Source organism: Mesorhizobium sp. RSR380A, assembly GCF_054719385.1.
Map to the genome: position 1 here is coordinate 3,386,252 of NZ_JBTTIB010000001.1, position 56,456 is coordinate 3,442,707.

A 56,456-nucleotide genomic window follows, 5' to 3' on the forward strand; every position below is an offset into this window, starting at 1 on the left:
GGAGCTTGAGGCGGCTATCCATGTCGCGCTGGTCAACCAGGGCGTGCTGATCGCGCCCTTTCACAACATGATGCTGATCTCACCGGCCACCACCGGCGCCCAGGTCAACCGGCTGGTCACCGCCTTCGCCACGGTTGCGGCAAGGCTGACGGCATGAGACAAGCTGCCAAGCCAAACTCGAGTACACTAATCATGACTTCACCTTCGGGCTCGACGCCCGCCGAGGCGCAAGCCTTTCTCGACGCCCATCCCGAAATCGAAGCCTTCGACATCGTCTTGACCGACGCCAACGGGGTCGGCCGCGGCAAGATCGTGCGCCGGCATGAGCTGAAAAGCATCTTCGAGGGCGGCCGCCACATGCCGATCTCGATCCTCGGCCTCGACATCACCGGGGAGGATGTGCACGAAACCGGGCTGATCTGGACGACTGGAGACGGCGATCTCAGGGCATGGCCGATCCCCGGCACGCTGGTGCCGCTTTACGGCACGAACCCGCCGCGCGGCCAGTTGCTGATGGCGATGTACCATCTCGAGGGACAGCCTATGTCGTCGGACCCACGGCTGGCGCTGGCCAGGCAGGTCGACATCTTGGCGGCCAAGGGCCTCTATCCCGCCGGCGCCTTCGAACTCGAATTTTTCCTGCTTGCCAATGAGCGTGACGCCGACGGCAAGGTAAAGCCGGCGGACGCCGTGCTCGACGGCCGCCGCTCGGCCAAGACGGAAGTCTATTCCGTCGACCATCTGCACGGCATGGAGCCGCTGTTTTCCGACATCTATGCCGCGGCTAAGGCGCAAGGCATTCCGGCCGAAACGGTGATTTCCGAATACGCGCCCGGCCAGTACGAGCTGACGCTGAATTACCGCAAGGATGTCATGCGGGCGGCCGACGACCTCGTCATGTTGAAGCGGCTGGTGCGGGCGCAGGCGCGCCGCCATGGTGTTACCGCCTGCTTCATGGCCAAGCCGATCGAAAAATATGCCGGCTCCGGCATGCATTTCCATGTTTCGCTGCAGGACAAGAACGGCCGCAACGTTTTTGCCGAAGCAGGCGGCGAAAGCTGGTCGCTGCCGCTGCTGCAGGGGCTCGGCGGGCTGATCCAGACCATGGCCGAATCGATGCTGGTGTTTGCGCCGCACGCCAATTCCTGGCGGCGCTTCGTCTCGCAGTCCTATGCGCCGGTGGCGCCGACCTGGGGCGTCAACAACCGTTCGGTGGCGCTGCGCGTGCCGGCCGGCGACGCCAAGAATCGGCGCATCGAGCACCGGCCGTCGGGCGTCGACGCCAATCCCTACCTGATCGCGGCAACGGTGCTGGCCGGCATCATCAAGGGTCTGGACGAAGGCCTCGACCCCGGCCCTGAAACCACTGGGAATGGCTATGAAGCCGCTGTCACGCGCACGACCATGCCGGTCGACTGGCGCGCCGCGATCGAGGCGGCGCGGGCCTCGAGCTTCCTGAAAGAGGCGCTTGGCGAGGATCTGCATCGCACCTTCGTGGCGATCAAGCAGTCGGAGTATCTGCGCGTCGCGCGTACGGTGAGCGAGCTGGACTACCACCTCTACCTGCACGAGGTCTGAGAGACCGTTTCGAAATTCTACTCCGGCGGCCATCGATGGTGGTTTCTGCGCTTCCGATGCTCACGGACCAAATGTCCGCTGCGCTTCGGTTCTCGAAACCACCACCATATGACTCGCCAGAGCGAATTTCGAAACGGTCTCTGATTGCCCTGACGGCGGGCGGCGATCACTTTTTCGCCGCCTGCATCAAATGAGGTGGCGCTGCAGCCTTCAAGAACATATCATGAACGGATGAGCGCGCCCACCGTCCGTGAAAAGCTGGCAATCCTGTCTGACGCCGCCAAATACGACGCCTCCTGTGCTTCGTCCGGCTCGGCGAAGAAGGATTCGCTCCAATCCGGCGGTATCGGCTCCACAGAAGGCATGGGCATCTGCCATTCCTACGCGCCGGATGGCCGCTGCATTTCGCTCCTGAAAATCCTGCTCACCAATTTCTGCATTTACGATTGCAGCTACTGCATCAACCGCTCGTCATCGAATGTGCGCCGCGCCCGCTTTAGCATCGACGAGGTGGTGAAGCTGACCATGGACTTTTATCGGCGCAACTACATCGAAGGCCTGTTCCTGTCCTCCGGCGTCATCCGTTCGCCCGACGAGACCATGGCCGAAATGGTGGAAGTGGCGCGGCGGCTGCGGCTGGACGAAAAATTCTCCGGCTATATTCATCTGAAGACCATTCCGGAAAGCTCGGCCGAACTGGTCGAGCAGGCCGGGCTCTACGCCGATCGGCTGTCTATCAACGTCGAACTGCCGACCGATGAGGGCGTCAAGAAACTGGCGCCGGAGAAGAAGCCGGAAACGATCCGGCTTTCCATGGCGAACCTGCGCCGGAAGATGGAGGAAAAGGCCGAGCCGACGCTGAGGACCAAGAAGCGCGAACGCTTTGCGCCCGGAGGTCAGTCGACGCAGATGATTGTCGGCGCCGACAAAACATCCGACGACGGCATTTTGCACACCAGCGCGCGGCTCTATGGCAGCTATCACCTGCGGCGCGTCTATTATTCCGCCTTCAGCCCAATCCCGGATTCGTCATCGTCGCTGCCGCTGCAAAAACCGCCGCTGATGCGCGAGCACCGGCTCTATCAGGCCGACTGGCTGATGCGTTTCTACGGCTTTTCGCAGCCGGAAATCCTCGCCGGCAGCAGCGACGGCATGCTCGATCTCGCCATTGACCCCAAGCTCGCCTGGGCTTTGCGCAATCGGGCGAGGTTTCCCGTCGACATCAACCGCGCCGATCGGGAAGCGCTGCTGCGGGTTCCGGGTCTGGGCACCAAGGTGGTGGCGAAGATCCTTGAAACCCGCCGCCACCGACGTATGCGGCTGGAAGATGTCGGACGGATCTGCCATTCGATCGCCAAGCTGAGGCCCTTCATCATCGCCGAAGGCTGGTCGCCGGGCGGACTCACCGACAAGACAGGCCTGCGCGATACGATCGTAAAGTCCTGCGAACAACTGTCGCTGTTTTGACCATGCAGCCGGCCCAGCTCGACCTTGCCCGATACACCGTCCGGCTAGCGAGCCAGACCGATTTCGCCGGTTGGCGCGATGCGGCACGGCGTCTGGCGCTGAATGAGGTCCGGCCTGAGGATATTAGTTGGGGTGTCGGGTCCGACGCCAATGATCCTCAAGATGCCTTGCCGGCGGTGCCAGAGGGCGCGCAGCTTACCGTCCCGCGCGAGTTCATCGCCCATGCAGAAACTGCCTTCTGCCACTCCGACCCCGGCCGGTTTGCCTTTCTCTACCGGATGCTTTGGCGCCTTCGCACCGAGCCGAAACTGCTGGCGATCGCATCCGATCCCGACACCAGGCGGCTCGAAGCCATGGAAAAGGCGGTGCGGCGCGACAGCCATAAGATGCATGCCTTCGTACGCTTCCGGAAGATCGGCGACGGCGAGAACGAGCGCTACGTCGCCTGGTTCGAGCCGGAGCATTTCATTGTCGAGCGCAACGCGGATTTCTTCGTCCGGCGGTTCACCGGCATGCGCTGGACCATCCTGACGCCCTATGCCTCCGCCGACTGGAACGGCGAAAGGCTGGCGATCGGGCCGGGTGCGGCCAAGGGCGATGCACCCGATCAGGACGACACCGAGGCGTTGTGGCTGACCTATTTCGAAAACATCTTCAACCCGGCGCGGCTCAAGGTGAAGGCGATGCAGAAGGAGATGCCGAAGAAATATTGGCGGAACCTTCCCGAGGCCTCGCTCATTCCAGATCTGATCGCAGGAGCGGACGAGGCCGCCAGGGATATGATTGCCAGACTGCCGACAATGCCGGCGCCGCACCACGCCAAGCTGCAGGCGAAACATTGGCCGAAGCGCGAGCCGGCCGAGGCGCCGGACGATGACGCCAACACCATTTCCGAGCTACGCGAAGCCGCGAAAGGCTGCCGCCGCTGCCCGTTGTGGCGCGACGCGACACAGACCGTGTTCGGCGAGGGGCCGGATGACGCCAAAGTGGTCTTCGTCGGCGAACAACCTGGCGATCAGGAAGATCTCGCCGGCAAACCTTTTATCGGGCCAGCGGGCAAAGTGTTCGATGCAATTCTCGATGACGCAGGCGTCGACCGGCAAAAAGTCTACGTCACCAACGCCGTCAAGCACTTCAAGTTCGAGCCGCGCGGCAAGCGCCGCATCCACTCGAAGCCAAATACCGGCGAAGTCCAGGCCTGCCGCTGGTGGATCGGCCGGGAGCTTGAGCTGATCAAGCCGGACCTCGCCGTGGCGCTTGGGGCAACGGCGGCGTTGTCGCTGCTGGGCAAGGCCATTGCCGTGACGAAAATGCGCGGCCAGTTGATCGAACGCGAGGATGGCTTGCGCGTGTTCATCACCATCCACCCGTCCTTTATCCTGCGCATTCACGAGCCGACGGACAAGGAGGCTGAGCGCGAGCGGTTCCTAAAGGATATGAAAGAGGTGAAGCGGCTGATGGGGTCGTGAGATGAGCGAAAGCCTCAGCGACATCGTCATCCGCGGGCGAACAAGGAGCTTCGCTCCTGCTTCGCCCAGGGATGACGAAGCTGAGTGGCTTCACGGTCGTGAATCCAACGTTGGAAACTTCGGCCGCCACGGCCGAATTAACTGATCAGGATTGCCCTCAGATCATTCACATTCGTACCCGTCGGCCCCGGCACGAACAGATCGCCGATCGCGTTGAACGCCGTCCAGGCATTGTTGCCGGCCAGCATCGCCTTGGCGCCGACGCCGGCGGCACGCATGCGCGAGACGGTCGAGCCATCGGCAAAGGCGCCGGCATTGTCTTCCGAGCCATCGATGCCGTCGGTATCGGCGGCCAGTGCATGAATACCTTCCGCGCCGCTGATGCCGATGGCAAAGGCGAGCAGGAATTCGGAGTTGCGGCCGCCCTTGCCCCTTTTTCCGTCAACAGGGGCCCGCAAGGTCACGGTCGTCTCGCCGCCGGACAGGATCAGCACCGGCTTTTTGAACGGCCGGTTGCGCGTCGCCACTTCGCGCGCAATGGCTGCATGCACGCCACCGACCTCGCGCGCCTCGCCCTCGATGGAATCGGAGAGGATGACGGCTTCGATGCCCTGCCGTTTTGCCTCAGCGGCTGCCGCTTCCAGCGACACGCCAGCCGAGGCGATCAGGTGCACTTCATTGCGTGAAAAGCGCTGGTCATCCGGATCTGGCGCATCGGCCTCTGGCGAGTTGATGTGCGCCATGACGGCGTCGGGCAGTTTCATGCCGTAGGCCGCTATCGAGGCCAGCGCATCGGCGCGGTTGCCGGAGTCGGGCACGGTCGGGCCGGAGGCCACCAGGGCCGGGTTGTCGCCGGGAATGTCAGAGACAACCAGTGATACCAGTTTGGCCGGCCAGGCGGCAGCTGCCAGCCGGCCGCCCTTGATGGTCGAGAGATGCTTGCGGATTGTGTTCATCGCCGCGATCGGCGCGCCGGAGGCAAGCAGCGCCTCGTTGACGGCGATTTCGTCGGCGAGCGTCAGGCCGGCGGCAGGCGACGGCAGCAGCGCCGATCCTCCGCCCGATATCAGCGCCACTACCAGGTCGTCCGCAGTCAGCCCTTGCACCTTTTCGAGCAGGCGCCGCGACGCCTTAAGACCGGCAGCGTCCGGTACCGGATGTGCCGCCTCGATGATTTCGATGCGCTCGCATCTGGCGCCATAGCCGTAGCGGGTGACGACCAGCCCTTCGATTGGGCCATCCCACACCTTCTCGAACGCGGCCGCCATCTGCGCCGAGCCCTTGCCGGCGCCAATGACAATGGTACGGCCCTTGGGCCTGGCCGGCAGATGATCCCTGATGGTCCGTTCAGGATCGGCAGCGGCAACAGCGGCATTGAAGATCGAGATGAGAAAGGATTTGGGATCGAGCACGGTTATCCTTGGCCGTAACTGGCGGTTTTCAAAATGAGCAAACGTTGGCGCTGCCCCTCACCCTCACCCCGTGAAAGACGGGGAGAGGGGATCGCCAGCGCTCGAGCTTGTCCTTTCTCCCGTCACTATACGGGGAGAAGGTGCCGGCAGGCGGATGAGGGGCAGCGCCAACGTCACGATTTACCTTCCGGCGGCAGCGCCAATTGTGTCCGATCGACGCCGAGATGATCGCACAGTGCATCGACGACGACGCCATGATCCTGGCGTTCCGGCAGGCCGGAGACGGCGATGACGCCGATGACGCCGGCACCCTTTACAGTCACCGGAAACCCGCCGCCGGCCAGTACGTAATCAGCAATATCCAGCCCCTCGCCGACCTTGAAGGTGCGGTCCGGTCGCTGCTGTTCCAGCACCAGACGATAGGTGCTCCTGAGGTAGCGCTTGACCACATTGATCTTGCGTCGTGCCCAGTCGGGGTTGGAGGCGTTTGAACCGGGCATCGCGGCATAAAACAGCGGCCGATCCCACAGCCTGATATCGACAATGATGGGCAGCTTTTCGGCCAGCGCCCGCTCGCGGATCGCCGCGCCGACCTTGAAGGCGACGGCCTCGTCGAAGGCCGGGAAGACCAGCGTCTCTTCCTGTTTCTGGATCAGAGCGATGTCGTCCGCGGCGGCCATTTTGTTCTCCGAAATCGTCACAAATCGTGTGTACGACAAGCTCCGCCCGGTCAAGGTCTCGTCGCGGTGGTGGTCTTGCCCCGCCAGGGTCGACCCCCACTCCGTCGAGCTTCTCTCGACACCTCTCCCCCGATCAACAGGGTAGAGGAAGGGCGCCAAGCTGTCCGAACCGGCGCCCGTCCTCCGAAGCAAAGGCTCCCTTCCTCTCCCTCCGGAGGGGGAGAGGTGGCGCCGCGAAGCGGCGACGGAGTGGGGGAACCACTTGGCAACCAGGCGCAATCATCATCTTGTCCCGCGCGGATGATGGGTCCTACCCCACGATCATATCGATCTTGGCCGGCCGCCCCGCAACATAGACCTCGCGCACCGCGCGGTCGTCGCCCAATGTCTGCAGCAGGAACAGCTCCTCCGCCAGCGTCCCCACAGTCTCCATCCTCAGCCGCATCGCCGGCGTGGCGCGGGCGTCGAGCACGGTGATGTCCGCGTCGGTGCCTTCATCCAGCGTGCCGACCTTGTCCGCCACAGACAGCGCCTCGGCATTGCCACGCGTTATCTGCCAGAAGGACTGGAACGGGTTCAGCTTTTCGCCATTCAGCGCAATCACCTTGTAGCCCTCGTCCATGGTGCGCAGCATCGAATAGTTGGTGCCGCCGCCGACATCGGTGGCGGCAGCGATCCTGAGCGGCTTGTCGCGGCGACGAAAGCGCTGGTAGTCGAACAGGCCGGAGCCGAGGAACAGGTTCGAGGTCGGGCAGAACACCGCCACCGAGCCTGAGTCCGACAGCGCATCGGCCTCTCGTTCCGAGAGATGGATGCAGTGGCCGAACAGGCTCTTTGGCCCCAGCAGGCCATACTGCTCGTAAACATCGGTGTAGTCGCGCGCCTGCGGATAGAGTTTTTGCGTGAAGGCGATTTCGGCGTGGTTTTCCGACAGATGCGTCTGCATGTGCAGGTCGGGGTTTTCGCGGCAGAGCGTGCCGGCCATCTCCAGCTGCTCGGGCGAGGAGGTGATGGCGAAGCGCGGCGTGATCGCATAAAGCTGGCGGCCCTTGCCGTGCCATTCCGCAATCAGCGCCTTCGTATCGTCATAGCCGGATTGCGGCGTGTCGAGCACGCCTGCCGGCGCATTGCGGTCCATCATCACCTTGCCGGCAATGTTGAGCATGCCGCGCGCATGCGATTCGGCAAAGAACGCTTCGGCAGACGCCTTGTGCACCGAGCAGTAGGCGGCGACCGTCGTCGTGCCGTGGCGCACCATCTCGTCCAGGAGCAGCCGGGCGATGCGGCGGCCATGCTGAGCGTTGGCGAATTTGGTCTCTTCGGGAAAGGTGTAGGTGTTCAGCCAGTCGAGCAGTTCGGCGCCGTAGGAGGCAATGACCTGCATCTGCGGAAAATGCGCATGCGCATCGATGAAGCCGGGCAGCAGCAGATGCGGCCGATGATCGATCTTTTTCGCACCGTCGCCCGCTTGCTTTTCGACTTCCGTGTAGCTGCCTACGGCAACGATCCGGCCGTCGCGGATCAGCAGGCCGCCATCCTCCTCATAGCGCCAGGCGGCATGGTCGTCGATGGCTTCGGGCCAGCGCAAAAAACTTAGGGTGCGGCCGCGCAGAAGTGTGGAGGTCATCCCTATTTCCCTGCGCCTTCGAACCAGGCGACCAGCAGCGCCCGTTCCTTGTCGCTGATCTGGGTGACGTTGGCGGGCGGCATGGCGTGGCTGCGCCCGGCCTGCAAATAGATTTCACGCGCATGCTCGGCAATGCCGGCGTCGGTGTCGAGCATCACGCCCTTCGGCGCATGGTAGATGCCTTCATAGACCGGCTCGGCCGTATGGCACATCGAGCAGCGGCCAAGCACGGTGTCGCGCACCGCCGGGAAATGCGACGAGGCGATATAGACTTCGGCCGCGGCGGATGCCTTGAGCTCGCCGGTCAGTATTTTCGGCGCTGTCGACAGCCACATGATGATGACGAACAGCACCGCAGCCGCCATCCAGGTCCAGTGCGGGTTGCCGGCACGCTTATGCACGGTGTTGAAATAGTGCCGGATCAAGACGCCGATGATGAACACCAGCGAGGCGATGACCCAGTTGAACTCCGTCGCAAACGCCAGCGGATAGTGGTTCGACAGCATCAGGAACAGCACGGGCAGCGTCAGGTAATTGTTGTGCAGCGAGCGCTGCTTGGCGATCTTGCCGTATTTCGGGTCGGGCTTGCGGCCGGCAATCAGGTCGGCGACGACGATCTTCTGGTTTGGAATAATCACCATGAAGACATTGGCCGACATGATCGTGGCGGTGATGGCACCGAGATGCAGGAAAGCGGCGCGGCCGGTGAACAGATGCGTCAGCCCCCAGGCGATGAACACCAGCACGCCATAGAGCACCAGCATCAGTCCGGTGTCACTTTTGCCGAGCGGCGACCGGCAGAGCAGATCGTAGACAACCCAGCCGACGCCGATCGTCGCCATCGACAGCAGGATGCCCACGGGAACCGACATGGACAGAACATTGGGGTCGATCAGGAACAGGTCGGCGCCGGCATAGTAGACCACGCACAGCATGGCGAAGCCGGACAGCCAGGTGGCGTAGGATTCCCATTTGAACCAGGTCAGGTGTTCCGGCATTTCGGCCGGCGCCACCAGATATTTCTGGACGTGGTAGAAGCCGCCACCATGCACCTGCCATTCCTCGCCGGATGCGCCGACCGGCATGCCGGGGCGCTGGCGCAGGCCAAGGTCGAGCGCGACGAAATAGAAGGACGAGCCGATCCAGGCGATGCCGGTGACGACGTGCAGCCAGCGCACGGCGAAACTCAGCCAGTCCCAGAAAATCGCGAAATCCATCATGTGAAATCGTCCCTGCCGATCGGCTGACTTTACGGTGTGGGGCGCAAACGAAAAGAGGCGAGGTGTACGATGACTTTCAAAAAAAAATGGAAAATACTAGGCTGACCACGTACGCCGCCACATAAAGAGCCACGAATGGCCTATCTCGACAACATCGCCGTCTTCGTCCGCGTCGTCGAGCTTGGCAATCTCTCGGCGGCGGGCCGAGACATGCGCATTTCGCCGGCGGTCGCCTCCAACCGCATCAAGGAGCTGGAAAAACACCTCGGCGTGCGGCTGTTCAACCGCACCACACGGCAATTGATGCCGACGGAGCATGGCACGGTGTTCTACTCCGGCGCCAAGCAGGTGCTGGAGGCGATCACCGAGGCGGAAGCCGCGGTCTCGGCTCTTTCCGGCCAGCCGCGCGGCACCATCAAGGTGACCGCCCCGCTCGGCCTTGGACGGCGGCTGGTGGCGTCGGGCATTCCGGATTTCCACGACAAATACCCCGATATCGAGGTGCGGCTGAGGCTCTCCGACCACAATATCGACATCATGAAGGAAGGCATCGACGTCGCCTTCAAGCTCGGCATCATCGAGGATTCCAGCCTGCGGATGCGCGGCATCATGGAATGTGAACGCGTGCTGGTGGCGGCACCGAAATATCTCGAAGCGCGCGGCGAGCCGGTGGAGCCACAGGAGCTGATCGGCAAGAAGCACGACTGCCTGATGCTGCGCTATTCCGGGGCGCGCGAATATGTCTGGACGCTGCAGACGCCGTCCGGCCCGCAGAAATTCGAGGTGCACGGCCCCTACGACACCGACGATGGCGATGTGCTGACCGGCTGGGCGCTGTCGGGCCGCGGCATCATCAACAAGCCGCGGTTCGAAGTGGAACCTTTCATCCGCGACCGGCGGCTGCAGGTCATCCTGGCCAGCACACCGCCAACGCCGGTGCAGTTCGCCGCCGTCTATCCGCACAAGAAGCTCCAGGATCCAAAGGTGCGGCTGCTGCTCGACTTCATGGCCGAGCGTTGCCAGCGGCTGATCAAGGATTTGCTGGCCGGCAAGTGAGGGGCTGTTGGCCCAGTCGCCAGGATTGTCTTACAAGCAGGTGACCTTAGGTTCGCATACGCTGCCCTATGATCGATGGTCCCATGCCGACTGACCAGCAAGCCACAATGCATCTTGCCGTTTCGCTCAACATTGCTTGCGGGCAGCCGCTCGGGTTTAGCGACCTGGCCGGCTTAGCCAAGCAAGCGGAAGCGGCGGGGCTGGACATGATTGTCCTCGATGATTCCGCGCCGAACAGCGCCGGGTCGAGTTCTTTCGAAGCGACGACCTTGCTGGCGGCGCTGGCGACGATGACAAGTCGGATCGGCCTTGTCGCTGCAGCCTCGACGGTCGCTCACCAGCCGTACAATCTGGCGCGCCGTTTTGCTTCGCTCGACATCATCAGCCATGGCCGCGCCGGCTGGCACGCCACCATGGCGCAGGCGCCAGGGGAAGCCGCCAATTTCAGCCGGCCGGATGGATTTTCCGACGATGTGTTCCGCCGCCGCACGCAGGAATACATCGGCATCGTTCAGCGCCTGTGGCAGGGCTGGGATGCCGACGCGCTGCTGTTCGACAAGATCGGCGGCCGCTTCCACGATCCCGAAAAAATGCACCTGCTCGACCACAAAGGCGAATTTTTCTCCGTGCGCGGGCCGCTGAACGTCGCGCGCTCGCCGCAGGATACGCCGGTGCTGGTGCTGTCCGGCCTGTCCGAGGCCGACCTGGATATCGCCGCCCGCACCGCCGATGTCGTCCTGCTGGACAGACCCACAAAGGACCCCAAGGCGCGCCATGACGATCTCAAGCGCCGCGTTGTGGCCTGCGGACGCGATCCGGGTGCGGTCAAGCTGCTGCTGAACGTTGGCGCAGATGTCGCTGCCAACGCGCTCGAAACATGGTTCAGCTCGCAAAGCTGCGACGGGTTCAACATCGCAATACCGCCTGCGGCGATTGACGGTTTCATCGGCCGCGTGCTGCCGGAATTGCAGCGCCGCGGCCTCGTCCGCCCGGATTATCCCGGCACCACCTTGCGCTCTCATCTCAGACTTGCCGGAGGAGCGCAATGACCCGCCAGATGAAGCTTGGCGCCTTCCTGTGGGCGACGGGCCACCACATCGCCGCCTGGCGTCACCCCAAGGCGCATGTTACTGCAGGCATCGACATCGATCATTACATCCAGCTGGCGCGCACGGCGGAAGCGGCGAAGTTCGACATGGTGTTCTGCGAGGACGCCGCCGGTCTGCGCGAAGCCAATGTCGGCATCGCCAGCCAGACCTCACGCTCGATCGGCTTCGAGCCGATCAGCCTGCTGTCCGCGCTCGCCGTGCAGACCAGCGGCATCGGCCTCGTTTCGACGGCGTCGACCAGCTACAACGAGCCCTACGGTCTGGCGCGCACCTTTCTGTCGCTCGATCATCTGAGTGGTGGCCGGGCTGGCTGGAACCTGGTGACGTCGGCCAGCCCCATCGAAGCCGCCAATTTCGGCGCGATGGGCCTGAAACCCCATGCCGACCGCTACGAGCGGGCGCGCGAATTCGCCGAGGTGGTATCAGGACTTTGGCAAGGCAGTGGCTTTCACGGTCACAACGGCCAGAGCTTTTCGATGCGCGACCCGCTCGACCTGCCGCGCTCGCCGCAGGGCGCGCCGGTGATGGTGCAGGCCGGCGCCTCGGATGTCGGCCGCGACCTTGCCGCCCGCACCGCCGACGTCGTGTTCACGGCGGCGCAGACCCTCGAGGAAGCCAAGGGCTTTTACGACGACCTCAAGGGCCGTATGGCTGCCTATGGGCGTCAGCCCGACGACATCAAGATCATGCCGGGCGTCTCCCCCGTGGTGGCGGAAACCGAGGCCGAAGCGCGGGAGAAACAGGAGGAATTGCAGGCGCTGATCCCCGACGATGTCGGCGTGGCGCTGCTGTCCAGCTATCTCAGCATCTCCGATCTCGGGAGCTATCCGATCGACGGACCGATGCCCGAGCTGCCGGAGACCGAGGGAATGAAAAGCCGCCAGGCGCTGGTCATCGAACAATCGCGCCGCAACGGCCTGTCGATCCGCCAGCTTGCCCGCCATTTCGCCGGCGCACGTGGCCATTGGCGTATCGTCGGCACGCCGGCGCAGATCGCTGACGAATTGCAGGCGCGGTTCGAGGGCGGCGGCGCGGACGGCTTCAACGTCATGCCGTCATACTTCCCCGGCGAGCTCGATGCCTTTGCCACGCTGGTGGTGCCGGAACTGCAGCGGCGCGGACTGTTCCGTCGGGAATACGAAGGCAGCACCTTGCGAGATCATCTCGGCCTGAAGCGGCCTGCTTAGCCGCGCCGAAGCTTAGCCGGCCATCATCTTATGCTGGACTTGATGGTCGGCATTCGGCGCGGTGTTGTGAACGACCAGCGCCGTCATGATCTCGGCCGCGGCCAGCGCAGCTATGACCGGTGGGCGCTTGTCCTTGACCGCATCGCCGCCGATCGGCGAGACGAGGCGGGCGAACTCAGCCTCCGTGCCCTCAGCCGATTTCAGGAACCAGTTCCTGAACGTCGCTCTCTTGGTTTTCGAGCCGATCATGCCGACATAGGCCGCGTCGTCGCGCTTCAGCGCTTCGGCGACGATGAGGAAATCCAGCGCATGGTCGTGGGTGAGGATGGCGAAGGCGGTGCCGGCGGGGGCGTTTCGCACCTCGGCCTCGGGCATCGGCGTCAGCCGCGTCTCGACGGTTTCCGGCATGCCTTCCAGCGCTTCGGCCCGCGTCTCGATGACGACACCACGCACGGGAAGAAGTGCAACAGTCGAGGCCAGCGCCCGGCCGACATGGCCGCCGCCGAAGATATAGACATGCGGCAGGTGGGCTTCCTCGGCTTCTGCGGCCGCGATCAGCTCGGCAGTAAGCGCGGCATCGACGACACGGATCAAGACTTCGACGCGCCCGCCGCAGCACTGGCCGATCTCGGGGCCTAGCGGCACGTCAAGCGTGGCGCAGACTTCGTCGAAGCCGATGCGGGCTTCTTTACCCTCCCCCTTGGGGGGAGGGTCGGTGAGCGGACGCCGTGTGGCGGCGTCAGCGAAACGGGGTGGCTTGGCACGATCGTCCGCACCCCCACCCCGGCCGGCTTCGCCGGCCGACCCTCCCCACAAGGGGGAGGGTGAAGACCCCACCATCTGCCTCGCCTTGTCGATCGCGATGTACTCGAGCTGACCGCCGCCGATCGTGCCAAAAGTCGCCGCCTGCGAGACGAGCATGAAGGCGCCCTTCTCGCGGGGGGTCGAGCCCTTGGTACTGGCCACTTCGACCAAGGCAAACCGGTCGGCGCTGGCGAGAAAAGCTCTGAGGCTTTGCACTTTCGACTTCATATTTCGCATTCCCGTACGGGAAATATAGGGTTTTTCAGTCTGAATTGCACGTTTTGCCAGAATCCAGGTCAGAGTCAGGCGCTATTCTTGGCTTCACCCTTCAGCCGTTGGATCGCCATCAGCACCCTTTCTGGTGTTGCAGGAGCGTCGAGACGCGGACAGGCCTTATGATCGGCCACACTTGCCACCGCGTCCGACAGCGCATGCAGCACAGACATGCCGAGCGGGAAGGGCGGTTCGCCGACCGCCTTGGAACGGTGCACCGTCGGCTCGTTGGCCTCCGGCCAGTCGGCCAGCGTGACGTTGAATATCTTCGGCCGGTCGGACGCGAGCGGGATCTTATAGGTCGACGGCGCATGCGTGCGCAGCCGGCCCTTGTCGTCCCACCACAGTTCCTCCGTCGTCAGCCATCCCATGCCCTGGATGAAGCCGCCCTCGATCTGGCCGAGATCGATGGCGCGGTTCAGCGAGCGGCCGGTTTCATGCAATATGTCGGTGCGCTCGACGACATATTCGCCGGTCAGCGTGTCGACCGAGACTTCCGAGCACGAGGCGCCATAGGCGAAATAATAGAACGGACGGCCCTCGCCCTTGTCACGGTTCCAGTGGATTTTCGGCGTCTTGTAAAAACCCGCCGCCGACAGTTGGATGCGGGCCATATAGGCCTGCTTGACAAGGTCGGTGAAGGCGATCTCCTGGTTGCCGATGCGCACCCGGTTGGGCAGGAAAAGCACCTGCTCGCGCGGCACCTGGTATTTTTCGGCGGCGAAGTCGGTCAGCCGTTCCTTGATCTGGCGGGCGCCGTTCTGCGCCGCCATGCCGTTGAGGTCGGTGCCGGACGACGCCGCGGTGGCCGAAGTGTTAGGCACCTTGCCGGTGGTCGTCGCGGTGATCTTGACCTGGTCGAGGTCGATCTGGAACTCTTCCGCCACCACCTGCGCCACCTTGACGTAGAGGCCTTGCCCCATCTCGGTGCCGCCATGGTTCAGATGCACCGAACCGTCGGTATAGACATGCACCAGCGCGCCGGCCTGGTTGTAGTGCGTGGCTGTGAAAGAGATGCCGAATTTGACCGGCGTCAGCGCCAGGCCGCGCTTGATGAAGCGGCTGTTGGCGTTGAAGGCCTGGATGATGCGGCGGCGCCCCGCATAGTCGGCGCTCGCCTCCAGCTCGGCGACGATGCGGTGGATGATGTTGTCCTCGACCGTCTGGTGATAAGGGGTGACGTTGCGGCCCCCGTCTTTATCACCACTGGTGCCATAAAAATTCTGCTTGCGGATTTCGAGCGGGTCCTTGCCGACGGCAAAGGCAACCTCGTCGATGACCCGTTCGGCGCCGACCATGCCCTGCGGGCCGCCGAAGCCGCGAAACGCCGTGTTCGACACGGTGTTGGTGTAAAGCGGCGCCGATTGCGCATGCACCGCCGGCCAGAAATAGGTGTTGTCGCAATGGAACAGCGCGCGGTCGGTGACCGGTCCGGACAGGTCCGAGGAAAAGCCGCAACGCGCCGCAAACATGAAATCGACGCCTAAAATGTTGCCGTCGTCGTCGAAGCCAACGTCGTAGTCGACAAGGAAATCATGGCGCTTGCCGGTGGCGATCATGTCGTCGTCGCGGTCGGGCCGGATTTTTACCGCGCGATGGTGTTTCTTGGCGGCGATCGCAGCCAATGCCGCAAACTGGTTGCCTTGCGTCTCCTTCCCGCCGAAGCCGCCACCCATGCGGCGGATTTCCACTGTGATGGCGTTGCTCGGCACGCCCAGCGCATGGCTGACCATATGCTGCACTTCGCTCGGATGCTGGGTCGAGGAATAGATGGTGACGTCCTGGTCCTCGCCGGGAATGGCCACGGCGATATGGCCTTCCAGATAGAAATGCTCCTGGCCGCCAATGCGCATCTTGCCCTTCAGCCGGCGCGGCGCCGCCTTGATCGCGGCGGCGGCATCGCCGCGCTTCAAGGTCAGCGGCGGCGTAACCAGCTTGTCCTTGCGGGGGTCGAGATCGCCAATGTCGGTGACGAAAGGCAATGGACTGTATTCGACCTTGGCCAGCCGGGTGGCGCGGCGCGCCTGTTCGCGCGTCTTGGCAATAACGCAGAAGATCGGCTGACCATAAAACTGCACCTTGTCGTCGGCCAGCACCGGCTCGTCGTGTCGACCGGTCGGCGAAATGTCATTTTCGCCCGGAACGTCCTTGGCCGTCAGCACATCGACGACGCCCGGCGCCGCGCGCACCGCCGACAGATCCATTTTGCTGATCGTCGCATGCGTCGCCGTGGACAGGCCGAGGCAGCCATGCAGCATGCCCGCCGGTTCCGGCATATCGTCGATATAGACCGCGCTGCCGCTGACATGCTTGTGCGCGGAATCGTGGCGCTGGTCGGCGGCGACGCCACCGGAAATCTTCTGCGCCTTGAGATCTGGAGAGGCGTGCTTGTTCATCAGGCCGCCTCGTTGCGTGACACCTGGAACGGCGCCTTGCTGCCGCTGGTTTCGGCAAAAAAGCGCAGCAGCAGGTTCCTGGCCGCCAGCGCCCGGTATTCGGCCGATGCCCGCATATCGGTCAGCGGGGTGAAATCGCCCGCATATTCAGCCATGGCCGCTTCCACCGTCGTCTCCGTCCACGGCTTGCCGAGCAGCGCCTTTTCGACACCGAAAGCCCGCTTTGGGGTCGCCGCCATGCCGCCATAGGCGATGCAGACATCGGCCACCGTGCCATCCTTGGCCAGGTCGAGGAAAAAGGCGCCAAGGGCTGCGGTGATGTCCTCGTCGCGGCGCTTGGTGATCTTGTAGACGGCAAACTTCGTGCCCTTGGCCGGCACAGGGACATGCACGGCCTCGACGAATTCGCCTGGCTGCCGGTCCTGCTTGCCATAGGCGATGAAGAAATCCTCGAGCGCGATGGTACGCCGCTTCTTGCCGCGGCGCAGCGTAAGCTGCGCACCAAGCGCAATCAGGGGCGGCGGCGTGTCGCCGATCGGCGAGCCGTTGGCGATGTTGCCGCCGATGGTGCCCATGTTTCGTACCTGTTCGCCGCCGATGCGGTCGAACAATGGCCCGAGCGCGGGGATGCGCTTGGCCAGTGTTGCGAAGGCGTCGGTGTAGGTAACGCCGGCTCCGATGGTGATGACGTCATTGTCTTCGGAGATCGCGCACAGCCCCTCGAGATTGCCGATGAAGACTACCGGTGAGATGTCGCGCATGTGCTTGGTGACCCACAGGCCGACGTCGGTCGAGCCGGCGACAACAGTGGCGTCGGGTTCCTTATCCAGTACAGCGGCGAAATCATCGGCGTTGGCCGGGACGACCAACCTCAGCTTGCCGGCGCCGATTTCGACGCGGGCACCGTCATGCATAGCCTCGAGCCTGGCGGTGATCGCCTTGCGCTCGGCCGCCAGCGGATCCTTCGCCGCCTTGCCGTAGCTGGAGATGGCACGCGCGGCGCGCATGATTGCCTCATAGCCGGTGCAGCGGCAAAGATTGCCTTGTAAGGCCTTCTCGATCGCCGCATTCGACGGGTCCGGCGACTTCATCCACAAGCCGTAGAGCGACATAACGAAGCCCGGCGTGCAGAAGCCGCATTGCGAAGCGTGGAAATCGACCATCGCCTGCTGCACCGGATGCAATTGGCCAGGCGCGCCGCGCAGATCCTCGACGGTGACGACATGGGTGCCGTCGAGCGAACCGAGGAAACGGATGCAGGCGTTGACGCTTTCATAAACCAGCTTGCCGGCGGACAATTTTCCGACCAGCACCGTGCAGGCGCCGCAATCGCCCTCGGCGCAGCCTTCCTTGGTGCCGCGCAGCGAGCGGTCGAGCCGCAGCCAGTCGAGCAAGGTCGCGTCGGGCGCCACCGACGACAGCGCTACATCCCTGCCATTGAGGATGAAGCGGATCTCGTTGCGTATGGTGATCTTGGCCATGCGTCAGCTCCCCCTGTAGGTCGAGTAGCCATAAGGAGAGATAAGCAACGGCACGTGATAATGCACGGATTCCGCCATGCCGAAGCGGATCGGCACACTGTCGAGGAAGGCCGGTTCCGGCAGTTTGGTGCCCTGGCCGCGTAGATAGTCACCGGCGGCGAACACCAGTTCGTATTCGCCAAGGCGGAATTCCGCTCCTGCCAGCAGCGGCGCATCGCAGCGGCCGTCGGCATTTGTGACAACGGTCTTCAGATGCGTCCGCGCCGCGCCCCCCAGATGATAAAGCGCGATCGACAGGCCAGCCGCCGGCTTGCCGGTCGCGGTGTCGAGCACATGCGTCGTCAGACGTCCGCCATCGGCTTTCGACGTTTCTGCCACTGGCGCCTCCCATTTCCGATACAGCCGAACAAAGCAGTGAATTGTGCGCCAATTAAAGGCGATGCATAAGTCCCGGTCGAGCGGAGTGGCACAAAAACACTTTCAAAAATTTCGGGGGAATGCGCGAGCAACCCTTTCGACTATCCTGATCACAACTTCCGGCAGCGTCCGGCGGGGAGGGGCAATGCGTTACTCTAGAGACATGCGCGGCTACGGAGCCAATCCGCCGGATCCGAAATGGCCGGGCGGGGCGCATGTGGCCGTCCAATTCGTCGTCAACTACGAGGAAGGCGGCGAGAACTGCGTGCTGCACGGCGACAAGGCCTCGGAAGCCTTCCTGTCGGAAATCGTCGGCGCCGCGCCCTGGGTCGGCCAGCGCCACTGGAACATGGAATCGATCTACGAATATGGCGCGCGGGCAGGCTTCTGGCGGCTGCTGCTCCTGTTCAGCGAGGCGCAAGTGCCGGTGACCTGCTACGGGGTCGCCTCAGCACTGGCCCGGTCGCCCGACCAGGTGGCGGCGATGCAGGAGGCCGGCTGGGAAATGGCCTCGCACGGCCTGAAATGGATCGACTACCGCGACCATGCCCCAGAAGACGAGCGTCGCGATCTCGAAGCGGCGATCAAGCTGCACTACGAGGTGACGGGCCAACGGCCGACCGGCTGGTACACCGGCCGCACCTCGGTCAATACGGTGCGGCTGGTGGCCGAAGAGGGCGGCTTCGACTATGTGTCGGACACCTATGACGACGAACTGCCCTACTGGTTCGAGCACAGCGGCGGCGCGCAACTCGTCATCCCCTACACGCTCGATGCCAACGACATGCGTTTCGCCACGCCGCAGGGATTCAATTCCGGCGACCAGTTCTTCGCCTATTTGAAGGACAGTTTCGACACGCTCTATGCCGAGGGCAAAGCGGGCCGGCCGCGGATGATGAATATAGGCCTGCATTGCCGCCTCGTCGGACGTCCCGGGCGGGTGGCGGCGCTGAAGCGCTTCGTCGACTATGTCAGATCGCACGACAAGGTCTGGCTGGCACGGCGCATCGATATCGCCAGGCACTGGCAGGAGAACCACCCCTACCAGCCGGCGGCGCTCAAGCCGTCGAAGATGGCGTTCGAGACCTTCGTCGACACTTTCGGCGGCGTGTTCGAACATTCGCCCTGGATCGCCGAACGTGCCTATGAGCTGGAGCTTGGGCCGGCGCATGACGGCGCCGGCGGCCTGCACAATGCGCTCTGCCGCGTCTTCCGCGCCGCCAGCGAAACCGAGCGGATCGGCGTCCTCAACGCCCATCCCGATCTCGCTGGCAAACTGGCCGAAGCGAGACGCCTCACTGCGGAATCCACACGCGAGCAGGCCTCCGCCGGCCTCGACGCGCTGACCGACAAGGAGCGCGAGCTGTTTTCCAAGCTCAACGCCGCCTACGTCACCACCTTCGGCTTTCCCTTCATCATCGCGGTGCGGGGCAAGACCAAGGAGGAGATCCTCGCCGAGTTCGAGGCGCGCATCGGCAACAGCCGTGGCGTAGAACTCGATACCGCCTGCAAACAGGTCGAGCGCATCGCGCTGCTCCGCCTGAAAGACATGCTCCCGCTCTAATGAAATGACTGAGGGGTCAGGACCCAATGGATATGATCAAGACTGACCAGAAAACCTATTATGCACCGCATGGCGGCCATCCCGGCCAAAATGAGCTTTTGACCGGCCGCGCCGTCTTCACCGAGGCCTATGCCGTCATACCGAAGGGAGTGATGCAGGACATCGTCACCAGCCCACTGCCGTTCTGGGACGAGACCAGGGCCTGGATCATCGCCAGGCCGCTTTCGGGTTTCGCCGAGACATTTTCGCAGTACATCGTCGAGGTCCTGCCCGGCGGCGGCAGCGACCGGCCCGAGCCGGACGCCGGCGCCGAGGGCGTGCTGTTCGTGGTTGAAGGCGAGTTGACCGTTTCGCTGGCCGGCAAGAAGCACGTGCTGCAAGCCGGCGGTTTTGCCTTCCTGCCGCCGGACAGCGGCTGGACGGTGCGCAACGAAGGTCGCGACGCCGTACGCTTCCACTGGATCAGGAAGGCCTATGAGGCCGTCGACGGCATCGACGCGCCGGAAGTCTTGTTCAGCAGTGACCAGCAAATGGCGCCGACGCCGATGCCCGGCACCGAGGGTCGCTGGGCGACGACCCGTTTCGTCGATCCAGCCGACATGCGCCACGACATGCATGTCACCATCGTTACGCTCGAGCCTGGCGCCGTCATCCCATTTGCCGAGACGCATGTCATGGAGCACGGGCTCTATGTCTTGGAAGGCAAGGCGGTCTACCGCCTCAACCAGGATTGGGTCGAGGTCGAGGCCGGCGACTTCATGTGGCTGCGCGCCTTCTGCCCGCAGGCCTGCTACGCGGGCGGCCCAGGCAAATTCCGCTATCTCCTTTACAAGGACGTCAACCGGCACGCCAAGCTCGGCGGGGCGGGCATTGGCGGTCGCGCGCGGTGACCCGCATCACAGCGCGGCCGCTGACCCGCGAAAGCTTTGCCGGCTTCGGCGATGTCATCGACATGGGCGGCGGCAATCACTACCCGATCAATGGCGGCAAGACCGAGCGCTACCACAATCTCGCCACCGCTGAAGCCGCGGGACCGAATGCCCGCGTGCTGATCTCGATGGCGCGCGGCACGCCTTACGACCTGCCGCTGAAGCTGACCATGGTCGAGCGCCATCCCTTGGGCAGCCAGGCGTTCATCCCGCTGTCGCCGCGGCCTTTCCTGGTCGTCGTCTGCCATGACGGCAAGGACAGTCCGGGCGAGCCGCACGCCTTCATCACCGCACCCGGGCAAGGCGTCAACTATCCGCGCAATCTCTGGCACGGCGTGCTGACGCCGCTCGGCGAAGCGCAGGATTTCGTCATCGTCGACCGCGGCGGTGACGGCTCCAACCTCGAAGAGTTCCATTTCTCGCACCCCTACGAAATCCATCTCCCCAACGAGACCTGAGAAATGACCGACTTGTCGCTGATCGACCGCCTGCTCGATGTCATCGAGCACGACATCGTGCCGAAAACGGCAGAGGGCGTGGCCCATGGGAACAAGCTGTTCGGCGCCGCCATCCTGCGGAAGGGCGACCGCTCGCTGGTGCTGGCCGAAACCAACAACGAGATGGAAAATCCGCTCTGGCATGGCGAGGTGCACTGCCTGAAGCGTTTCTATGAAATGCCGAAAGCCGAGCGCGTCGACACCAAGGACGCCATCTTCATCGCCACGCATGAGCCCTGCTCGCTCTGCCTGTCGGCGATCACCTGGACCGGCTTCGACAATTTCTACTACCTCTTCAGCCACGAGGATTCACGCGACAGCTTTGCGATCCCGCACGATCTGAAAATCCTGAAAGAGGTCTTCACTCTTGATCCCGGCGGCTACAATGCCGAGAACGCTTATTGGAAGAGTTTTTCCATTCGCAGGCTGGTGCGGACGCTGCCCGAGGCCGAGCGCGGCCGGCTTGAGGCAAGGATCGGCAATATTTCCGCCCGCTACGACGAACTGTCCGGCGCTTATCAGGCGCGCAAGGCCGAAAACGACATTCCGCTGAACTGACGCGGATTGCCTAGCCTACCTTCGCGTTTTTCAGCACCTCGTTGATCCTGGCCTGCCAGCCCTTGCCGGTCGCCTTGAATTTACTGATGACATCCTGATCCAGACGGATGGACACGACTTGCTTAGGCTTCTCCACGGCTGGCCGGCCACGAGCACGCCTTATGCTCTCGAAAAGTTCTGGAAACACTTCCGCGAAAGGCCTGGCTTGCGCCAACTGTTCGTCTGTCGTCTCCGCATCGTCGGGATCATCAACAATTTGTCTTTGAATTTCCCCTTCCTCCGCATCGGTAAGCGGTCGAACACGCGATTTAGGATTGTTCATATACTGACCTTTCCTTTCGGCTGGCACGGCGCATCGAGATCACCGAAATCGCCTCCGAACCAAGCGGCTTGAAAATCACGGCCAGGATGATCTCTCCGAATTCGCCAATCGCCTTGAACCGGTCGGCCTTGGCTGGAAGGACGGTTGAAGTCGCAAAAAAAACTCAATATCGAGTTCGGCAAAATCGAGACCCCGGCTGTCCAGGTTCGTCACGCGCTTTGGCTCATCCCAAACGATTTTCAGGCGAAATCCTCATCACGTTGGGTTCAGTTAATAAATGTAATACATTAATTATAATCCTGCAACATCAGGGCAAAACAATCGGGCTACATATCGTGGCGTCGTCGCGGCGACACCGGCCGTCGCCCGTTTGACTTCATGACATGCCCGCTCCATGCGTCACTGACATCCTGGAGCATCGCATGAAAACCATCACCGAATTTCCCCGCAAGGTCGTCGAATTCCCCGATATGGGCATCGTCATGCCGGATGGTTGCCGGCTGTCGGCGCGGGTTTGGATGCCGGAGGACGCCAGCAGCGATCCGGTGCCGGCGATCCTCGAGCACCTGCCCTACCGCAAGCGCGACGGCACCATCTTTCGCGATCAGCTGACGCATCCCTATTTTGCCGGCCACGGCTACGCCTCGATCCGCGTCGACATGCGCGGCAATGGCGATTCCGAAGGTCTGATGGACGACGAATATTCCGAGCAGGAATTGCAGGACGCCTGCGATGTGATTGCCTGGGCGGCAGCACAGCCCTGGTGCAACGGCAGTGTCGGCATGATGGGCATTTCCTGGGGTGGCTTCAACTGCCTGCAGGTGGCGGCCAAGCAGCCGCCGGCGCTGAAGGCGGTGATCAGCCTGTGCTCGACCGTCGACCGCTACGCCGATGACATCCACTACAAGGGCGGCTGCCTTTTGACGGAAAATTTCGGCTGGGCCTCGACCATGTTGTCCTATTCGTCGCGACCGCCGGATCCGCTGATTGCGGGCGACAACCGCTGGCGCGACCTCTGGCTGACGCGGCTGGAGAACCAGTCTTTCCTTCTGCCGCTCTGGCTCAGCCATCAGCATCGCGACGCCTATTGGAAACGCGGTTCGATCTGCGAGGATTTCTCCGCGGTCAAAGCCGCCGTGCTGTCGATCGGCGGCTGGCATGACGGCTACCGCAACACGATTTCGCATCTGGTCACCAACATCCAGGCGCCGGTGAAGGGCATTGTCGGGCCATGGATCCACAAATACCCGCATTATGCCGAACCCAAACCCGCCATCGGCTTCCTGCAGGAGGCGTTGCGCTGGTGGGACAGCTGGTTGAAGGGCGTCGACACCGGCGTCGAGGCCGACCCGGACTACCGCGCCTATGTCATGGACAGTGTGCGGCCGGCGCGCTGGCACCCGGAGCGGCCGGGCCGTTGGGTGGCCGAACAGGGATGGCCGTCTCCCAACATCAAGGTCGGGGCGATCGAACTCATTGCTGACGGCGTCAGGCCGGCGATCGTGGCGACCCCGCAAAGCTGCGGGCTCGCCGGCGGCGAATATTTTCCCTTCACCTTTGGCCCGGAACTGCCGGGCGACCAGCGCCCGGACGATGCGCTGTCCGTCTGCTTCGATCAGCCTGTGCTTGCCGAGACACTCGACATCGTCGGCGCGCCGGAGCTTCTCATCCGGGTGTCGTCCGATCGCCCGCAGGCGAACATCGCGGTTCGACTGTGCGACGTGCACCCCGACGGCGCCTCGGAACTGATCTCCTACGGCGTGCTCAACCTGACGCATCGTTCTTCGCACGAACAGCCGCAAGCGCTGGTGCCGGGCGAAACGGTTTCGGCGCGCGTTATTCTCGACCAGTGCGCCTACCGCGTGCCGGCCGGACACCGCCTGCGCATCGCTGTTTCCAACGCTTACTGGCCGATGATCTGGCCGTCGCCGGAGCCGGTGCGGCTCGACCTTTCAGCGGCGACGCTGAGGCTGCCGCTGCGCCCGCTCGCAAAAAGCGACGAGACCTCGTTCCAGTCTCCCGAAGGCGCAACACCCTGGGCAACCGAGACAGTTCGTGCAGCGAATTCCGAGCGTCACGTCGATCGCGATGAGAAGACCGGCATCGTCACGCTGTCGATCACGGATGATTTCGGAGAAGTGCGCGATCTCGCGCATGGACTGGCCAATGGCAGCATTGCCCGCGAGAGCTGGACGATCCACCCCGACGACCCGCTGTCTGCCTCGGGCCGCACGCACTGGACGCAGACCTTGTCGCGAAACGGATGGTCGGTGCGCACCGAGACGTCGGCTGAAATGCGCTGCGATGCGCAAAACTTCATCGTCAGCGCCAGAATCAAAGCCTATGAGGGCGAAACGCGGGTTTTCGAAGGCGATTTCGAAGAGACGATCCCGCGCGACCTGCTCTGAGCGTCCACCCGACTGGTCCAGTTGCGACGCACGATTTACGCCACGGCATGTCGCATTCGGTCTTGCTTACCGCTTTGCCTTCCGGTCAATATCCCTTTGGTAACAACAAGCAAAAAACGACCATAAGGTCGAACCAACAGAGTGAGGAACTCAAATGTCCAACGAACTCGAATATCTGAGCCGGCGCGTTGCGTCCGGCAAGCTGAGCCGTCGTGATTTCCTCGGCCGCGCCGCAGCACTCGGCGTCACAGCGCCCTTCGCCAATATGCTGCTTTCCAGTGCGGCTCGCGCGGAAGGCCCGGTCAAGGGCGGCACGCTGAAGGCCGGCCTCGTCGGCGGCGAATCCACGAACAGCCTGGACCCGGCTTTGTTCATGACGCAAGTGCCGTTCGCTTTTGGCAAGATGTGGGGCGAACTGATCGTCGAGCTGTCTCCGGAAGGCAAGCTCGAGAACCGCATCGCCGAAGAGATCGGCTCGTCGGACGACGCCAAGGTGTGGACGCTGAAAATCCGCGACGGCGTCGAATTCCACAACGGCAAGACGGTGACCGCTGAGGATGTGGCGGCAACGCTCGAGCGCCATTCTGATGAAAAGTCGAAGTCCGGCGCGCTGGGCTACATGAAGGGCATCGACAGCATCAAAGCCAGTGGCAAGGAAGTCGTCCTGACGCTGAAGGAGGCCAACGCCGACCTTCCCTATCTCCTCAGCGACTACCACCTCATCGTCCAGCCCAACGGCGGCAAGGACAAGGCGGATGCCGGCATCTCGGCAGGACCCTACAAGGTCACTACCAACGAGCCCGGCGTGCGCCATGGCGGCGAGCGCTTCGCCAATTACTGGCAGGCCGACAAGATGGGCCATGCCGACCAGATCGAGATCATCGTCATCAACGACGCGACCGCGCGCACGGCGGCCCTGCAGGGCGGCCAGGTCAACATGATCAACCGCGTCGAGCCGAAGATCGTCGACCTCATCAAGCGCGTACCGGGCGTCACCATCCGCAACCATGCCGGCCCCGGCCACTACGTCTTCATCATGCATTGCAACACCGCGCCCTTCGACAACAGCGACCTGCGCACGGCGCTGAAGCTCGCGATCGACCGCGAAGAGATGCTGAACAAGGTGCTGCGCGGCTACGGCTCGCTCGGCAACGACTTCCCGATCAATTCGTCCTATCCGCTGTTTTCCGAGATCGAGCAGCGCAAATATGATCCCGACAAGGCCAAGTTCCACTACAAGAAGTCGGGCCATGACGGCACCGTGCTGCTGCGCACCTCCGACGTCGCCTTCCCTGGCGCGGTCGACGCCTCGCAACTCTTCCAGCAGAGCGCGGCCAAGGCCGGCATCAAGATCGAGCTCAAGCGCGAGCCCGGCGACGGCTACTGGAACGAGGTCTGGAACAAGCAGCCCTTCTGCGCCTCCTATTGGGGCGGCCGCTCGACCCAGGACCAGATGTACTCGACCGCCTATCTGTCGACCGCCGACTGGAACGACACCCGTTTCAAGCGTCCGGACTTCGACAAGCTGGTGCTGGCTGCACGCGCCGAACTCGACGAGACCAAGCGCAAGCAGATGTACCACGACATGGCCGTGCTGGTGCGCGACGAGGGCGGCCTGATCCTGCCGATGTTCAATCAGTTCATCGATGCGACAGGCGCCAAGGTCGGCGGCTGGGTCGACGATCCGCATCAGGAGCTGATGAACGGCTACGCGCTGGCGAAGTGCTGGCTCGAAGCCTGAGCCCGGCTTTGCGGATATGTCCTCACCCGTCGTGAAACTTGTGGCCCAGCGCGTTGCGCTGGGCATCGTCCTCTTGCTGGCCGTTTCGGTCCTGATCTTCGCCGGCACCCAGATCCTGCCCGGCGACGTCGCGCAAGCCATTCTCGGACAGTCGGCGACGCCGGAATCGCTCGCCAATCTGCGCGAGCAGCTCGGCCTGAATCAGCCGGCTTACATCAGGTATTTCCATTGGCTAGGCGGTGTGCTCACCGGCGATCTTGGCACGGCGATGTCGAGCGGCCAGGATATTGCCACGTCGATCAAGGGGCGGCTGTGGAACACGCTGTTCCTGGCCTTCTGGGCTGCGATCCTGGCCGTGCCGCTGGCCATCATCCTCGGCCTGATCGCCGTGCGCTACCGCAATGGTTGGGTCGACAAGCTGATCTCCGGCCTGGCGCTCGCCTCGACATCTTTCCCGGAATTCTTCATCGGCTATGTGCTCGTCTATTTCTTTGCCGTGAAGTATCAATGGTTCCCGGCCATTTCCACGGTCTATGACGGCATGCCGTTCGGCGAGCGCATGCAGGCGATCGCGTTGCCAGCCACCGCGCTGACGCTGGTTGTGCTGGCGCATATGATGCGCATGACCCGCGCGGCCATCCTCAACGTCATGCAGTCGGCCTATGTCGAGACGGCAGAACTGAAAGGCCTGTCGGCCTTCAACGTCATCCGCAAGCATGCTTTCCCCAATGCCATAGCGCCGATCATCAACGTCGTCATGCTCAACCTCGCCTACCTCATCGTCGGCGTCGTCGTGGTCGAGGTGATCTTCGTCTATCCCGGCATGGGACAATATCTGGTCGACCACGTCACCAAGCGCGACGTGCCGGTGGTGCAGGCGGTCGGCCTGGTCTTCGCCGCCGTCTATATCAGCCTGAACATCATTGCGGACATCGGGGCGATTGTCGCCAATCCGCGCCTCAGACATCCGAAATAGGCGGCGGGCATGCTCGACATCAAACGCATCCCCATCCCCGCGCTGATCGGCATCGTGCTGACGGCCATGTTCGTGTTGGCGGCAGTTTTCGCACCGTTGATCGCACCGTACGGCAATGCCGAAATCGTCGGCGATGTCTGGGAACCGATGACGGCGGCACATTTGCTGGGCACCGACAATCTCGGTCGCGATCTTCTGTCGCGCATGATCTACGGCGCTCGCATCACGCTGTTCATCGCGGTGCTGGCCACCGCGCTGTCATTCTCGCTCGGCGCCATCCTCGGCTTTTCGGCGGCGGTGTTCGGCGGCTGGTTCGACACGCTTCTGTCGCGCCTTGTCGATCTGCTGATGTCGATCCCGACCCTGATCATGGCGCTCGTCGTGCTTTCGGTGCTGCCGACCAATCTGGTGACGCTGATCCTGGTGATGGGCGTCCTCGACTCGACCCGCGTCTACCGGCTGTCGCGCGCGGTGGCCGTCGACATCAACGTCATGGACTATGTCGAGGCCGCCAAGCTGCGGGGCGAAGGCAGCGGCTGGATCATCTTCCGCGAGATCCTGCCCAACGCGCTTTCGCCGCTGGTCTCGGAACTTGGCCTGCGCTTCATCTACGCGGTGCTGTTCTTGTCGACGCTCTCCTTTCTCGGGCTTGGCGTGCAACCGCCGGATGCCGACTGGGGCGGCATGGTCAAGGAGAACAAGGACGGCATCGTCTTCGGTATCGGGGCGGCACTCATTCCCGCCGCGGCGATCGCAGCACTGGCGATTTCGGTCAATCTGGTCGCCGACTGGGTGCTCAACCGCACGACAAGCCTGAAGGGAGGACGCGGGTGATGGCTGACACAAAAGCAAAGCCCGGCCTGCTGCTCGATATCCGCAATCTGCGCATCGAAGCGACAGTGTTTCCGCCCGGCGAGGCGCCGAAGAACATCGTTTTGGTCCACGATGTCTCGCTGACGCTGGAAAAGGGCAAGGTGCTCGGCCTGATCGGCGAGTCCGGCGCCGGCAAGTCGACCATCGGCCTGTCGTCGATGGGCTATGGCCGTGGCGGCGTGCGCATCACCGGCGGAGAGGTGCTGCTCAACGGCCGCGATATCCTCAAGGGCGGCAAGGAAGGTTTCCGCAAATTGCGCGGCCGCGAGGTCTGCTATGTCGCGCAGTCGGCGGCCGCGGCCTTCAATCCGGCGCACAAGCTGATGGACCAGGTGGTGGAAGCAACGCTGCTGCACGGCACGGCGACACGCGCCGAGGCCGAGAAACGTGCCGTGGCGTTGTTCAAGAAGCTCAGCCTGCCAAACCCCGAAATCATCGGCGAACGGTTCCCGCACCAGGTCTCCGGCGGTCAGTTGCAGCGGGTGATGACGGCTATGGCGCTGTGTTCGGAACCCGACCTGATCGTCTTCGACGAGCCGACCACGGCGCTCGACGTGACGACGCAGATCGACGTTCTGGCGGCGATCAAGGACGCCATCCGCGACACCCATGTCGCGGCGCTCTACATTACCCACGATCTTGCCGTCGTCGCCCAGGTCTCGGACGAGATCATGGTGCTGCGCCATGGCAGGCTGGTCGAATGGGGCGGCACTCGCCAGATCATCAAGGAGCCGCGCCAGGAATACACCAATGCGCTGGTCTCGGTGCATGAGATCGAGCATGCCGAGCAGAAGCCCGGCGCCGCGCCGTTCCTGTCGGTCAAGAACGTCACCGCCGCTTACGGCGGCAGCCACGTCAAGGTGCTGAAGAACGTCTCGGTCGACATCTATCCGGGACAGACGCTGGCCGTCGTCGGTGAATCCGGCTCCGGCAAGTCGACGCTGGCGCGCGCCATCACCGGGCTGTTGCCGCCGGAAGAAGGCACCGTCACCTTCGACGGCAGGCCGCTCGCCAACAGGCTTGCCGACCGGCCGAAGGAGGATCTGCGGCAATTGCAGATGATCTACCAGATGGCCGACGTGGCGATGAACCCGCGCCAGACCGTCGGCACCATCATCGGCCGGCCCCTGGAATTCTACTTCGGCATACGCGGCCGCGAGCGCGACAAGCGCGTCGCCGAACTGCTCGACGAGATCGAGATGGGCAAGGGCTTTCTCGATCGTTATCCGGCCGAACTCTCCGGCGGCCAGAAACAGCGCGTCTGTATCGCCCGCTCGCTCGCCGCCAAGCCCAAGCTGATCATCTGCGACGAGGTGACATCGGCGCTCGACCCGCTGGTGGCGAACGGCATTCTCAAGCTGCTGCTCAACCTGCAGCAGCACGAGAAGGTCGCCTACCTCTTTATCACTCACGATCTGGCGACGGTGAAGTCGATCGCCGATTCGATCGCGGTGATGTACCGCGGCGAGGTGGTGCGCTACGGCGCCAAGAGCAAGGTGCTGACGCCGCCCTTCGACGCCTATACCGACCTGCTGCTGTCGTCCGTTCCCGAGATGGAGATCGGCTGGCTGGAAAAGGCGATCAAGGGACGGCGCATGGCGAGCGCGGGGAATTAGTAGGGAATTCGCGGCCTTTGTCGCGAAAACTTCTTTCAACGGCAAAAGCTTTCCGGAGCCGCCCATGGCGCTCAAGACCAAACTGCTGCTCATCATTCTCGATGGCGTGCCCTACCGGAACTGGCGCCGGCTGATGGGCAATCTCGAAGGCTGGGTGCAATCGGGCGAGGCGCAGGTGTGGAAGATGCGCTCGGTGCTGCCGTCTACTTCGGCCTGCTGCTATGCTTCGATTCACACCGGGGTTTCGCCTCAGGAGCACGGCATCCTGTCCAACGAAAACCGGTTTCTCGTCAACAAGCCGGATATTTTCTCCGAAGTCAGCAAGGCCGGCGGCAAGACCGGCGCGGTGACGCACTCCTACTGGTCCGAATTCTTCCGCTCCTATCCGTTCGACCTGATCGAGGACATGGAGTTCGACGAGCCCAACGGACCCATCACGCATGGCCGCTTCCACACCATGACCGGCTATAATGCCCGCAACCAGATGACCCCGAGCGATGTCGACCTGTTTGCGACACTGACCCAGCTGACCCGGCGCCACGCCATCGACTACGGGATCCTGCACACCTGCACGCTGGATTCGATGGGCCATCGCTTCGGCCATGACTGCCACGAAATGGACCATGCCTGCTATGCGATGGACGGCATGCTGGCAGCCTTCCTGCCGGGCTGGCGGCAAGCCGGTTACGAGGTGATCGTAACCGCCGACCACGGCCAGACAGACCGCGGCCATCATGGCGGCCGCGACGATGAAATGCAGGATTTCGCGCTGTATTATTTCGGAGCCGGCAAAGGGCCGGATCCGGACCCGCTGCTTGATCAGCTGCAACTGGCGCCGACGGTGCTGAAGCGGCTGGGTGTGCCGGTGCCGGAGACCATGAAGGCTAAGCCGTTTTTGGGGTGACGGAGGTCGTCGCTGAGCCGCCGTTCGCTACCCCCTCTCCCCGTCACTATACGGGGAGAGGGTAAGGGTGAGGGGCAGCGCTAACATCAAAATAAATACCCCAACGCCGGCGCCGTCCCTCATCCGCCTGCCGGCACCTTCTCCCCGTATAGTGACGGGGAGAAGGGAGACGCTCTGGCAACACTCCCTCTCTTCGGTTAGCTTCGCCAAAATTCCTTGGCGGAAGGATGAACCTTTTTGAACCTATCGGCGACAGAGCAGACAGGAGCCAGGCGGCTCGACCGGCCATGACGGCAGCGACCGAGACTGATCGCGCGCTTGTCGACCGGGTCGCGAAGGGCGACCGTGCCGCTGTTCGGCTGCTGTTCATGCGTCACCACGCGCGGGTCTACCGCTTCGTGGTGCGCCAGACGGGATCGGAAATGATGGCCGACGATATCGCAAACGAGGTCTTTCTCGAGCTGTGGCGCCAGGCGCCCGGTTTCGAAGGGCGCTCGGAAGTCTCGACATGGCTGCTCGGCATCGCCCGGTTCAAGGCGCTGTCGATGCTTCGCAAGAAAAAAGAAGACTGGATCGATGACGACGATGCGGCGCAGGTTCCCGACGGCGCCGACACGCCGGAAGTCGCCACCATGAAGGAAGACAAGGGCGCCGCTTTGCGGCGCTTCGTCGATGCCTTGCCGGAGGAACACCGCTCGGTGATCGACCTTGCCTATTACCATGGACAGTCGGTGACGGAGATTGGCGAGGTGCTCGGCATCCCGGTCGCCACCGTCAAGACCCGAATGTTCTACGCCCGCAAGAAACTCGGCGAAGCCCTCAAGGCCGCCGGTTACGACAGGGGGTGGCCATGAGCAATCCTGAAGACATGAGCGCCGCTGAAAAAACGTCGCGCCGTGACGAAATGGAAACGCTGCTGCCGTTCTACCTGAACGGCTCGCTGGAAGGCTCGGACCTCGAAGCCGTCGAGGAATGGCTGGCGAGCGATCCGGCGGCGACGGCGGCGCTTGGCGAGGCTGAGGCGGAATTCTCCGGCGCCACCGCCGCCAACGAGGCGATCCGGCCACCGGCCGATGCGCTCAGCCGCTTTGCCAGGGCGCTCGACGCCGAAGCCGGACCGGTCCGCGCTCCCGCGGGCCGTTCCTGGCTGGCGCAGGCACTCGGCCGGTTCACGGCGATGCCGGCCACGGTCGGCTGGGCGGCAGCGGCGGTGCTGCTGGCGTTGGTCGTGGTGCAGTCCTACGTGCAGACCGGCGGCAAGAGCCATGATTTCGAGGTTGCCGGCGCCGAGGATGAGCTGACGAAACTGCCGTTCGCGCTGGTCAAGTTCAAGCCGGATGCGAAGATGTCCGACATCGCCGCCTTCCTCGACCAGAACGCGCTGAAGATCGCCGGCGGGCCGACCGCCTCGGGCGTCTTCCGCATTGCCATCCCGGTCAAGACCGGAGCAGACTACACCAGGCTCGTCGGCCTTATTGCCGCCCAGCCGTTCGCGGAGACTGTGATCGAGGGAAGGAAACCGGTTGATGGCAGCTAGGGCGGTCATTCGATTTGCGGCGATCCTGGTGGCGGCGACGACAATCGTCGCCGTGCCGGCGTCGGCGCAGACCAATGATCCCAATGCCGGCCGGGCCGACTGCACCGACGCGGCCGGAGCGGCGGCTGCCGACTGCCCGAAAGACGGCAATGAGGCCAACGTCGGCGGCGAACCAGGCGCAGTTACCCTTCCGGCCCTGATCGTCGACCTGTTTCCCAACCCACCGGTTCCCGAAGCGCCCGTGCCGACGCCACGGCCGTCAGCGCCGCCTGCCGACACGCAGGCCGGGCCACCCGCCGGCGGGGCGATCGTTTCGCCGACCGATCTTGTCGCGACCGCGCCGCGCCGTGCCATCGCCGGCGAGTTCGTGCCCGACGAGGTGCTGGTGACCGTCGACGGCGATGCCGGCGCCGTCCAGCAGATCGCCGCCTCCTTCGGCCTTGAAGTGCGCTCGCAGCGCCAGTCGCGGCTGCTCGGCACCACACTGGTGCGCTTCGGCATTCCCGACGGCCGCCCGGTCGGCGCCGTGCTAGCGCAGCTGGCCGCCGATGGCCGCACCCTGCGGCGCGAGCCAAACCATATCTATTCGCTGCAGCAGGCGGCCGGCATCGTCAACTATGCCTTCGAGCGCATTCAGCTCGACAACAAGCAAGCCAGTGGCGAAAACGTGCGCATCGCCGTCATCGACACCGGCATAGACGACACCAATCCGGCGCTGTCCGGCGTCATTGCCGACCAGTTCGACGCCATGCCCAACGTGCCGGTCGAAAAGCGTGACCACGGTACCTCGGTCGACGGGCTGATCGCCGGCGTCGGCGCGCTCGAAGGCATGGCGCCCGGCGCCAGGATCTATCACGCCCGCGCCTTCGAGGACGGCAGGTCGACCATGGATGTCATCCTGTCGGCGCTCGACTGGGCGGCGGACCAGAATGTCAGCATCATCAATATGAGTTTCGTCGGCCCCAAGAACGATCTGCTCGCCACCGCCTGCCGCAATGCGCGCGGGCTCGGCATCATCCTGGTCGCTGCTGCCGGCAACAACGGGCCGAAAGCGCCCTATGGCTACCCCGCCGCCTATGACGGCGTCATCGCGGTCACCGCCACCGACGCCAAGGACGGGCTGATGCAGCAGGCCAATCGCGGCGCTTATGTCTTCATCTCGGCGCCCGGCGTCGAGATGGTGGCGCCGAGCGGCGCCGGCTCTGACGTCGTCACCGGCACCTCGTTTGCCGCCGCGATCGTGTCCGGCGCTATCGCCAATTTGATCCACGCTTCACCCGAGCGCTCCGCCGACGACATCGAAAAGGCGCTGGCGGCCACCGCCAGGGACCTTGGCCCGAAGGGACGGGACAATGATTTCGGTTATGGGCTGCTGGATACGAAGGCGGCGGCGAACAAGTAAACCGGGCGAATTTCGCGCCACCAATTCAGAGCGCCGGACCGAGCCGGACAGGGCTGCCATCACAGAAGCGCGACAGCCGGAAGCGGCTGAGGTCTTGCCCGGTCAGGTTTCCTTGGATCATGTCGGCAACGACGCGGCCTATACCAGGCCCGATGCCGAAGCCGTGACCGCTCATTCCCGTCGCGACGAAAAGGCCGCCGACTGCCTCAACCCGATCCACGACAGGGACGACGTCCGGCATGGCGTCGATCATGCCGCCCCAGCCTGCCTTCAGGCGAACTGCTTCGAACTGTGGAAAAAGACACCCGAAGTTACGTTCTATCGAACGCAGACCGGCTCGTTCAGGGGGCGGGTTCAGCACTCGCATTTTTTCGAAAGGACTGACGGAATCCGGCGCCCAATCGCGCGGCGTCGACCAGGCGTCAGGGTAGCCTGACGGGGCGAACGGAAAGTAGCGCGTCCCGAACGGATTGTCCCTGAGGGCGGGAAGGTATTTGGTGGCGTGCCGGAATGCGTCGGGCCCCAAATAAAGCAAATGGCTGCCGCCCGCGGCGAGCGTATATCCGCCATCCTGCCTGCGCCGGAACGCGATGTGTTCGTCGGCTGCCGCACCTGCATAGACCTCAGGCATGGGCTCCGTTGCGGCCACGGTTACCCTGACGCTGAGCTGGGGGATGGAGACGCCGTGTCTTCTCAGGAACAGGGATGACCAGGCGCCGCCCGCGACCAGCACGCTGGAGGCCTCGACATACCCCGCCTCGGTCCACACGCCCTTGACCTTGCCGGCCGAGATTTCGAGGGCTCGCGCCGCACAATTCTCGACAATTTTGACGCCTTTTCGCACGGCAAGCCGGGCAAGCGCCGGCACGGCCAACCAAGGCTCCGCCCGCATGTCGGAGGGCGTCGTCATCGCGCCCTTGAATTTGCGTGACATGCCTTTGATGAGCTTCGCGGTTTCATCTGCGTCCAGCAGGCGCGTGTCGAGCGCATGGATCGCTGCGATCTTCATGAACGCTTCGAAGCCGGCCATGTCCTTGTCCGAGTTCGCCAGGTAGGTCACGCCCGTCTGGGTCAGCCCGATGTCTTCGCCGCACTCCTCGGCCAACTGCCGCCACAGGCGAATAGCCTCGATGACGACAGGCAGTTCATCCGCGTCTCGCCCCTGCTTTCGGATCCAGCCCCAATTGCGCGACGACTGTTCGGCCGCAACGCGTCCTTTTTCCAGCAGCGTCACCGCAATGTTCCGCTGCGCCAGGAAAAGCGCCGTCGTCACGCCGATGATGCCGCCACCAATTATGACCACCTCCGACGTTTTCGGCGGTGGGCCAGGATGCCGGATTGGATCCGTTTCGGAGAACGGGAATATGGGCAAGTGGCGCACCCTGAGGACTGGTTGATGGCTCTGGCTTACTGGTTGCCACCCACTCGAAGCCAAATCAAGGACAGGTCCAGGCAGACCGTTGTCCCAACAAAGTCAATCTATCTGCGGGCAACATCCACAAGGGTGAACTTGCCCAGCGGAGCGATGGATTAATCCCTAGACGGGGGCGCCTGCGACCGAACCCCTCACCACCAGATCGACTGGCCAGACCTCGCCTCGCGCCCCTTCTTCCAAGCCGGAAATGCGCGCTGCCAGGCGTTCGGCGATGCGGGCGCCGGCGAGGCGGATCGACGAGCGCGTCGTCGACAGCGGCACGGAAAAATTCTCCGGCTTCAGCCATGGAAAGACGTCGTCATGGGCAATCAACGACAGGTCGCCGGGAATGGTCAGGCCAAGGTCGCGCACCGCGCGCACGACGCCGAGCGACATGATCAGGCTGGAGCAGGCGATCGCCGTCGGCCGCTCGCTCTGTTCGAGCAGGCGCCTGGCGGCGCGGTAGCCGTTCTCCTCGGTCATGGTGAGTGAACAGACATGGCGCTCGCCGAGCGTCAGGCCGCTCGCGGCCAGCGCCCTGCGCATGCCGCGCTCGCGGTGGATGGCGAAGGTCTCGCGGTCGTCGCCATTGATCAGCGCCAGCCGCCGGTGGCCGAGCTGAACCAGCAGCCGGGCGGCGTCGTGGAAGCCGCCCTCATTGTCGATGTCGGTGAAGGGGTAGTCGAAATCGAAGCCTTCGCTGCGGCCATGGACGATGAAGGGAATGCCGAGCGTGTTGACCAGCGCCACCCGCCGGTCGGCCGGGCGCGGCGAGGAGATGTAGACGGCGTCGACCTGGCGGTTGGCGACGATGCGGCGATAGGTGGTTTCCTGGTCGTCGGCATCGGCCGGCGACAGCACCAGGTCGAGCTCGTGCGAGCGGGCATAGTCGCCGAGACCCGACAGGAACTCGACGAAATGTGGGTCGATGTCGACGGAGGCGCCCGTCGGCAGCACATACCCGATCATGCCCGTCTTGCCGGTCGCCAGCCGGCGCGCGCTCGGGTTGGGCCGGTAGCCGTGGCGCTTGGCGGCTTCCACCACACGCCGGCGGGTTTCCTCGTTGACCTCGGGATAGCCGTTGAGCGCACGGCTTACCGTTGTCTGCGACAGGGCCAGCATATGAGAGAGCTGCTTCAGGTTCACTGGGAGGCCTCCAAGCCTCAAAGCGCTTTTAATTTTGAAGCCACGCGGCGCCACAATGGGCGCGGCCGAGCTGGTCGACCATACGCACTGGTCCGGCCAGTTTGAAGCTTAATACGGTGCTGCACCGCCGTAAAATTGTGCTGCAGTGCACTTTACCAAGTCTTGCGGCCCGCAATTAAATCGATTAGCCCACCGCCCTCTTGACTTCCATCCGATTCAATGGCGAGATCAAAAAGACCAAAGCGCTTTGGAAGACTCTTCGAAAGTTGCGGTTCCTTTCTGAACGAGTCACAGTCCTGCAGCGTCGGCGGGCGGAATGGAGGTTCCGTCCGGGTGTATGTGTCCACACTGGGAGGAATACCGATGAAGAAGATGCTTCTGCTTGGCGCAGCGTTTGCCACACTCGCCTTGTCCCTGCCGGCGCAAGCCGAACTGAAGTTCAAGCCCGGGGAAGACAAGCGCTTCAAGTGGGCCAATTACGAAGAGCTGAAGAAGGTCGATCTCAAGGGCGAGACGCTGACCATCTTCGGGCCCTGGCGCGGCGAGGACGAAGGCCTCATCCGCACTGTTCTCGAATATTTTCAGGAAGCCACCGGCGCCGAGATCAAATACTCCTCGTCGGAAAATTACGAACAGCAGATCGTCATCGATACCCAGGCCGGCAGCCCGCCCAATATCGCCGTACTGCCGCAGCCGGGCCTGATCCAGGATCTGGCGTCCAAGGGCCTTTTGACGCCGCTGGGCGACGACACCGCCAAATGGATCAAGGACAATTACGGCGCCGGCCAGTCATGGGTCGATCTCGGCACCTTCAAGGACAAGGACGGCAAGCCGGGCTTCTTCGCCTTCCCCTACAAGGCCGACGTGAAATCGCTGGTCTGGTATTCGCCCGACAATTTCGAGGAAGCCGGCTACAAGGTTCCCAAGACCCAGGAAGAGCTCGCCGACCTCGAGAAGAAGATCATCGCCGACGGCGGCACGCCGTGGTGCATCGGCCTCGGCTCAGGCGGCGCTACCGGCTGGCCGGCGACCGACTGGGTCGAAGACATCATGCTGCGCACCCAGGCGCCCGACGTGTATGACAAGTGGGTAAAGAACGAGATCCCGTTCAACGATCCGGCGGTGGTCAACGCCATCGACATTTTCGGCAAGATCGCGACCGACGACAAGATGGTCGACGGTGGGGCCAAGGCGGTTGCCGCGACCGACTTCCGCGACAGCCCGAAGGGCCTCTTCTCGGTGCCGCCGAAATGCTACCTGCACCATCAGGCATCGTTCATCCCGACCTTCTTCCCGGAAGGCACAAAGGTTGGACAGGACGCCGACTTCTTCTACTTCCCGCCCTATGCATCCAAGCCCGAGCTGGGCACGCCTGTGCTCGGCGCCGGCACGCTGGCCATGATCACCAAGGATTCGAAGGGTGCACGCGCGTTCATCGAATTCCTGAAAATGCCGCTGGCACATGAAATCTGGATGGCCCAGGGCGGCTTCGTCACGCCGCTCAAGTCGGTCAACAAGGATGCCTATGCCAGCGACGCGCTGAAGAAGCAGGGCGATATCCTCGCCAATGCCTCGACCTTCCGCTTCGACGGTTCGGACCTGATGCCGGGCAAGATCGGCGCCGGCGCCTTCTGGACCGGCATGATCGATCTGGTCGGCGGCAAGTCGGCGCAGGATGTCGCCACCGACATCCAGAAGAGCTGGGACGCTATCAAGTAGTCAGCTGGCAAGCAGTCAGCTGGCAAGTAACCACTGCCAAGTAATCAGCCGCTTTGGCGGCAAATTCAGGACTTCCTCCACAGATTGGGTCCGGGCCGCTATGGCCCGGATCCGACCGGCGCCTTACGCCGGACCGATTTGCGTTCGTTCGTTTCAGAATAACTTAAATCGGCGCAGAGCCACATCGCCAGGGCTGTTCAAGGCCCGGCCGATCATGCGCAGGGAAGAGGGATCCATGGCTGCTCAGATCTTATCGGCCATTTTTGTCATCATCATCGGCGTCGGCGGCTGCGTCGCCTATTTCTGGGGCGCCAACAAGCTGGTCGACCTGATATTCCCGTCGCGCGGCGTGGCCGGGGCTGCGGCCATCGACAATCTGCGCCGGCAAGGACTGGTCCGTCCGTGGCTGTTCGTCGGCCCGGCGATGATCATCCTCACCGTCTACCTGATCTATCCGGTGGTGGCGACGCTCTGGCTGTCCTTCCTCGACCGCGGCGGCCAGCATTTTGTCGGCTTCGCCAACTATGAATGGGCGTTCGGCGACCGCGAGTTCCGCAACTCGATCCTGAATAACATCATCTGGCTGGCGGTGGTGCCCGCCGCCTGCACCTTTCTAGGGTTGATAATCGCCGTGCTCACGGACAAGATCTGGTGGGGCACAATCGCCAAGAGCCTGATCTTCCTGCCGCTGGCGATCTCCTTCGTCGGCGCCAGCGTGATCTGGAAATTCATCTACGAATATCGCGGCGAGGGCCAGACGCAGATCGGCCTGCTCAACGCCATCATCCAGTATTTCGGCGGCCAGCCGCAGGTCTGGATATCGCTGCCGTTCTGGAACAATTTCTTCCTGATGATCATCCTGATCTGGATCCAGACCGGCTTTGCCATGGTCATCCTGTCTTCGGCGTTGCGCGGCATCCCCGAAGAGACGCTTGAAGCCGCGGTCATCGACGGCGCCAATCCGTTCCAGATCTTCTGGAAGATCATGGTGCCGCAGATCTGGGGCACCATCGCCGTGGTCTGGACGACGATCACCATCCTGGTGCTGAAAGTGTTCGACATCGTGCTGACCATGACCAACGGCCAATGGAACAGCCAGGTGCTGGCCAATCTGATGTTCGACTGGATGTTCCGCGGCGGCGGCGATTTCGGCCGCGGCGCCACCATCGCCATCATCATCATGATCGCGGTCATCCCGATCATGGTCTGGAACATCCGCCAGGCGAACAAAGAGACGGGAGGACATTGAGATGGCCGTCGCGACCGGAAAGTCCTTTGCCAGCCGCTTCGGCGTCCACATCGCCGTGCTTGTCTTCGTCGCCGTCTGGACCGTGCCGACGCTCGGCATCCTGGTCTCGTCGCTGCGCGACAAGGACCAGATCATCGCCTCGGGCTGGTGGAACTCGTTCTCCAGCTCCAGCCAGACTGAAGCCGGCCGCCTGCCGCCGGCCTCGGCGCAGGTCGAGAAGGACGGCAAGTTCGTGCTTGCCGGCAATATCTTCGGCGACGGTGCTGCGCGCAACATCAGCGCCTTCGGCGTCAAGTCGGCGGCACCGACGCAATATCCGGCCGGCACCACTGCCGATCTCGGCGACGGCGTGACCTTGCAGCTCAATGCCGACGGAACGTTCGTCATGAGTTCGCCCAAGGCTTTCGAAGGCGACCGTGGCCAGCGCGTCTATTACGCCTCGTCGGCGCCACCGAAATTCACCACCGACAATTACAAGACCGTGCTGTTTTCGGAGGGCATCGGCCGCTCGTTCATAAACTCGCTGACCGTCACCATCCCGGCGACGGTCATCCCGATCCTGATCGCCGCCTTCGCCGCCTATGCATTGGCGTGGATGCGTTTTCCCGGCCGCGCCTTGCTGATCGCCACAATCATCGGCCTGCTGGTCGTGCCGCTGCAGATGTCCTTGATCCCGCTTTTGAAGATCTACAACGGCGTCGGCATCTTCTTCGGTGTGCCGTCGAAAACCTATCTCGGCATCTGGCTGGCGCATACCGGCTTCGGCCTGCCCTTCGCCATCTATCTCCTGCGCAGCTATATTGCCGGCCTGCCGCGCGAGATCATGGAATCGGCGCGCATAGATGGCGCCAGCGATTTCGAAATCTTCGTCAAGATCGTGCTGCCGCTGTCCTTCCCGGTGCTGGCGTCCTTTGCAATCTTCCAGTTCCTGTGGGTGTGGAACGATTTGTTGGTGGCAATGGTTTTCCTCGGTACCGAAGGGGACCAGATCGTGCTGACCGCGAAGCTCAACGCGCTGCTCGGCTCGCGCGGCGGCGACTGGGAAATCCTGACGACATCGGCCTTCGTCACCATTATCGTGCCGCTGATCGTGTTCTTCTCGCTGCAGCGCTATTTCGTCCGCGGGCTGCTGGCCGGCTCGGTTAAAGGAGGTTGAGACTTATGCAAGCCGCTTTGAAGGCGACCTCGAAGCCCGATCTCGCCGTCGATCGCGACTGGTGGCGGGGCGCGGTGATCTACCAGATCTATCCGCGCTCCTATCAGGACTCCAATGGCGACGGCATCGGCGACCTCAAGGGCATCATCCGCAGGCTGCCCTACATCGCCTCGCTCGGCGTCGAAGCCATCTGGATTTCGCCCTTCTTCAAGTCGCCGATGAAGGATTTCGGCTACGACGTCTCGGACTATTGCGACGTCGACCCGATGTTCGGGACGCTCGCCGATTTCGACGCGCTGGTTGCGGAAGCCCATCACCTCGGCCTCAAGGTGATGATCGACGAGGTGCTGTCGCACACCGCCGACAACCATCCATGGTTCAAGGAGAGCCGCGCCAGCCGTAGCAATCCCAAGGCCGACTGGTATGTCTGGGCCGACGCCAGGCCGGACGGCACGCCGCCCAACAACTGGCTGTCGATCTTCGGCGGCTCGGCCTGGCAGTGGGACACCAGCCGCCAGCAATATTATCTGCATAATTTCCTGTCCGAGCAGCCGGACCTCAACTTCCACAATCTGGAAGTCCAGGACGCGCTGCTCGACGTCACCCGCTTCTGGCTGGAGCGCGGCGTCGACGGCTTCCGCCTCGACACCATCAATTTCTACTTCCACAGCCAGGGGCTGGAGAACAATCCGCCGCTGCCGCCCGAAGAGCGCAACGACCAGACAGCACCTGCGGTCAATCCCTACAACTACCAGGACCATATCTACGACAAGAGCCGGCCGGAAAACCTTGCCTTCCTCGAACGGTTCCGGGCGCTGCTCGACGAATATCCGGCGGCCGCCGCGGTCGGCGAAGTCGGCGATTCGCAGCGTGGGCTGGAAGTGGTCGCCGCCTACACCGCCGGCGGCAAACGCGTCCACATGTGCTATTCCTTCGATTTCCTGGCGCCGGAAAAGATCAGCGCCGCCAAGGTGCGCCAGGTGCTGGAAGCCTTCGGCAAGGTCGCCAGCGACGGCTGGTCGTGCTGGGCCTTTTCCAACCACGACGTGATGCGTCCGGCCTCGCGCTGGGCCGCCGACGAGGCCGACCCGGCCGCCTATCTGAAGGTTATCTCGGCGCTGCTGATGTCGCTGCGCGGTTCGGTCTGCCTCTATCAGGGAGAGGAGCTTGGGCTGGGCGAAGCCGAGTTGCGGTTCGAGGATCTGCAGGACCCCTACGGCATTCGCTTCTGGCCCGAATTCAAGGGCCGCGACGGCTGCCGCACGCCGATGGTGTGGGATGCAACCGCCAGCAATGCCGGCTTTTCGACGGCCAAGCCCTGGCTGCCGGTGCCGGGCAAGCATTTGTCGCAAGCGGTCAATGTTCAGCAGGGCGACGCGGCCTCGCTGCTCGAGCACTACCGGCGCTTTCTCGGTTTCCGCCGCCAGCATCCGGCCTTGGCCAAAGGCGACATCGAGTTCATCGAAAGCGAGGGCGACACCGTCGCCTTCACCCGCCGTGAGGGCAATGAGCAGATCGTCTGCATCTTCAATCTGGCCAGCAAGCCGGCCGAGGTCGATCTCGGTGGTCAGGCGCTGCTGCCCTTGGCCGGGCACGGTTTTTCGGGACAATCCGGCACAGGTTCCATCCGCCTCGGCGGCTACGGCGCCTGGTTCGGGCGCATCGACTGAGTTTTTGACGAAACTGGATTTTTTGAGGAAATCCAGGTTCTCTAGGGAAATCACTGGGAGGAAATTATGGCCGATGTCACGCTGAGACAGGTGAAGAAATCATACGGCAATCTGCACATTCTCCACGGCATCGACCTCGACATAAAGTCGGGCGAGTTCATCGTCTTCGTCGGCCCGTCGGGTTGCGGCAAGTCGACCTTGCTGCGGTCCATCGCCGGGCTTGAGGAGATCACCTCCGGCGAGCTGAAGATCGCCGGCGAGGTGGTGAACGACGTGCCGCCTTCCAAGCGCGGCATTGCCATGGTGTTCCAGTCCTATGCGCTCTATCCGCACATGACCGTCTACGACAACATGTCCTTCTCGATGAAGATCGGCAAGGAAAGCAAGGCCGAGATCGACAAGCGGGTGCGGCAGGCCGCCGAAATCCTGCAGCTGACCAAATATCTCGACCGCCTGCCCAAGGCGATGTCGGGCGGCCAGCGCCAGCGTGTCGCCATCGGCCGCGCCATCGTGCGCAATCCGAAAGTGTTCCTGTTCGACGAGCCGCTGTCGAATCTCGACGCGGCGCTGCGCGTCGCGACCCGCATCGAGATCGCCAAGCTCAAGGAATCGATGCCTGCCACGACCATGATCTACGTCACCCACGATCAGGTCGAAGCGATGACGCTCGCCGACCGCATCGTCGTGCTGAAGGATGGCCATATCGAGCAGGTCGGCACGCCGATGGACCTCTACAAGAAGCCCGGCAATCTATTCGTTGCCCAGTTCATCGGCTCGCCGGCCATGAACATCCTGCCGGCGACAATCGACAGGACGGGCAACCCGACAATCGTCAGCCATGTCGGCGGCCGCAAGGCAACGGTGCCGATTGCAACGCCGGCGTCAGCAAAGGGTGCGGCAGTCAGCTTCGGCGTGCGGCCGGAGGATCTGTCGGCCGCCACCGGCGCGGAATATCTTTTCGAGGGCGTGGTAGACTATGTCGAGCAACTCGGCGAGGTGCAGCTTGTCTATGTCGATATCGGCCGCGCTGACCTGCCGTTGGTGACCAAGCTGCCCGGCAATGTCGAGGTCAAGCGCGGGGCAAAGCTGCGACTGACCGCGGATGCCGGGGACCTGCACATCTTCGACGCCGATGGGCACTCCTTCTCGCTCAAGCCGGTGGAAGTGAAGGCGGCTTGAGATAGCTGCGTCGTACAGGCATGAAAAAAGAGCGGCGGGCCAGGCCCGCCGCTCTTTTTAAGCTTCGGCTGTTAGTTGTTGCCGAACCGATCCCTGTCGCTGCTCTGAGGAACGAACTTCTGTTGGTCGTTCGACGAGTTCAGCAGCTTGTAGACCGCCGAGTTGGTGCCGGTCGACGAAGTGCGGGTGGTGTCGACGGCAGCGGCCGGCTGGTTGGCGCCATTGGAGCCATAATTGTCACTGCCGGCAAATGCAGCGCTCGAAACAGCCAGAACGGCTGCGGTGGCAAGAACGATCTTCTTCATTTTAGTCTCCTGAATTTTTCTGATGCCGCCAGCTGCAGCGGATAAGCCCGCCACGTGCTGGAAACCGGCTTTTAGCGGCCGAAAAGGTTACGGTCGGCACCGTGGGCAGGCGCCTGCTCGGCTGGAGCCGACTTCTCAACCGAAGCCGTATGGCCACTATCGGTCGACGTAATCGCAGGCTGGTTGGCGCCGTTCGAACCGTAGTTGTCGCTGCCGGCGAAAGCGCTGCCGGAGATGGCCAAAACGGCGGCGGCAGCAAGGATGATCTTTTTCATTTTCAAATACTCCTGAATTTTTTGGGATCCCGAGAGCGACGGGTTAGCCGCCCTTCTTTGGTCGGGATCAGCGATTGCCGTAGAGGTCGCGGTCGGCGCCCTGAACGACAGGCTGCTTGTCAGCGTGCGCCGGCTTCTGAATGGAAGCCGTATACGAGCTATCGACCGAGACGGCTGGCTGGTTCGCACCATTGGAACCGTAATTGTCGCTACCGGCGAAGGCGCTGCCGGTGATCGCCAAAACGGCTGCGGCAGTGAGGATGATCTTTTTCATTTTTAGTACTCCAGTTTGTCTGTCCGTCTAGCGGCGTGTCTTGGGAGGAATTCGCGTCGTTCGGACAGCCCCGATGTGGGAAAGCCATAGGCTGGTTTCCAATCACGAAGTTGTTCCGTGTGGACCACGGTCCTGCACCTTGAAATTGTGCCATGAAGTTCCTCTATGGTCATTTATCGCATTGTTTTCAGTCGCTTATGCCGAACCGAGTGGTTCGCTCCGATGTCGGTTTCCGGGCCGTCGTTCACACTGTCCTGCACGCATTGTCAACAGAAACGAACCGTTCGGTTCGATTAGAGATTGCTAATAGTAACTTTTCGATACCGTTGAGCCATTTTTGCCCGCGATCGAACTGGATCGGCAGCGATTCGAAACGGCGATGATGGCGTCGCAAGAAACGTCTCAGCTCTTTGACCCGGGGGCGGGGGGCGTAAGCCGCGCGTGTCGCGCCGCATGGATATGATGTCGCTTTCATGCCGACGTCGCGATCGCTGCCGTGATTAGATGATCGCATCTCAGGTGCCGCTTCGTGACGACGCAGCGGAGAATTGGGAAGCCGGTCAGAATCCGGCGCTGCCCCCGCAACGGTGGTGGAGTTGAAGTCGCAACGGGAGACCACTGGGCAAGAGCCTGGGAAGGTGTCGCGATGGTCCGCAAGGACAACTCCAGAGCCCGGAAACCAGCCCGAGATGCATAGACTCGACTGATCGCGGTGGGCGGTCAAGAGGTGGATAGTGCATGTCCGGCGCCGCGCCGGCCTGCGTCCGATCCTTCCTCCATCACCACCAAGTTCAGTCCTTAAACCACGAGGACAGAACTATGGATACGCGCAACGACATGCTGAGGCTCCTGAACGGCCGCAAGCAAGGCTTTTCGCTGGAACAGCCCTTCTACACCGACCCGGACTATTTCAAGCTCGACATGGAGCTTATCTGGTATCGCGACTGGCTGTTCATCGGCCATGATTGCGAACTGCCGAAGCCCGGCAGCTATATCACCGTGCAGATCGGCGATTATCCGGTGGTGCTGGTCCGCGACCAGAAGGGCAACATCAACGCCTTTCACAATTCCTGCCGCCATCGCGGCAGCCGTGTCTGCAACACTGAGAAGGGCATGGCGGCAAAGCTTGTCTGCCCCTATCACCAGTGGACCTACGAGCTTGACGGCCGGCTGCTGTTTGCCCGCCAGATGGCCGACGGTTTCGACAAGAGCCAGTTCGGCCTGAAGCCCGTCGCCTGCGAGAGCGTCGGCGGCTATATCTTCATCTGCCTGGCAAAAGAACCTGCCGACTTTGCGCCGATGCGCGCCATGATAGAGCCCTACCTCAAGCCGCACGGGCTGAATGAAGCCAAGGTCGCCTTCGAGAGCACCATCATCGAGAAGGGCAACTGGAAGCTGGTCTGGGAAAACAACCGCGAATGCTATCACTGCGCCGGCAATCATCCGGAGCTGTGCAAGACATTCCCCGAAGCGCCGACGGTGACCGGCGTGCAGGGCGCCGACAGCGATCCGGAGATGCTGGCGCACTGGGCGAAATGCGAGGCGGCGGGCCTGCCGAGCAAGTTCCGCATCGATCCGGCCGGGCAATACCGCGCCACCCGCGCGCCGCTGCTGCGCGATGCCGTCAGCTACACGATGTCGGGAAAGCGCGCGGTGACGAAGAACCTGTCCGACACTGTTGCCGCCGACCGCATCGGCACCTTGATGCACTACCACTATCCGACGACCTGGAACCACATACTGATCGACCATGCGGTCACCTTCCGGGTGCTGCCGATCAGCGCCACCGAAACCGCGGTGACGACCAAGTGGCTGGTGCACAAGGATGCGGTCGAGGGGGTCGACTACAACCTTGAGGAGCTCACCCATGTCTGGACCGAGACCAACGACCAGGACCGCCGCATCGTCGAGGAAAACGCCTTTGGCATCCTGTCTCCGGCCTATGAGCCCGGCCCCTATTCGGAGCTGCACGAGGGCGGCGTGATCCAGTTCGTCGAATGGTACGCGGCCTTCATCGGCCCGCGCCTTGCCGAAGGCGGCAGGCCGGCGCTGCGCAGCGTCGCGTGAGCTGGAGCAGGCGAAGAAGGACCGGAGGATGAATGCGATGACGGATCTTGGGCTCTATCGCCATCTCGACCAGATGGCGCCGTGGAACGATAGGCTGCAGGTGCTGGAAGTGATCGGCGTCAGCGACGAGGCGCCTGACGTCAAGACCTTCACCTTCCGCTCCGACAACCAGACCTGGTTCCGCTACAAGCCGGGCCAGTTCCTGACGCTGGAACTGCCGACACCGGACGGGCCGCTGATGCGCACCTATACGCTGTCGTCGTCGCCATCGCGGCCGTTTTCGATCGCGGTGACAGTGAAGGCGCAACCGGGCAGCATCGGCACACGCTGGATGTTCGACCAACTGGTGCCCGGCTCGCATGTCAAGGCCTATGGACCGGCGGGCGACTTCTCGTTGCACAGCCACCCGGCGGCCAAATATCTGTTCATTTCGGCTGGCTCCGGCGTGACGCCGATGATGTCGATGCTGCGCTGGCTGAACGACTGCGCGCCATGGACCGATGTCGGTTTCGTCAACTGCGCGCGGCGTGCCGAAGAGATCATCTTCCGCAAGGAACTCGAACTGCTCGGCGGCCATATGCCCGGCCTGTCGCTCGGCTTCATGATCGAGGAACGTTCCAGCCGCGAAGGCTGGTACGGCCATATGGGGCGCATCGATGCGATCCGGCTGCCCTTGCTGGCTCCGGATTTCCGCGAGCGCGAAATCTTCTGCTGCGGCCCCGATCCGTTCATGCGCGCCGTGCGCGGCATGCTGGATGCCGCCGGCTTCGACATGACGAAATACCATCAGGAGAGCTTTGCCGCGCCTGTGATGGAGGAAATTCCGGCGCCGTTTGCCTCCCCGGTCGAGGACGGCATCGCTGCACCTGTCGAAGCCGTGACGCCGATCCGCTTCTCGCTTTCGGAGGTCGATGCCGGCTGCGTCGCCGGCCAGACCGTGCTGCAGACCGCGCGCAGCTCGGGCGTGCGGATTCCCGCCGCCTGCGAGTTCGGCCTGTGCGGCACCTGCAAGGTGAAGAAGGTCTCCGGCGAAGTCGAGATGAGCCACAATGGCGGCATCCTCGACCACGAGATCGATGACGGTTTCATCCTTGCCTGCTGCTCGAAACCGTTGTCGGCGCTCGAAATCGAGGCTTGAGCCGGTCGACTTCGCCGCAACGGTCGCCGACGCAGGCGGTGTTCGCGGGTCTTTGTCTTGCCAAGCATAGGCCGAGTGATTTAGACGCACTTAGGAAGGGCTGGCAGGCCGTGAAACTGGCGCATCCCTTCATGGGCGCATGGAACGGGGGACAGAGCGATGCAACAGCGGGTCTACGCGGTCGCAAGCAAGGACATCGTTTTCGAATCATTCGATGGCGAAGCCGTCGTTCTCGATCTTTCGAACGGTAAGTATTTCGGCTTTTCCGATTCCGGCAGCCGGGTCTGGCAGGCTTTGTCGTCCGGCGTCGCCACTGAAGCGCTGGTCGGAGCTGCCGCGGCCGCCGCAAAAATAAGCCTGGCCGACCTCGAAAGCTTCGTTGCCCGACTGCTCGATTTCGGGTTGCTTGCACCAGCCGAAACACCGGCGCAACCGCTTTCGGGCGAGCTGTCGTCTGCGCTTGCTGCCAGCAATGAGCAGCTCAAGGTCGATGTCCACGACGACCTTGCCGATCTCATCATTGTCGACCCGATCCATGAGGTCGAGGAACCTCTCGGCTGGCCGGCGGTGAAACAGGCATAATCGTTTCCCTAAAGCGCGTCGCGTTTGAACGGACTCAGGCGACGCGGTTTAGATCTTTGATTTTATGCATGTCGTCGTCTCAAAACCGGGGCCACCCCGAGCGACATGCATCAGGCGACCCGGCGCAATTCTGGACGCTGGAACAACGAACACATGCCTTTGATCACGCTGCAAACCCTGCCGGATTATGCCCGCCATGTGCTGGCGGCCGCGGAAAGCGCCGCCGCCTTCTATCCCGTTGCCGCCGGGGTGCGGTTGCCGGGACTGGACCTGAGTGTCCACCTCGACCATGGCACGCTGGCGGAAGCCATGAGCCATGCCTTCATACCGGCCCCGGAAAATCCGTCTGCATCTGACGGCTGCCGCATTTTCGTCGCCCACCCGGCCATCGATGGCGTCCCCGCCCCGGCCACCTGGGGCCGAGGCGATTACAACCATCATGCCTTTGCCAACCGGCTGGAAGAGGCCGGATTGCGCGGCAGCTACTATCATGATCTCGACTTCTGGCAGTTCCATGATCCGCAACGCCATGTCGGGGCGCAGCTGATGATGTCGGCCGACGCCTTTCCGCCATGGGAACAAGGGGCGCCGCTGCGCGCCTTCCTGCATTGGGAATATGCGGCGCGCGGCATGCGGCTCACCCATGCCGGCACGCTGGGCATCGATGGCAAGGGCGTGTTGCTGGCGGGCTCCGGCGGAGCCGGCAAATCGGGAACGGTCGTCGCCGGCCTGCTCAATGGGCTCGATAGCGTCGGCGACGACTATGTGCTGATCGACCGGACCGGGGGGGTGACGGCCTATCCGCTGTTTGCCACGCTCAAGCAGGATCCGGAGGGCTTCAAGCGGCTGAAGCTGGAGGAGCAGCTAAAGTCGTACCAACCGCTGAACTGGCAAGGCAAGCATGCCTTTCGCATCGACGAGATCGCGCCTCGACCAACTCCTGCAAGTCTGGACATTATTGCTTTGATAGTGCCCCATATCAGGGGAGGTGCGAGAAGCTCGGTCATGCCCATATCGCGCAAGGATGCCATGATCGCCTTGGCCCCGTCAGGAATCGTGCAGATGCCGGGCGAGCGGGAAGCGGGCTTTCGCTTTTTCAGCGAGCTTACCCGCGACCTGCCATGCTACCGGCTGTCGCTGGGGACCGAGCCGCGCGAGATCGCCGGCACGATTGCGGATTTCGTCCTTCGGGGCGCTGCATGAAGTTGAGCATCATTGTGCCGGTCTACAATCGGGAGATCTATGTCGTTTCGACGTTGCGGTCCCTGCTCAGGCAACGCGACGATGCCGATCTCGATATCATCGTTGTCGACGACGGCTCGACCGACAGCTCCGTTGAAGCCGTCCGCGCCATCATGCGGGAAGCGTCGTGCATCCGCCTGTTCCAGCAGGCAAACCAGGGCGTGGCCAACGCGCGCAACACAGGGCTGAGGCAGTTGCTGCCGCAAACCGAACTGGTGTCGTTCCTGGATTCGGACGACGTCTCGCCGGCTGGACGATTCAAGGCTGGCCTACCCCTGTTCGCGGCCGACCCTGCGCTCGAGCTGACCTACTCGCTGATGACGCGCGTCGATCTCATGGACGACGAAGCCCTTCAGCCGGCACCGGGCGGCGCAGGTCCCACCGTGCGCGGCGTCAGCCTTAGCGCCGGGATATTCCGCAGGGCACTCATCGACCGTACAGGTGCTTTCGACGAGGAGTTCCGGCAGGGCGAAGACGCCGACTATCTGCTGCGCATTTTCGAAACCAGCCCAAAGCACATTTTTCCCGACACCGTCGCGGTATACTACCGGCGCCACCCCGGCAATTTGACCAAGCAAAGGGATGTGGCGGTGCGCGAATATCTGCGTGTGATTCAGAAATCCTTGCGGCGGCGCAAGGCCGATCCGTCGCGGCGCCCGGTCGAGGGGCTTTTCGAGATCAAGCGCCCGGCAGAGTGGTGAAAGAATGAATAGATCACAGCCTGGAATGCGTGCTTGAAGCTGAGCGTGATCATGCCGGTCTACAACCGCGAACGCCATGTCGGTTCGGCGCTGCGCTCGCTGCTGAGGCAGCGCGACGCCGCCGATCTCGACATCATCGTTATCGATGACGGTTCGACCGACAGTTCGGCGGCGGTCGTGCGCTCGCTGATCGCGGAGGCGCCGAGCATTCGCCTTTTCCAGCAGGAGAATGCGGGGGTGACGCGGGCGCGCAACGCGGGCTTGCGGCAATTGCTGCCGCAGACCGGGCTGGTATCGTTTCTCGATTCGGACGACATTTCCCCGCCGGGCCGCTTCAAGGCGGATCTGGCCTGTTTCGACGCAGACCGCACCCTCGAGCTCACCTATTCGCGCATGACGTTGGTCGACGACATAGATGACGATACGCTGGAGCCGACAGCCGACAGCCACTCGGTGACGGTTCGCGGCATTCACCTGTCTCCCGCTATCTTCGTCCGGCGGTTGGTCGAACGCATCGGCAGCTTCGACGAGGATTTCCACCAGGCCGAGGACACCGACTATCTGCTGCGCACTTTCGAAAGCGGGCCGAAATTCACGATGCCCGACACTGTTGCGCTCTATTACCGGCGCCATCCCGGCAACATGACCAGGCAGGCCGATGTTCCTTTTCGCGAATTCATGCGCGCCGTCTACAAGTCGATGAAACGGCGCGAGGCCGACCGCTCCTTGCACCCTGTCGACGGCATCTTCGATTTCAAGGAACTTGCGAATTGGCGTTTCCTGTGATGGCCAGCTACGGCGTCGTCATTCCGGCCTTCAACGCGACCGCCACCATCGCCGAGACGCTGCGATCGGTCGCGGCCCAGACGGTCCAGCCCGACGCTATAATCGTCGTCGATGACGGCTCGACCGACGATACGGTCGCGGTGGTCAATGCGCTGGGCATGCCGGTGCGGGTGTTGCGCCAGGACAATGCCGGACCAGGCAGCGCCACCACCAGGGGCATCGCCGCGCTGGCGACGCCCTTCGTCGCCACGCTCGATGCGGACGATCTGTGGCTGCCGACCAAGATCGAAAGGCAGCTGGAGCATTTCGAGCGGTTTCCCGCGACGGCAGGCGTCTTTGCCCACTGGCGGACGTTTCGCGATGACAAGCCCGATGTGCAAAAGGACGTGGCGGTGGCGGGCTGGTCGCGCACGACGATGATGATCCGCCGGGAGGTGGCCGAGGCCGTCGGTCCGATCATCGACCCGCAAGGCGGTCGCGGCGACATGGTCGACTGGATCGCCCGTGCCCGTGAGGCGGGCTTTGCGCTTGCCATGCTCGACGATGTCCTGACCTTGCGCCGCATCCGGCCCGACAGCATGTCCTATGGACGCGACCCCGTGCGCGACCGCGGTTATGTCGAAGTCGTAAGGCTGGCCATGCAAAGGCGAGCAGCGAAAAAGGCGAGCGCCGACTGATGGCCAATGCCATGCGCCGTATCGGCCGCCGCTTTCCGGACTATGGCTGGTCGTGGCCTACCGGCGGCCTCGACCAGTTGCTGAAGGCCGCATTGCTCCCCGATGAAGAGGCGGCCGGGGGCTATGCGGCGCGCTGGCTCGACGAGAACGACATCGACCATGTTGCCTTCCGAGAGCATCGGCTGCTGGCCGCGATCTCCGACAGGTTCGGCCGCAAGCTCGCTGGGCATCCGGCCTATCCACGTCTTGTCGGCCTGCAAAAGATGCTGTGGACCAAATCGCGACTGGCTGCGCGCGAGGCCGAGCCGGCGCTACAGGCCATGATCGACGCCGGCTGCGCGGTGATGCTAATCAAAGGCGCCAGCCGCATCGCCGTCAACGCGTCGGCGCAGCGGGGCCGGGTGGCGCACGACATCGACATATTGGTGCGTCCGCAGGACATGATCGCCGCCTTCGACGTGTTGACCGAGGGTGGCTGGCAAATCGCCACCGGCGTCAGCCCGCAATATCTGCGCACAAGGCTGGCGTCCCTGCGGTCGATGAATTTCTTCAAGGGCAGTTTCGGCGACATCGACCTGCACCAGTCGGCCTATGACGGATCGCAGCAGAGCACCGAAGACGATCTGGCGGTCTGGCAGCGGGCGCTGTCAGCCGATTTCAATGGCGTCCGCGTGCTTGTTCCCTCTCCGGCCGACCGCATGGCGCTCGCCATCGCACATGGCGGCCTCGATGCCCACACCCACAGCGACTGGCTGGTCGACTGTGCGGTCGCCATCGAGAGTGGCGCAGTCGACTGGGGCGTGTTCGCCGATATCGTTGCCAAGCGGGGCCTCGCCGTCGCCGCGGCGGTGGCGCTCTCCTATCTCTGCCTGGAGATCGGCATTGCGGTGCCGGAGGTCGAACTTGCAAAGACGATTGAGTTGGCCGACCGCGCCGGCCTGTCGCGCTGGTCCTCGGTGCTGCAGGCGAAGCCGCGCACCGATTTCGGCGGCCTCGTTTGGCTGTCGCGCGGCTTTGCCAAGCAATTGCGCCTCAAACGCAAAAAGGGCCGCCTGCAGCAGCCGACGCCCGCCGTCTGGCGCGGCAGGCCGACATTGCGCAAGGCAAGAGCGACGTCGGCGCCGTTTGCACTTTCCCAGACCCTGCCGCGTCCGGACAGGACTGGAGCGATGGTGCTGGACGTCACCGTCAGGATCGTCGTTCCGCCAGTCCGCCGCCGCATCGAGATGGAAATCAATGCCGGCAGCGGTCACGTCGCCCGCTTGCGTTCCATGGTGATCAGCCGCGCCGGCGGCGGACGTGTGCTGCGCTTTCGCGGCAAGGTAACGGTGGACGACACCGGCCGGCCTCTGGTGATCGAGGCACGGCCATCGCGCCAGTTCCGCAACTGGGACAATGAGGCCGAAGTCGCCGCCTATGGCGCGCTGCCGTTCCAATTGCTGTCGGCAAGGTTTTCACCCGCCTGAGAGCGGTTCGCTGTCTCCATGAAACGGTGAACCACTGTGGCCCTCTCAGACGCCATAGCGCTCGGTGCGGATGATTTCCGCTGGTATGCCGGCGTCGATCAGCGCCCGGGCAGCCGCCGAGACGAAGGTGTTCGACCCGCAGACGAAGGCGAGCGCCGGCGGCCGCGGCAGCCGCGTGAGCGCCTGCATGACCATTGCCGTGTCGATGCGCCTCGAATAGTCGGACGGGCGCCGTGCCGCCTCGCGCGTCAGCGTAAGCACCAGCTCGAACCCGTCGCGGCGGTCACCGAGACCGATCAGCTCGTCGCGGAAGATCACCTCGTCCCAGACCCGCACCGAAAACATCAGCGCCACCGGCACCGCCGATTTGCGCAAGGTCCGGTGACGCACCATCGCCATCAGCGGCACCACGCCGGAGCCGCCGCCGACCAGAAGCAGCGGCCCGCCATCCCCATCGGACCAGACGAAATGGCCGCCGAGCGGCCCGCGCAGTTCGATCTCGTCACCGACCGCGGCGATGTCGTGGAAGAAGGGCGAGACTTCACCGTCGTCGAGCTTCTCGATCGCCAGCTCGATCGTGGCGCCGCTCTCCGGCGCCGAGGCGATGGAATAGGAGCGGCGCGCTTGGTAGCCGTCAGGCGCAGTCAGCCTGACATCGACATGCTGTCCGGCGCGATAGGCGAATGGCCGTGACAGCGCGAAGAAGAAACTGGTGACGCGTGGCGTCCGCTTTTCGATCCGGGTGATTTTCGCCGTCTGCCAGGGAGATTGCGGCGCTTCGCTCATGGATCGCCGCTATAGCGCTGCTCGCGCCACGGGTCGCCATAGATGTGATAGCCGCGCAATTCCCAGAAGCCCGGCTCGTCGCGCTCGGTGAACTGCAGCCCGTTCAGCCATTTGGCCGATTTCCAGAAATAGAGATGCGGCACCAGGAGCCGCGCCGGGCCGCCATGGTCGGCAGTGATCTGCTTGCCTTCATAAAGGAGCGCCACCATCGCCTTCCCCGCGGTGAGATCCTTGGCCGGCACGTTGGTGGTGTAGCCGTCATAGCCATGCGCCAGCAGGAAGCCGGTCGGCGCTTCGATACCGGCATCGGCAAGGATGTCGTCGACCAGCACGCCTTGCCAGGCGGTATCGAACTTGGTCCAGGCGGTAACGCAATGGATGTCGCGCGTCATCTTGGTCAAGGGCAGCGCGTTGAACTCGGCCCAGTTCCACTTCTTGATCGGGCGTGGCCCGTGCTTGAGCGTGAACGACCAGTCCTCGGTGCGCACGCGCGGCGTCGGCCCCGCCGACAGCACCGGAAAGCCCTGTTCGAGATACTGACCGGGCGGAATGCGCGCATCGGTCTCCGTCGGAGGCTTTCGACCGGAGGAAAAACCGCGAGTGACCATCGGACTGTCCGTTTTTAGCAGGCCATTGCCGGCCTGCCGTAATGTTCTCGAAGATGTCGCGGCGGGCAACAGGAATTTTGGCGGGGCCGTGCGGCAGGCCTGCCGATCGTTCAGCGAGCCCGCCGCATCATGACTCAACCGGCGGCGAAGGGTACGGCGACGAAGATTTGCGCGTCGCCCCGGTCGACCAAAAGCAGCACCGACTTCCGGCCCGATCTGCCGGCCTCGGCGATCGCCTGGTTGGCTTGCCGCGCATCCCGCACGGGCGACCGGTCGACGGCGACGATGACGTCGCCCGGCTGCAGGCCGGCATTGGCAGCTGCCTTGTCCGGATTGACGCGCTCGACCACGGCGCCACGCTGGTTCCAATCCCAATGTCGTCAGAGGCCTCCGGTGCGCCTGAGATAGGCTGTGGCGATCTCGCGCATCCGGTTGCCGTCGAAGCTCGGCCCATGGCCGCCATGGCCGAGGCGAACAGGCAGGTCAAGGAGCCGCTGCATGGTACGGCGATAATCAGGCCGGGAGGAATCCGGCAGGTCGTCGATCAGCGTGGAATCGTAGATGGCGTCGCCGGCAAAGAACAGGCCGTCTGCCTCGTCGAACAAAGCGATCGAATCCGGCGAATGTCCGGGCAGATGCAGGACGCGGAACTGCCGGTCGCCGAGGTCGACGATGTCGCCCTCGTCCAGCGTGCGCGTCAGCGGCGCCGGCGGAATCTTGTAGTCGGCCGCCGTCCAGCCCGGCGCCGGCAATTTCGAAACGGCGCCGTCGAGATTACAAAACATGTAGGCGTAGGTCACCTGATCGTTCATGGTCTCGAAATGCTCGGCACTGTGCCGCGGCCCGGCGCGCAGCGGAAACTCGTGCAGCGAGCCGACATGGTCGAGATGGATGTGGGTGGCGACAACGATGAGCGGCTTGCCCTCGGGCGTGTCGATCTCAGGCGCCAGCGGGCAGATGCCCATGCCGGTGTCGACCAGCAGGTCGGCGTCGCGTCCCCTGAAATGCCAGATGTTGGCGCGCACGAAATCATGCACGAACGGCTCGGTCAGCATCGTCGTGCGGTCGTCGATGATCGTCTTGCCGAACCAGTCGCCGACAACGCGCTCGCCACCAAAACGGGTGCCGCCAAAACGGCCGCCCATCAGACGAAGGGCTTTCCCACCTTGTATTTTTCCGGCACCAGCCGCTTCAGGTAAGCCATGCCCGCTTCCGACAGCTGGTTGACATCGGGCTTCATGAAATCGTCGGGCATATGGCGCGTCTTGCCGGCGACGTTCTTCAGCGGCACCTTCTTCAGCAAGGTTTTCGTGCCGTCATATTGCAGCGCCACCGAGCCACCGCCTTCGCCGGCAACGGCAACCGCGAAGGCGCCGGCGTCGAAAGCCTCCTGCGCGTCGACGGCACTGATCGAGCCGACATAGCCGCGCGGCATGTAGCCAAGCGCATCGACGCGGGCGCGCTTGCCCGGCAGGCCTTCGGCGAGCGCACGTTCCAGAGCTGACGGCAGGTCGCTGCCCGACAGTTTGACGTTGCCATGCGCGTCGCGCTCGAGCTTGTCCGGCGGCACCAGGCTTTCGACCAGCGCCTTGCCGTCGGCGGTGCTGACACCTTCGGAGACGGCGACGATGCAGCGCTTGTGGCGGTCGAGCGTGGCGCGCACGTCGTCGATGAAACCGGCGGCGGAGAATGGCCGTTCCGGCACGTAGACCAGATGCGGGCCGCTGTCGGGATCGAGCTGCCAGGCTGCAGCCGCCGCGGTGAGGAAGCCGGCATGCCGGCCCATGACGATGCCGACATAGATGCCGGGCAATGCGCGGAAATCGAGATCGACGGACAGGAAGGCGCCGGCGACGAATTCGGCCGCCGAGATGAAGCCCGGCGTGTGGTCGTTTTCCTCGAGGTCGTTGTCGATGGTTTTTGGCGCATGGACGAAAGCGATGCTGCCGCCGGCGGCGTCGGTCAGGATCTGCTGCGTGCCCGACGTGTCGTTGCCACCGATGTAGATGAAAGCGTCGGCGCCGGCCTTCTTCAACCCGTTGAGGATGACTTCGCAATAGGCAGCGTCGGGCTTGTCGCGTGTCGAGCCGAGCGCGGCACTCGGCGTGCCGGCGATCAGCCGCAGCCGGTCCTCGGGGATGGCGGAGAGGTCGACATAGTTGCCGTCACGAATGCCGCGCACGCCGTGGAGCGAGCCCAGCACCTTGGCGCCGGGATGGCGCTTGCGGACTTCCAGCGTGGCCCCGACAACCGTCTGGTTGATGACGGCGGTCGGGCCGCCGCCCTGTGCGATGACAAACGTTCCAGCCATGCTCGATCTCTCCCGGCGCTGTGGTTTTCAAGGCACCTTGGCCTAGCTTGCCGCATCGCGCAACGGGAGTTTCCAGCGGCGCCAAACCGCCGCACAGGATCAGACGACCACGACCGGGTTCTTCTTGGAAACGCGGCTGTAGAGGTCGATGATATCCTGGTTGATCAGGCGCACGCAGCCCGACGACATCGCCTGGCCGATG

Annotated in this window: 52 protein-coding genes, 2 pseudogenes and 1 riboswitch (2 of these 55 running past the window's edge); of the genes and pseudogenes, 33 read left to right on the plus strand and 21 right to left on the minus strand. The window is 63.3% G+C overall.

Annotated elements, in window-relative coordinates; genetic code table 11:
• The 4 genes from ACYG9Z_RS16460 to ACYG9Z_RS16475 form a co-directional block, all read left to right on the plus strand.
• On the plus strand, positions 1–157 hold the 3' portion of the coding sequence (locus ACYG9Z_RS16460; protein ID WP_023752459.1) for an aspartate aminotransferase family protein. 1,226 nt of this gene lie to the left of the window's left edge; 157 of the gene's 1,383 nt are visible here — the last part of the coding sequence; its start codon lies off the left edge, out of view; it ends in the stop codon at positions 155–157.
• A gap of 35 nt (positions 158–192) precedes the next feature.
• Positions 193–1,578 carry a glutamine synthetase family protein gene (locus tag ACYG9Z_RS16465; RefSeq protein WP_023683505.1) on the plus strand — a complete coding sequence of 462 codons (1,386 nt, stop codon included), beginning with the start codon at positions 193–195 and terminating at the stop codon, positions 1,576–1,578.
• Between the two features lie 231 nt (positions 1,579–1,809).
• The gene (locus ACYG9Z_RS16470; RefSeq protein WP_023694722.1) at positions 1,810–3,045 is read left to right on the plus strand and encodes a putative DNA modification/repair radical SAM protein; all 1,236 of its coding nucleotides are present in this window, start codon (positions 1,810–1,812) and stop codon (positions 3,043–3,045) included.
• Positions 3,046–3,047: 2 nt separating this feature from the next.
• Positions 3,048–4,514: a UdgX family uracil-DNA binding protein gene (locus ACYG9Z_RS16475; RefSeq protein WP_023694723.1), complete on the plus strand. Its 1,467-nt coding sequence runs from the start codon at positions 3,048–3,050 to the stop codon at positions 4,512–4,514.
• 137 nt (positions 4,515–4,651) lie between these two features.
• Here the strand turns inward: ACYG9Z_RS16475 and ACYG9Z_RS16480 are convergent, their stop codons facing one another.
• From ACYG9Z_RS16480 to ACYG9Z_RS16495, 4 genes are all read right to left on the minus strand, one after another.
• Positions 4,652–5,932, minus strand: a complete 1,281-nt coding sequence (locus tag ACYG9Z_RS16480; protein ID WP_023752458.1) for a glycerate kinase type-2 family protein — start codon at positions 5,930–5,932, stop codon at positions 4,652–4,654.
• 167 nt (positions 5,933–6,099) lie between these two features.
• Complete coding sequence (locus ACYG9Z_RS16485; protein WP_023711326.1) at positions 6,100–6,606, minus strand: heme-degrading domain-containing protein; 507 nt, start codon at positions 6,604–6,606, stop codon at positions 6,100–6,102.
• A 310-nt stretch (positions 6,607–6,916) separates the two neighbouring features.
• A complete protein-coding gene (guaD, locus tag ACYG9Z_RS16490; RefSeq protein ID WP_023752457.1) occupies positions 6,917–8,233 on the minus strand; it encodes a guanine deaminase in 1,317 nt (438 codons plus the stop codon).
• Positions 8,234–8,235: 2 nt separating this feature from the next.
• Positions 8,236–9,453: a urate hydroxylase PuuD gene (locus tag ACYG9Z_RS16495; RefSeq protein ID WP_023752456.1), complete on the minus strand. Its 1,218-nt coding sequence runs from the start codon at positions 9,451–9,453 to the stop codon at positions 8,236–8,238.
• A gap of 135 nt (positions 9,454–9,588) precedes the next feature.
• Here ACYG9Z_RS16495 and ACYG9Z_RS16500 point away from each other — a divergent pair, with 135 nt between their 5' ends.
• From ACYG9Z_RS16500 to ACYG9Z_RS16510, 3 genes are all read left to right on the plus strand, one after another.
• Positions 9,589–10,509, plus strand: coding sequence for a LysR family transcriptional regulator (locus tag ACYG9Z_RS16500; RefSeq protein ID WP_023671373.1), 921 nt, complete (start codon positions 9,589–9,591; stop codon positions 10,507–10,509).
• 107 nt (positions 10,510–10,616) lie between these two features.
• Positions 10,617–11,558, plus strand: a complete 942-nt coding sequence (locus tag ACYG9Z_RS16505; RefSeq protein WP_023752455.1) for an LLM class flavin-dependent oxidoreductase — start codon at positions 10,617–10,619, stop codon at positions 11,556–11,558.
• On the plus strand, positions 11,555–12,805 hold the full coding sequence (locus tag ACYG9Z_RS16510) for an LLM class flavin-dependent oxidoreductase (protein ID WP_023752454.1): 1,251 nt from the start codon (positions 11,555–11,557) through the stop codon (positions 12,803–12,805). Before ACYG9Z_RS16505 ends, ACYG9Z_RS16510 begins: the two co-directional genes overlap by 4 nt.
• A gap of 12 nt (positions 12,806–12,817) precedes the next feature.
• Here the strand turns inward: ACYG9Z_RS16510 and xdhC are convergent, their stop codons facing one another.
• The 4 genes from xdhC to uraH form a co-directional block, all read right to left on the minus strand.
• On the minus strand, positions 12,818–13,837 hold the full coding sequence (gene xdhC, locus ACYG9Z_RS16515) for a xanthine dehydrogenase accessory protein XdhC (protein WP_460222835.1): 1,020 nt from the start codon (positions 13,835–13,837) through the stop codon (positions 12,818–12,820).
• Between the two features lie 74 nt (positions 13,838–13,911).
• Positions 13,912–16,278 carry a xanthine dehydrogenase molybdopterin binding subunit gene (gene xdhB, locus ACYG9Z_RS16520; RefSeq protein ID WP_023752453.1) on the minus strand — a complete coding sequence of 789 codons (2,367 nt, stop codon included), beginning with the start codon at positions 16,276–16,278 and terminating at the stop codon, positions 13,912–13,914.
• Positions 16,278–17,759, minus strand: a complete 1,482-nt coding sequence (gene xdhA, locus ACYG9Z_RS16525; protein WP_023746572.1) for a xanthine dehydrogenase small subunit — start codon at positions 17,757–17,759, stop codon at positions 16,278–16,280. The genes xdhB and xdhA overlap by 1 nt, the downstream gene beginning before the upstream one ends.
• Positions 17,760–17,762: 3 nt before the next feature.
• Positions 17,763–18,137, minus strand: coding sequence for a hydroxyisourate hydrolase (uraH, locus tag ACYG9Z_RS16530; protein WP_023746573.1), 375 nt, complete (start codon positions 18,135–18,137; stop codon positions 17,763–17,765).
• 184 nt (positions 18,138–18,321) lie between these two features.
• Here uraH and puuE point away from each other — a divergent pair, with 184 nt between their 5' ends.
• From puuE to ACYG9Z_RS16550, 4 genes are read left to right on the plus strand one after another with little or no spacing between them, the layout of a single operon-like run.
• Positions 18,322–19,740 carry an allantoinase PuuE gene (gene puuE, locus ACYG9Z_RS16535; protein ID WP_023746574.1) on the plus strand — a complete coding sequence of 473 codons (1,419 nt, stop codon included), beginning with the start codon at positions 18,322–18,324 and terminating at the stop codon, positions 19,738–19,740.
• A gap of 32 nt (positions 19,741–19,772) precedes the next feature.
• Positions 19,773–20,630: a bifunctional allantoicase/(S)-ureidoglycine aminohydrolase gene (locus ACYG9Z_RS16540; protein ID WP_460221618.1), complete on the plus strand. Its 858-nt coding sequence runs from the start codon at positions 19,773–19,775 to the stop codon at positions 20,628–20,630.
• A complete protein-coding gene (locus ACYG9Z_RS16545; RefSeq protein ID WP_023752452.1) occupies positions 20,627–21,127 on the plus strand; it encodes an ureidoglycolate lyase in 501 nt (166 codons plus the stop codon). Before ACYG9Z_RS16540 ends, ACYG9Z_RS16545 begins: the two co-directional genes overlap by 4 nt.
• A 3-nt stretch (positions 21,128–21,130) precedes the next feature.
• Positions 21,131–21,724 (plus strand): nucleoside deaminase, encoded by a 594-nt coding sequence (locus tag ACYG9Z_RS16550; RefSeq protein WP_023695962.1) that lies wholly within the window; start codon positions 21,131–21,133, stop codon positions 21,722–21,724.
• Positions 21,725–21,734: 10 nt separating this feature from the next.
• On the opposite strand, the gene ACYG9Z_RS16555 is transcribed toward ACYG9Z_RS16550, so the two are convergent.
• Both ACYG9Z_RS16555 and ACYG9Z_RS16560 read right to left on the minus strand, forming a co-directional pair.
• The gene (locus ACYG9Z_RS16555) at positions 21,735–22,046 is read right to left on the minus strand and encodes a BrnA antitoxin family protein (protein WP_023683487.1); all 312 of its coding nucleotides are present in this window, start codon (positions 22,044–22,046) and stop codon (positions 21,735–21,737) included.
• Positions 22,033–22,289, minus strand: a pseudogene (locus ACYG9Z_RS16560) (BrnT family toxin). Before ACYG9Z_RS16560 ends, ACYG9Z_RS16555 begins: the two are co-directional and overlap by 14 nt.
• Before the next feature lie 179 nt (positions 22,290–22,468).
• Between ACYG9Z_RS16560 and ACYG9Z_RS16565 the strand changes: the two are divergent.
• The 9 genes from ACYG9Z_RS16565 (at position 22,469) to ACYG9Z_RS16605 (ending at position 33,503) form a co-directional block, all read left to right on the plus strand.
• Positions 22,469–24,454, plus strand: a complete 1,986-nt coding sequence (locus ACYG9Z_RS16565; protein ID WP_023752451.1) for a CocE/NonD family hydrolase — start codon at positions 22,469–22,471, stop codon at positions 24,452–24,454.
• A gap of 154 nt (positions 24,455–24,608) precedes the next feature.
• Complete coding sequence (locus ACYG9Z_RS16570; RefSeq protein WP_023752450.1) at positions 24,609–26,195, plus strand: ABC transporter substrate-binding protein; 1,587 nt, start codon at positions 24,609–24,611, stop codon at positions 26,193–26,195.
• A gap of 16 nt (positions 26,196–26,211) precedes the next feature.
• On the plus strand, positions 26,212–27,171 hold the full coding sequence (locus ACYG9Z_RS16575) for an ABC transporter permease (RefSeq protein ID WP_023752449.1): 960 nt from the start codon (positions 26,212–26,214) through the stop codon (positions 27,169–27,171).
• A gap of 9 nt (positions 27,172–27,180) precedes the next feature.
• Positions 27,181–28,005 (plus strand): ABC transporter permease, encoded by an 825-nt coding sequence (locus ACYG9Z_RS16580; RefSeq protein ID WP_023671389.1) that lies wholly within the window; start codon positions 27,181–27,183, stop codon positions 28,003–28,005.
• Positions 28,005–29,660 (plus strand): ABC transporter ATP-binding protein, encoded by a 1,656-nt coding sequence (locus ACYG9Z_RS16585; protein ID WP_023671390.1) that lies wholly within the window; start codon positions 28,005–28,007, stop codon positions 29,658–29,660. The genes ACYG9Z_RS16580 and ACYG9Z_RS16585 overlap by 1 nt, the downstream gene beginning before the upstream one ends.
• Positions 29,661–29,724: 64 nt before the next feature.
• Positions 29,725–30,564: an alkaline phosphatase family protein gene (locus ACYG9Z_RS16590; protein ID WP_023752448.1), complete on the plus strand. Its 840-nt coding sequence runs from the start codon at positions 29,725–29,727 to the stop codon at positions 30,562–30,564.
• A gap of 287 nt (positions 30,565–30,851) precedes the next feature.
• Positions 30,852–31,418 (plus strand): sigma-70 family RNA polymerase sigma factor, encoded by a 567-nt coding sequence (locus tag ACYG9Z_RS16595; RefSeq protein ID WP_023683483.1) that lies wholly within the window; start codon positions 30,852–30,854, stop codon positions 31,416–31,418.
• Positions 31,419–31,432: 14 nt separating this feature from the next.
• Positions 31,433–32,101 carry a hypothetical protein gene (locus ACYG9Z_RS16600; RefSeq protein WP_023752447.1) on the plus strand — a complete coding sequence of 223 codons (669 nt, stop codon included), beginning with the start codon at positions 31,433–31,435 and terminating at the stop codon, positions 32,099–32,101.
• Positions 32,091–33,503, plus strand: a complete 1,413-nt coding sequence (locus ACYG9Z_RS16605) for a S8 family serine peptidase (protein ID WP_286455612.1) — start codon at positions 32,091–32,093, stop codon at positions 33,501–33,503. The genes ACYG9Z_RS16600 and ACYG9Z_RS16605 overlap by 11 nt, the downstream gene beginning before the upstream one ends.
• A gap of 25 nt (positions 33,504–33,528) precedes the next feature.
• On the opposite strand, the gene ACYG9Z_RS16610 is transcribed toward ACYG9Z_RS16605, so the two are convergent.
• Together ACYG9Z_RS16610 and ACYG9Z_RS16615 are read right to left on the minus strand one after the other, a co-directional pair.
• Positions 33,529–34,875 carry an NAD(P)/FAD-dependent oxidoreductase gene (locus ACYG9Z_RS16610; protein ID WP_023752446.1) on the minus strand — a complete coding sequence of 449 codons (1,347 nt, stop codon included), beginning with the start codon at positions 34,873–34,875 and terminating at the stop codon, positions 33,529–33,531.
• A 165-nt stretch (positions 34,876–35,040) separates the two neighbouring features.
• A complete protein-coding gene (locus ACYG9Z_RS16615; RefSeq protein ID WP_023752445.1) occupies positions 35,041–36,063 on the minus strand; it encodes a substrate-binding domain-containing protein in 1,023 nt (340 codons plus the stop codon).
• Between the two features lie 363 nt (positions 36,064–36,426).
• On the opposite strand from ACYG9Z_RS16615, the gene ACYG9Z_RS16620 reads away from it, so the two are divergent.
• The 5 genes from ACYG9Z_RS16620 (at position 36,427) to ACYG9Z_RS16640 (ending at position 43,036) form a co-directional block, all read left to right on the plus strand.
• Entirely contained in the window at positions 36,427–37,782 is a 1,356-nt protein-coding gene (locus ACYG9Z_RS16620) for an ABC transporter substrate-binding protein (protein ID WP_023752444.1), read from the plus strand.
• A 235-nt stretch (positions 37,783–38,017) separates the two neighbouring features.
• Complete coding sequence (locus tag ACYG9Z_RS16625) at positions 38,018–39,031, plus strand: carbohydrate ABC transporter permease (protein ID WP_023668891.1); 1,014 nt, start codon at positions 38,018–38,020, stop codon at positions 39,029–39,031.
• 1 nt (position 39,032) lies between these two features.
• Entirely contained in the window at positions 39,033–40,187 is a 1,155-nt protein-coding gene (locus ACYG9Z_RS16630) for a carbohydrate ABC transporter permease (protein ID WP_023668890.1), read from the plus strand.
• Positions 40,188–40,192: 5 nt separating this feature from the next.
• On the plus strand, positions 40,193–41,857 hold the full coding sequence (bglA, locus tag ACYG9Z_RS16635) for a beta-galactosidase BglA (RefSeq protein WP_031244157.1): 1,665 nt from the start codon (positions 40,193–40,195) through the stop codon (positions 41,855–41,857).
• Between the two features lie 66 nt (positions 41,858–41,923).
• A complete protein-coding gene (locus ACYG9Z_RS16640; protein ID WP_023752442.1) occupies positions 41,924–43,036 on the plus strand; it encodes an ABC transporter ATP-binding protein in 1,113 nt (370 codons plus the stop codon).
• Between the two features lie 71 nt (positions 43,037–43,107).
• Here the strand turns inward: ACYG9Z_RS16640 and ACYG9Z_RS16645 are convergent, their stop codons facing one another.
• The 3 genes from ACYG9Z_RS16645 to ACYG9Z_RS16655 all read right to left on the minus strand — a co-directional run bounded on the left by ACYG9Z_RS16645 (position 43,108) and on the right by ACYG9Z_RS16655 (position 43,890).
• Positions 43,108–43,341 (minus strand): DUF680 domain-containing protein, encoded by a 234-nt coding sequence (locus ACYG9Z_RS16645; protein ID WP_023715518.1) that lies wholly within the window; start codon positions 43,339–43,341, stop codon positions 43,108–43,110.
• Positions 43,342–43,412: 71 nt separating this feature from the next.
• Positions 43,413–43,616, minus strand: a complete 204-nt coding sequence (locus ACYG9Z_RS16650; protein WP_023668886.1) for a DUF680 domain-containing protein — start codon at positions 43,614–43,616, stop codon at positions 43,413–43,415.
• A gap of 67 nt (positions 43,617–43,683) precedes the next feature.
• On the minus strand, positions 43,684–43,890 hold the full coding sequence (locus ACYG9Z_RS16655; RefSeq protein WP_023668885.1) for a DUF680 domain-containing protein: 207 nt from the start codon (positions 43,888–43,890) through the stop codon (positions 43,684–43,686).
• 500 nt (positions 43,891–44,390) lie between these two features.
• Positions 44,391–44,592: riboswitch (cobalamin riboswitch) on the plus strand.
• 117 nt (positions 44,593–44,709) lie between these two features.
• Between ACYG9Z_RS16655 and ACYG9Z_RS16660 the strand changes: the two genes are divergently transcribed.
• The 8 genes from ACYG9Z_RS16660 (at position 44,710) to ACYG9Z_RS16695 (ending at position 52,549) form a co-directional block, all read left to right on the plus strand.
• Positions 44,710–45,957 (plus strand): aromatic ring-hydroxylating oxygenase subunit alpha, encoded by a 1,248-nt coding sequence (locus ACYG9Z_RS16660; protein ID WP_023752441.1) that lies wholly within the window; start codon positions 44,710–44,712, stop codon positions 45,955–45,957.
• 37 nt (positions 45,958–45,994) lie between these two features.
• A complete protein-coding gene (locus tag ACYG9Z_RS16665; protein WP_023703626.1) occupies positions 45,995–47,095 on the plus strand; it encodes an FAD-binding oxidoreductase in 1,101 nt (366 codons plus the stop codon).
• A 159-nt stretch (positions 47,096–47,254) separates the two neighbouring features.
• A complete protein-coding gene (locus ACYG9Z_RS16670; RefSeq protein ID WP_023752440.1) occupies positions 47,255–47,677 on the plus strand; it encodes a PqqD family protein in 423 nt (140 codons plus the stop codon).
• 153 nt (positions 47,678–47,830) lie between these two features.
• Complete coding sequence (locus ACYG9Z_RS16675; RefSeq protein ID WP_023752439.1) at positions 47,831–48,880, plus strand: hypothetical protein; 1,050 nt, start codon at positions 47,831–47,833, stop codon at positions 48,878–48,880.
• Entirely contained in the window at positions 48,877–49,620 is a 744-nt protein-coding gene (locus ACYG9Z_RS16680) for a glycosyltransferase family 2 protein (protein ID WP_023725908.1), read from the plus strand. Before ACYG9Z_RS16675 ends, ACYG9Z_RS16680 begins: the two co-directional genes overlap by 4 nt.
• Positions 49,621–49,653: 33 nt before the next feature.
• The gene (locus ACYG9Z_RS16685; protein WP_023752438.1) at positions 49,654–50,406 is read left to right on the plus strand and encodes a glycosyltransferase family 2 protein; all 753 of its coding nucleotides are present in this window, start codon (positions 49,654–49,656) and stop codon (positions 50,404–50,406) included.
• On the plus strand, positions 50,391–51,083 hold the full coding sequence (locus ACYG9Z_RS16690) for a glycosyltransferase family 2 protein (RefSeq protein WP_245259934.1): 693 nt from the start codon (positions 50,391–50,393) through the stop codon (positions 51,081–51,083). Before ACYG9Z_RS16685 ends, ACYG9Z_RS16690 begins: the two co-directional genes overlap by 16 nt.
• Positions 51,083–52,549, plus strand: a complete 1,467-nt coding sequence (locus ACYG9Z_RS16695; protein ID WP_023752437.1) for a nucleotidyltransferase family protein — start codon at positions 51,083–51,085, stop codon at positions 52,547–52,549. The genes ACYG9Z_RS16690 and ACYG9Z_RS16695 overlap by 1 nt, the downstream gene beginning before the upstream one ends.
• A 45-nt stretch (positions 52,550–52,594) precedes the next feature.
• On the opposite strand, the gene ACYG9Z_RS16700 is transcribed toward ACYG9Z_RS16695, so the two are convergent.
• From ACYG9Z_RS16700 to ACYG9Z_RS16725, 6 genes and pseudogenes are all read right to left on the minus strand, one after another.
• Positions 52,595–53,335: an FAD-binding oxidoreductase gene (locus ACYG9Z_RS16700; protein ID WP_023752436.1), complete on the minus strand. Its 741-nt coding sequence runs from the start codon at positions 53,333–53,335 to the stop codon at positions 52,595–52,597.
• Entirely contained in the window at positions 53,332–53,943 is a 612-nt protein-coding gene (locus tag ACYG9Z_RS16705) for a molybdopterin-dependent oxidoreductase (protein WP_023752435.1), read from the minus strand. Before ACYG9Z_RS16705 ends, ACYG9Z_RS16700 begins: the two co-directional genes overlap by 4 nt.
• Before the next feature lie 134 nt (positions 53,944–54,077).
• Positions 54,078–54,308 (minus strand): annotated as a pseudogene (locus ACYG9Z_RS16710) (PDZ domain-containing protein); the annotation flags it as partial.
• A gap of 15 nt (positions 54,309–54,323) precedes the next feature.
• Positions 54,324–55,088, minus strand: coding sequence for an MBL fold metallo-hydrolase (locus ACYG9Z_RS16715; RefSeq protein WP_031196287.1), 765 nt, complete (start codon positions 55,086–55,088; stop codon positions 54,324–54,326).
• Positions 55,088–56,254, minus strand: coding sequence for a diphosphate--fructose-6-phosphate 1-phosphotransferase (locus tag ACYG9Z_RS16720; protein WP_023707783.1), 1,167 nt, complete (start codon positions 56,252–56,254; stop codon positions 55,088–55,090). The genes ACYG9Z_RS16715 and ACYG9Z_RS16720 overlap by 1 nt, the downstream gene beginning before the upstream one ends.
• A gap of 99 nt (positions 56,255–56,353) precedes the next feature.
• Positions 56,354–56,456, minus strand: partial view of a L,D-transpeptidase gene (locus tag ACYG9Z_RS16725; protein ID WP_023668871.1) — the end only. Its footprint extends 665 nt past the window's final position; only the last 103 of its 768 coding nucleotides appear in the window; its start codon lies off the right edge, out of view; the stop codon is at positions 56,354–56,356.

Excerpts from the sequence above, each read along its gene's own strand:
- ACYG9Z_RS16465 (WP_023683505.1), top strand. The coding sequence starts at position 193 with ATGACTTCACCTTCGGGCTCGACGCCCGCCGAGGCGCAAGCCTTTCTC.
- ACYG9Z_RS16470 (WP_023694722.1), top strand. The coding sequence starts at position 1,810 with ATGAGCGCGCCCACCGTCCGTGAAAAGCTGGCAATCCTGTCTGACGCC.
- ACYG9Z_RS16475 (WP_023694723.1), top strand. The coding sequence starts at position 3,048 with ATGCAGCCGGCCCAGCTCGACCTTGCCCGATACACCGTCCGGCTAGCG.
- ACYG9Z_RS16485 (WP_023711326.1), bottom strand. The coding sequence starts at position 6,606 with ATGGCCGCCGCGGACGACATCGCTCTGATCCAGAAACAGGAAGAGACG.
- guaD (WP_023752457.1), bottom strand. The coding sequence starts at position 8,233 with ATGACCTCCACACTTCTGCGCGGCCGCACCCTAAGTTTTTTGCGCTGG.
- ACYG9Z_RS16495 (WP_023752456.1), bottom strand. The coding sequence starts at position 9,453 with ATGATGGATTTCGCGATTTTCTGGGACTGGCTGAGTTTCGCCGTGCGC.
- ACYG9Z_RS16500 (WP_023671373.1), top strand. The coding sequence starts at position 9,589 with ATGGCCTATCTCGACAACATCGCCGTCTTCGTCCGCGTCGTCGAGCTT.
- ACYG9Z_RS16505 (WP_023752455.1), top strand. The coding sequence starts at position 10,617 with ATGCATCTTGCCGTTTCGCTCAACATTGCTTGCGGGCAGCCGCTCGGG.
- ACYG9Z_RS16510 (WP_023752454.1), top strand. The coding sequence starts at position 11,555 with ATGACCCGCCAGATGAAGCTTGGCGCCTTCCTGTGGGCGACGGGCCAC.
- xdhC (WP_460222835.1), bottom strand. The coding sequence starts at position 13,837 with ATGAAGTCGAAAGTGCAAAGCCTCAGAGCTTTTCTCGCCAGCGCCGAC.
- xdhB (WP_023752453.1), bottom strand. The coding sequence starts at position 16,278 with ATGAACAAGCACGCCTCTCCAGATCTCAAGGCGCAGAAGATTTCCGGT.
- xdhA (WP_023746572.1), bottom strand. The coding sequence starts at position 17,759 with ATGGCCAAGATCACCATACGCAACGAGATCCGCTTCATCCTCAATGGC.
- puuE (WP_023746574.1), top strand. The coding sequence starts at position 18,322 with ATGCGTTACTCTAGAGACATGCGCGGCTACGGAGCCAATCCGCCGGAT.
- ACYG9Z_RS16540 (WP_460221618.1), top strand. The coding sequence starts at position 19,773 with ATGATCAAGACTGACCAGAAAACCTATTATGCACCGCATGGCGGCCAT.
- ACYG9Z_RS16550 (WP_023695962.1), top strand. The coding sequence starts at position 21,131 with ATGACCGACTTGTCGCTGATCGACCGCCTGCTCGATGTCATCGAGCAC.
- ACYG9Z_RS16555 (WP_023683487.1), bottom strand. The coding sequence starts at position 22,046 with ATGAACAATCCTAAATCGCGTGTTCGACCGCTTACCGATGCGGAGGAA.
- ACYG9Z_RS16565 (WP_023752451.1), top strand. The coding sequence starts at position 22,469 with ATGAAAACCATCACCGAATTTCCCCGCAAGGTCGTCGAATTCCCCGAT.
- ACYG9Z_RS16570 (WP_023752450.1), top strand. The coding sequence starts at position 24,609 with ATGTCCAACGAACTCGAATATCTGAGCCGGCGCGTTGCGTCCGGCAAG.
- ACYG9Z_RS16575 (WP_023752449.1), top strand. The coding sequence starts at position 26,212 with ATGTCCTCACCCGTCGTGAAACTTGTGGCCCAGCGCGTTGCGCTGGGC.
- ACYG9Z_RS16580 (WP_023671389.1), top strand. The coding sequence starts at position 27,181 with ATGCTCGACATCAAACGCATCCCCATCCCCGCGCTGATCGGCATCGTG.
- ACYG9Z_RS16585 (WP_023671390.1), top strand. The coding sequence starts at position 28,005 with ATGGCTGACACAAAAGCAAAGCCCGGCCTGCTGCTCGATATCCGCAAT.
- ACYG9Z_RS16590 (WP_023752448.1), top strand. The coding sequence starts at position 29,725 with ATGGCGCTCAAGACCAAACTGCTGCTCATCATTCTCGATGGCGTGCCC.
- ACYG9Z_RS16595 (WP_023683483.1), top strand. The coding sequence starts at position 30,852 with ATGACGGCAGCGACCGAGACTGATCGCGCGCTTGTCGACCGGGTCGCG.
- ACYG9Z_RS16600 (WP_023752447.1), top strand. The coding sequence starts at position 31,433 with ATGAGCGCCGCTGAAAAAACGTCGCGCCGTGACGAAATGGAAACGCTG.
- ACYG9Z_RS16605 (WP_286455612.1), top strand. The coding sequence starts at position 32,091 with ATGGCAGCTAGGGCGGTCATTCGATTTGCGGCGATCCTGGTGGCGGCG.
- ACYG9Z_RS16620 (WP_023752444.1), top strand. The coding sequence starts at position 36,427 with ATGAAGAAGATGCTTCTGCTTGGCGCAGCGTTTGCCACACTCGCCTTG.
- ACYG9Z_RS16625 (WP_023668891.1), top strand. The coding sequence starts at position 38,018 with ATGGCTGCTCAGATCTTATCGGCCATTTTTGTCATCATCATCGGCGTC.
- ACYG9Z_RS16630 (WP_023668890.1), top strand. The coding sequence starts at position 39,033 with ATGGCCGTCGCGACCGGAAAGTCCTTTGCCAGCCGCTTCGGCGTCCAC.
- bglA (WP_031244157.1), top strand. The coding sequence starts at position 40,193 with ATGCAAGCCGCTTTGAAGGCGACCTCGAAGCCCGATCTCGCCGTCGAT.
- ACYG9Z_RS16640 (WP_023752442.1), top strand. The coding sequence starts at position 41,924 with ATGGCCGATGTCACGCTGAGACAGGTGAAGAAATCATACGGCAATCTG.
- ACYG9Z_RS16645 (WP_023715518.1), bottom strand. The coding sequence starts at position 43,341 with ATGAAGAAGATCGTTCTTGCCACCGCAGCCGTTCTGGCTGTTTCGAGC.
- ACYG9Z_RS16650 (WP_023668886.1), bottom strand. The coding sequence starts at position 43,616 with ATGAAAAAGATCATCCTTGCTGCCGCCGCCGTTTTGGCCATCTCCGGC.
- ACYG9Z_RS16655 (WP_023668885.1), bottom strand. The coding sequence starts at position 43,890 with ATGAAAAAGATCATCCTCACTGCCGCAGCCGTTTTGGCGATCACCGGC.
- ACYG9Z_RS16660 (WP_023752441.1), top strand. The coding sequence starts at position 44,710 with ATGGATACGCGCAACGACATGCTGAGGCTCCTGAACGGCCGCAAGCAA.
- ACYG9Z_RS16665 (WP_023703626.1), top strand. The coding sequence starts at position 45,995 with ATGACGGATCTTGGGCTCTATCGCCATCTCGACCAGATGGCGCCGTGG.
- ACYG9Z_RS16670 (WP_023752440.1), top strand. The coding sequence starts at position 47,255 with ATGCAACAGCGGGTCTACGCGGTCGCAAGCAAGGACATCGTTTTCGAA.
- ACYG9Z_RS16675 (WP_023752439.1), top strand. The coding sequence starts at position 47,831 with ATGCCTTTGATCACGCTGCAAACCCTGCCGGATTATGCCCGCCATGTG.
- ACYG9Z_RS16680 (WP_023725908.1), top strand. The coding sequence starts at position 48,877 with ATGAAGTTGAGCATCATTGTGCCGGTCTACAATCGGGAGATCTATGTC.
- ACYG9Z_RS16695 (WP_023752437.1), top strand. The coding sequence starts at position 51,083 with ATGGCCAATGCCATGCGCCGTATCGGCCGCCGCTTTCCGGACTATGGC.
- ACYG9Z_RS16700 (WP_023752436.1), bottom strand. The coding sequence starts at position 53,335 with ATGAGCGAAGCGCCGCAATCTCCCTGGCAGACGGCGAAAATCACCCGG.
- ACYG9Z_RS16705 (WP_023752435.1), bottom strand. The coding sequence starts at position 53,943 with ATGGTCACTCGCGGTTTTTCCTCCGGTCGAAAGCCTCCGACGGAGACC.
- ACYG9Z_RS16715 (WP_031196287.1), bottom strand. The coding sequence starts at position 55,088 with ATGGGCGGCCGTTTTGGCGGCACCCGTTTTGGTGGCGAGCGCGTTGTC.
- ACYG9Z_RS16720 (WP_023707783.1), bottom strand. The coding sequence starts at position 56,254 with ATGGCTGGAACGTTTGTCATCGCACAGGGCGGCGGCCCGACCGCCGTC.